We start from the raw sequence: 53,789 nt of genomic DNA on the forward strand, positions 1-53,789 counted from the left end.
GAGCTTGCTCCCGTTGGGCTGCGCAGCAGTCCTGTATTGGGGGCGCTTCGCACCCCAGCAGGAGCAAGCTCCCTCGCCACAAGGATATGCACTGTCTAAAAAATCGCTGGCAATAACTGCCTCTGATATGCGCCACTAGCCCCATTCATAGAAACAGCTGAAACGTCGCGACCACAGGCCGCGGCCCGCCTGGAGAACCCCGTTATGAGCGAGAGCGTGTTTGGCGATCGCATTGTGCAGAACCTGCTCGACACCGATTTCTACAAACTGACGATGATGCAGGCGGTGCTGCACAACTACCCGAACGTGGAAGTCGAATGGGAGTTTCGTTGCCGTAACAGTGAGGATCTGCGCCCGTATCTGGCAGAAATCCGCTTCCAGATCGAACGCCTGGCCGAGTTGAGCCTGAGCGCCGACCAGTTGAGCTTCATGGAACGCATCAGCTTCATGAAGCCGGATTTCCTGCGTTTTCTCGGGCTGTTCCGCTTCAACCTGCGTTACGTCCACACGGGTATCGAAAACGGCGAGCTGTTCATCCGCCTGCGCGGGCCGTGGTTGCATGTGATTCTGTTTGAAGTACCGCTGCTTTCCATCGTCAGCGAAGTGCGCAACCGCTATCGCTACCGCGAAATTGTTCTGGAACAGGCTCGCGAGCAGCTCTACCGCAAGTTCGACTGGTTGACCGCCAACGCCAGCAGCGACGAATTGTCCGAACTGCAGGTAGCCGATTTCGGCACACGCCGTCGCTTCTCGTTCCGCGTGCAGGAAGAAGTGGTGAACGTGCTCAAGCACGATTTCCCCGGGCGTTTCGTCGGTACCAGCAACGTGCATCTGTCACGGGAACTGGACATGAAACCTTTGGGCACCATGGCCCACGAATGGATCATGGCGCATCAGCAGCTCGGTCCCCGACTGATCGACAGCCAGATTGCCGCCCTCGATTGCTGGGTGCGCGAGTATCGGGGGCTGCTGGGGATCGCCCTGACCGACTGCATCACCATGGATGCCTTTCTTAACGACTTCGACCTGTTCTTTGCCAAGCTCTTCGACGGCCTGCGCCATGACTCCGGCGATCCGGTGATCTGGGCAGAAAAGGCGATCGCCCACTATCAAAAGCTGGGCATCGACCCGATGAGCAAGACCCTGACGTTCTCCGACAGCCTGACGCTGCCAAAATCCCTGGAAATATTTCGGGCGTTGCGCGGTCGGATTAATGTCAGCTTCGGGATCGGCACCAACCTGACGTGTGATATTCCGGGTGTCGAACCGATGAGCATCGTGCTTAAAATGGCGGCCTGCAACGGCCAGCCCGTGGCAAAGATTTCCGATGAGCCTGGCAAGACTCACTGCAAAGACCCGAATTTCGTCGCCTATTTGCGACACGTTTTCAAAGTACCTGCCGCCCTTTCCAGCACATCTGGCACCACTAGCAAGGAGTGAATTCATGCAAGCCGTACAGCGTGAGATTGCTGAGCAGCTCAAGGTTCAGCCGCCATTCGCCGACCACGCAGCCCTTGAGGCCGAGGTCGCCCGGCGGGTCAGCTTCATTCAGGATTGCCTGGTCAATTCCGGGCTCAAGACCCTGGTACTCGGCATCAGCGGCGGCGTCGACTCGCTGACCGCCGGCCTGCTGGCCCAACGCGCCATGCGTGAGTTGCGCGAGCAAACCAGCGACAAAAGCTACAAGTTCATCGCCGTGCGCCTACCTTATGAAACCCAGTTCGATGAACACGATGCCCAGGCCTCGGTGGATTTCATCGCCCCGGACGAACGTCACACCGTGAACATCGGCCCGGCGGTGAAAGCCCTGGCCAATGAAGTGGCGGCCTTCGAGGGCAAGCACGCGGTCTCGGTGGATTTCGTGCTCGGCAACACCAAGGCGCGGATGCGCATGGTCGCCCAGTACACCATCGCCGGCGCGGCGCACGGGCTGGTCATCGGTACCGACCACGCGGCGGAAGCGGTGATTTCTACCCCCCTACACTGAAGTGCACAATCACTAACGCACTCGCCTCAAGTCCATCCAGAATCTGATCCGTGAGTCATACTCCACACCAAACATCCTGAGTTGATGAGTGGGGCGTCAGATCATGAAAGTGGTTGATGTACGAGAAAAAGAGCTCGACCTTAGCAATTCAATCCTTGCCAGCGGCCCATACCGTGAGCAGTTCTTAGCTCAGCCAGAGGGCAGTGAACCAAGCGTGAAAGTGACAGGGTGCGCGTTGATCGGTAACGATGAGCAGCTTCTGCCCTTGGTGTCCTCCTACCTTTGCCGGAACTACAGAAACACCTTACTCGCGGACAAAACCGTTGTGTCCTATGCAAGGCGTATCTCTTACCTGCTAGATGACCAGAGGAGAAAGCCTGAGTACGAGACCACCGTCAGAGACGACCTCCTACTGAGTATCGGATTAGGTAATCTCGAAGTGTACTTGGGTCGTCTGGATGCTGCGGGCCTAGCCCCCAAGACAGTGCAGGGTCGAGATGCTGCATACAATCATTTGTTCAGCAACCACCTGAGCATCAGCCTTAACGATCAGCCACCTCTCCGGACTGATAATCCTTATGAGCACGGGCCGATTCGTCCTGGCAAGGCACACACAAAAGAAATCGTCCAACCGTGCAGCATGCTTGAGCTTGAACAGTTGATCTTGCATGCACACTCAGAACGAGAAAGATGCATGCTGCAGTTGATATACGACTCTGGCATTCGAGAGTCTGAGCTGCCTCATATCACGCTTCAGGACATCCGCAATGCACTTGAGTACCAGAAGCTCCAGTATGTTTCCGCTGACAGTAATATCCCGGTGAATGCGGATTACAGTCCGTTGCATATCTTGGGAAGCAAGGGTAGAAAAAATGCAAAAAAACCTAGGATAACACTCGTCAGTAGGACAACCCTGGAGCGCATCGAGAACTATCACAGAACACCGCTCTACCACCGACATAGCCAGCGGATAAGAGACCCAAGTAAGACGCCTGCGTTTTTCAATTCACATGGGAAGCCCTATACCACCAAGAGCGTTGAAAAGCTTATTGAGCGTGTCAGCAAGCGGGCCCAGAAGGCTGGGAAGACCAAGCGAAAGATCTCGGCGCACAAATTTCGTCATGGCTCGGCGTATCTCCTCCTCACAAGCCCAGATCTGGGAAAGGATTATTTCGAGCGCCTTGGAATGCTTTCGATAGGGCATGGTCACAGCCACTCCACGACATCTGAGGGCTACACCCAGATCCCTCATGACATCTACCAAAAGCTCTGCAAGCCTGACTCACTCATCAAGACCAAATGCGGAGAGATGCAGGTACTGCGCGAGCGGACGACCAAACGAATCAAAACCGGTGATAGAAAGTGATATCTCAGACCACACCCGCCAGTACAATTTTCCACGCTGAACGGATCACTTGAACAAACCAGCGACCTCGCCGCAGTCCATGACTTTCGTCCGTAAAAACTCCCCAGCAATTTCTGACGCAGTTGGGCACGACATAGCGACGAAAAGTCTGGCGGGACAACGACTTAGCTTAAGGGTATGCTAACAGGATACTCTTAAACCATTGATTTACATGGGTTTTTTACTTTAATCTGCTTGACCATCGCTTCGCTATGGTGTTCATTTCCGGCTATCAATCGGGAGGAACCCTCATGCTGCTCTGTGCCCACCTGTATGCCCAAAGAAGCCAAAAATGAGCACTACTCATCATTCGCCCGATGAGCTAGCAGCGGCTCAGGCTCGCACCGAAGCCGAGCTCCCCAGCCAAGCCAGACGCCCGAAACGTTTGAAATCCGAAGTCACTGTGGCGATTCAGACTTGGGCCACAAGGATCAAAAGCAGCCGCCAATCTCTCTTGAACGTGCAGCTTTCTCAAAGGGGAAAGCTGAGGCCGGCTTACACGTATCTCTTAAAAGAGTTGGAAACGAGCGGCAACACCTTCAACACTAGGGAAGACATCCTCGACTCAATCATCCAGCGAATGATCGAGGAAAAGATCGTGATCCCCGACCACCCCTCAATCGCGAATGAGTGGCGCCGCAAACTTCTCTGCTGGTACGAAAACCTAAGTGAGACAGAGAAGCGAAACATCCCAAGGTTCGGCAATACCATCTCGTCGAAAGCCAGCCTTTACCAGGTTGACGGCATGAAAAACCTGAAACAGGCTCGCGCCAATTTCTCCATCGTTGAACAAACCTTCCAAGAGATCCTCCTCGACCTGACGAACCTTGGCGTAATCAATGCTGATTACAAAAACGGCAAAGAGCAAGCGACTGAAGCCGGGCAAAAAAAACAAGAAGCAAAGCCAAAAGACTCTGTTACCAAGGCGCTCTCTGAGCTCCGGTTGGTCGGACTCTCGAAGTTCGGAGATCTGGCGGAAAACTCCGGTCGCCCCTTCAACAAGCTTCTGCATATGTTCGCCGCCGCGTCGATGAAGTCGAAATCCTCATCCGGCCAGCAAAACTACAGTGACGGCTTCCGGCAGATGGCTATGCATTTGACCGAGGTAGGATTCGAGGGAGGTGAGGATCCTCGTGAATATGTCACGGCCCACTACTTAACGCGGTTCAGGAAGTACCTTGTCGACCAAATGGAATCAGGCACCCTGACGTCGAATTATGCAAATGGGGTTTTGTCCGCAGTCCGCTCAATGTTGAAGCGCACTGTCAAGATTCGAGGCTTTGGCCTTACATCTTTTATCGATGTGCAGGGATTCGACACCGGTCGGCAGACCGATATGTATCGCCCTTATCCTAAGTTTACAAGAACGGCGATCCAGCAAGCCTGTGACATGGAACGGCAACAGACCAACGAGTTGGCGAAGGAGTATGTCTCCTTCCATGGCGGCTATGATCCGTTGGACGTGAATGGACACATCGTCAAAGGTCTGGCCACCTTAGAAAACGCTCGGTGGATCTTCGAGAACAAACTCGACTGTCGGCCCATCAGCAGGTGGTCGGCGGATGCTGAGAGCAAGTACGAGCAGGGCTTCGCACGTTTACTGAGAATCGGGGGGCTTGGGGTCGCGAAAACCTATGCCAGCTGGGGGGTAATCTACCAAATAACATCTAGGACGATTGCCCCTTACATTACTCGCTTGGCACAGGTAACAGGCCTTAACGCCGACTCTCTGAAGAGCCTGGATGTCGATGACTTCGTAGAGAGCCACGAACTGACCCAACGGCCTTATCTTCGGTATTGGAAAGAGCGGTCAGGGGGGGGGAAGGTTCTTCACCTTGATCTCATGTACGCGGATTGGACGTGGCTCACACGGGCACAAAGCATGGAGGTCAGGAAGATCTTCAGCGAGGTCGTTCATCTGACTCGGCACATTCGAGAGCTCGCCGAAAGCTCTGTCAAAGAAAGACTGTTCATTTACGAGTCCCAGAAACAAAGCGAATTCAGGAAGGTGAAGTCGTTCGAAAACTCCACACTTATCAACAATGTGATGAACCAGTTTGCCAGGGATCACAACCTCAAAACTGAGGGAGGTGAGGATCTGAATATCTCGGCTTCTCGACTCCGGCCCAGTCTTGTGGCGGATCTTGTTGAGCAGGGCGTCTCAATCAGGGAAATCCAAGTGATTCTTGGTCACGGATCCCACAAAACCACTATCAATTATCTCGATAAGTTGGAATTCAACAAGACGGCTCGAGAGGTCAACTCCAAAGCTCTTACCGAGATTCACAAAGGTACGATCATCCAGGATGCTAAATCGGCGACCAAGCATAAGCCAAGTACCCCAGGTACAAGTTCGTCACCGGTGATCATTAAGACGGGTTTGGTCAGTTGCAGGGACGCCCTAAATCCTCCTGATGAAATCACAAAGCTGCCGAGCTACAAAAAAGGCAGTAAGTGCTCGCTGCTGAACAAGTGCTTGTCATGCAGCAACTCCATCATCACCGTATCCAACCTGCCAGACCTATTTGCGATGCAGTGGGACTACATTTCGATTATGTCCACCAGCAATGTCGCAGAAACACCATACGGCACTGTCATCCGTGAAAATCTGGAGGTGCTGAACAGCATTCTCACGCCTTCCGAGCATGGGTTCACGGCGGAACAGCTGGAGGAGGCTCGCCGGTTGGCAGAGCACATCGTCACTAACCCGATGATTGAGGCAGTGTCCCTATGAACCTTGGATTCGATACGCTCATTTACAAGATCAAAGCGGTACGTGAGCGGTTCTTGGGCTATTTAGGCAATGAGCTCATTGTGGCTATCTCTCATTCCAACGATGGAGTGAGCGCACTTGAGTTGCTCGAAGCACTGATGAACCTTCCTGCCAGCAAGTTGAGCCTCGTGAAGCATTTGATCTGGGACTTCAACGGTGAGTCTCATATCTTGGCAAGAGACATACAGGGCTCAAAATCCCGGATTGACTTCGGAATCTATGAGAGCCTGAACAGCACAATTCTTTTCGAACTGAAGATCGCTATCCTGTGCATGTTGGAGATCCCTGGAGCCCTTCGCCATACCAAGAAGCCTAGAAGCTACAAACCCCATACCGTGTTGGATATCTTCAAATCTGTGATCCCGTTTATCAATCAGATGTGCGCACGCAAGCGAGTGGAGCATGGGGATCGCTTCTTCGAAGGATCGCATTTCAGCCTCGCAGACTTTACCGAACAAGATTACCGGACTGAGGCTGAGGTCTTCGACCGAGCATTCCGGGGAGTGATGCTCAATGGTTTCCAGGTTCTCAGGTCTCACTTCCTTGTCGAAAATCTTTTTCCCAGGCCGTTGGTGTACGTCGACCTGGAGAATCTTGGGTGGAAGCAAAACAGCGTCAAAAATAAACAAACCCGTACCAGGAGCAAATGGTTCAGCAACAAAATTTTCGAGAAGAGCTCCCGAGAAGGTTCTTTCGCAGTTGTAGATTTCCTTAAAGCGCTGAAAGAGGACATCTGGGATCAGAATACGCTGAGCCGGATCGATATGATGGGCTATGACCAGGCTAAGAAAGCCAAGATCACGCGGAGAAATTACGACATTTATGTGGCGATACGCCTGACCTCGCGCGGTTATACAGGACTCGAAGTGGAGCCTTACTTGTATAACCTAGAGCCTGTTTTTTGGTCGCCTCAAAACCTTGGCATGCTCAAGGACAAAGAAGCGCTGTGTAAATTGACTCGCGCCCCGATGGACAACGACCTGTATGAGTACCTGACACACATCAGCAACAGCGCAAGCTACATCATCGGTCAGTACACCGGTATGAGGCCGTCCGAGCTTTCCGGCTGCTTGATTGATGACTGTCTGACGGTCGACGAATTTGGACACGATCTCATCACCAGCAGGGTCATCAAAAATCGAGAGGCCGTCAGGAAGCTCTTCGACGATATGTGGGTTGCAATTCCAATCGTCAAGGACGCGGTAAAGGCACTGCAGATCTTGAACCGGTTCAAGCAGAATCCATATCTCTTCTCGAACATGAATACCATCAAGCCGGGCATGCAGCATGAGGCGAATTCGCTGAGCGGGTCAGGTCTAGGTCATCAGCTTTGCGCATTTTTGTCTAAAACCTTGACCGTCGAAGAGTATGACGAGATCGAAGTATCGCCATACACGCTCAGACATTCGTTAGCGAACCAGATGCTCAGGGCTGCCGTGGGCCTGCCGTTCATGTCCTATCAGCTCAAACACTTTGGTCACCATGCCAGCACCATCGGCCAAGATGTGCGCTGGAATCAGTTAGGCACCGTCACGATTGACTATGGCGGTATTGGTGAGGCTCTTACGTCAGGTGGTGGCCCAGATGCTCCTGGTCGAGTGCATGCCGAGACGGAATTCATCATGAATTCCCTGAATCCCGCCGGGGGTTATGCAGGCGAGAACGCTCCCGCGCATCGTGCTCGGCTTGAAAACTATTTTAAGGGTTATCTCGAGGCCGGTTATTCGAACAAAGAAATCTTTGAGCGAATGGCTGAGCTGAATTTCGCGGTAATCAACGTGGGCCAAGGCTATTGCTATGGCAACGCAACGGAGTTGGACGATCCCTCAATTCCTTGCATCGGTTCACTGCGCTGTAACCCCAACCGCTGCAAAAATGCCGTGGTGACTGAAGCTAATGCGCCAAAGTGGCAAGAAATCTACGTCCAAAATACCTTGGCCCTCAGGAGGTATGAGACAGATCCTGCTGCAGCCTATGCGGAGCTGCGAGACTTAGATGACGCTGCCTTGTCCATTGAGCAAATGAAGCTCGCAATTTCAGAGGCCAAAGGAGTGCTCCTTCAACTGGGGATCGAGATGTTGGTATGAGCAGCGCCTATGACTCCAAGAATGAGGAAAACTTTGAGGCTGTCAGTCGGGCGATTGATGCAGCGCTGGAAAAAATAGCAAAGGATCCGTCCATTCCGGCAACTATAAGCCGGCTGGCCAAGCTAGCTAACGTGCATCGGAACACCCTCTACTTCCGCCAATGGCCGAAAGCGCGAATCGAAGAGATCAAGACGAAACGTGCCCAGCAGAAGAAAGACCACGCTGCAGCAAAAGCAGCATCTGGCTCACCCGAGGAGCAGTTGGAGCGAAGCAGGCTGGAAATCATCTACTGGTTTACTCAGCTTCAAGATGCGAGGGCTGACAGTGCTTCGCAGGCGAGGACGATCAAGCAGACAGCAGCGGCGCGTGATTACTACAAGGAAGAGAATCAGAAACTGCTTCATAAAATCAACAAGATGCACCATGAGAATCAGCAGCTACATAACATGGTCGATGTATTGGAGCAGGAAATTGCCAGCGGACAACGACAGCCGAATAGATAGCTCACAGTATTCTCCCCGGTTACTACGACTCTCTAATTCAGTATTTCTGTACGGTTGAGACAGCAGATGCTCCTATTGAATCTCCTCGCAAAGCTGTGGTGCTTTATAAACCACGACCGTCGCCCTGACTGGGAGAAAGCGCGAGAACGCAAGTTCATCCTGGCAGCGAACAGCTTGAAAACCCTTTCTGTCACCGACCGGGGCGGCATGTCTATCGACCCCGAAGAGCTGCGCGACCAGATAGTCGCCTCGCGTGAGCAGTTGAAGCATCTTGTCCACAGGCCAGAAGCGCCTAGCCGATCATTTAGAGAAGTGGAAGATGCCCAGGTGGAACCGTTAGTGGGTTCCACCGTAGAGGCTCCTGTGAGCACCATGGACTGTATCGAGGTCGTGGCGTGGCGTCGGTTGCAGAGCGGCGCTACTGTGCGCTACATGTGCCTCCAGTCTACGAGTACGGGGCGATTCGCTGTCGCTACAGCCAGTCTGTTCACAGAGAACATAGAGAGTCTCCCTACTTGGGTCAACAGCAATACCAACAGGCAAATCGCGAATGCTCTACAGCTCGGTGATCTCCAGTGGTACGCGGCTGTGAGCGAGGCTATGGATGGATGGGATGCAGAGCTTTGAGGCCTCCACTCGGCATCATTACTGACGCCAAGGCCCCCACGTTGGTGGATTATCCAAAATATCAATCGACGTGCTGAGCTCGTACTGCATGCGCTCGAAAACCCTATCTAGAGTCGGATGGGCTTTTGACTCTCTCAATGTGCTCACCAGTTGGAGCAGCTCGCGGCTCTGCGCTAAGGGCATCTGAACGTCGCAATAGACTGAGTCGTCATCGTCTGTCATTCCCATCAAAAAAACCTCGCAGTATGGTGTTGGCCTCTGTTCCCACCACCGGCATTAGGCCGTGCCCCTTCGGGGAGGGGCTGTCGTAAACCGAGCTTTGGCGCAAGCGCCGGCGTCTCGGCCCTTCGGGCTTCCATCCCACACGCCTGCGCGCTCCGCTTGCCCTATCCAGCCGCGTAATTACCTAGCTTCGGATCGGGCGGTCAGACAAACTGAGCTACATCCAAAACTCACAGGAATCAGTGCTTTCGTAAGTTGAGGAGCGGTAGTTCAATCTTTGAAAAAAGCGCGGCAGGCTTCCATCAAAGCAGTCGCGTCATGCAGAGCTCGGTGGTGCCTAGTTGTTGGCAGTAGGTGATAAATGTCACTAGCCGCCTCCCGACCGACAAAAACTTCCAAAGGCTTCAACTCAAAGGTCGGGATCTGATCTGCTGCCTCATAAAGGACGTCGAACCAAAACACGTCTTGAGGTGAGTCGCTGCAAAGCACATGCCCTGAAAACAGCTGATTCATTCGTTCCGCCACGGTGTGGGGGGGATCGCCTTCCTGAAGCAAATGATCCTGCGTAAGGCCATGCATGTCTTGCGCATCGAACGACCAATGCGTCCAATAGCGGGCTGGCTTTATCAACGAACTGAACCAGGTTTCATTCGACACGACAGCCACCTCAATGGGATAGCTATCTGGGGCTATCCCTGATGCCTCGAAATCGATAAAAAAAGAAGGCCGTTCCACCTTGCTGCTCCTGTTTGAAGGTTGCGACTGTCCCTGCACAGCCGGGGAAAGACGGTCTTGATAAGCATGAAGTCGTCCCTAACAAACGGCGGGCAAGTCGTAAGGGTATGCTCGCAAGATACTGATTTATCGTCGGAAAACCAAAAAACTTACCCTTCATAACCTTGACCAACTGCACCCCATGGTCTTCATTTCTCGCAATCACCCAAGAGAGATGCTGGCATGACCTTTTCATCCTTGTTTCGCCCCGATAGCGCCCCCGTAAAACTCGATAACACCTTCAACTACCTCATGTTGAGCTCTCTCCATTGGAACGACGCCGACCTTTAGGTGATGACAAAGGCAGCCAAGCAGCGCTTCGCCGTCCTGGCCCTTCGGACTTCTATCCTCAAGCCTGCGCGCTCCGCCTGTCTAGTTGCATAACAAATCAGAAGTCCCCCCAAACAGGAGTTGCCATAGCTCCGCGAGAGGTCACTGATGCAACAGTCACCATACGTAATACATCGCGAAATCCTCCTCAACGGCATGCATGGAGCAGCCTATCTGCTGCAAGAGTTCGTCCTCTATCAGCTTGATCCCGGTAGGTACACATTCGACATTGATGAGCATCGCGGAGGGTTCGACAGCGTCCATCTTCAGATCTATCAGGATATGAAGCAGTGGTACTGGGACAACGGCCCATCAAGCGCTGGCTTCAAAGAGGTAGCCGAGGTACTTCAAGCTAGGTACACCCAGCAAGCCCAGGAGAATCTAGGGGAGCTGTATCTCCTCCAGGCGATGAAGCCAAGCAATTTTCCTGCTGAGCCTGGCGAGATACCTGCAGACTCTCATAGGCATGCAGTTGAGCGAGCTGAGCTGCTTCACAGGGAGTATGTCGGCAAAGGGTTCATCAACGAGTAGACGTAGTCTACCGTTCCCCTCCATCCAACCAGACATGGGGAAAAAACCGATGGCATGGCTATTTTGGAAAGACAAACGTCCTGCCTGGGTGCAGGCAGAAGAACGAGAGTTCATCAAAGCGGTGAATAGCCTGCAAACGCTGCAGACAACACCTCGTGGCGGGATGAGGATTGATCCTGAAGAGCTCAGGGATCAGATCCTTGAGTCACGAGAACGATACAAAGATCTGGTGAAGAGGTAGCGATGCGAAGTGTCAGCTGGCTGGGGCCTGACTAAGTTGTTCACGCAGGGGCGGATTGGTGCGTGCCACTGCGGGGAATGGTTGTCGTGAGCCGAGCCTTGGAAAGCCCACGTCTAGGCCTTTGGGCTTCCATCTTGCACGCCGCGCACTGCTTTCCATGCCCACGCACTCGAGCAATTTACTCACGCAGGACTCATGCGATCATTGATTGATCCGCACGCGCAGTTAACTCTCGTAATCAATCCCACCTCAATTTGATGCCCATCTCATGCCACGTGCTGACCTCGTCGGAAGTCATCGCTTGGATATATCGATACCCCTGCTCCCGAAAAAAGTCGACGTACTGATCCCTACAACGCAGATGGACTGACTTCTTATTGAGGTCTTCTGGAATAGACTCAAAATTAGCGATCAGCGCTTGTACGAAACGATCCCGTTGAAACAACGGATCGACTGCAATGGATCTGACGTGGATATAGGGGGCAGATGCATCCTCATTGCACTGTTCTTTGAAACCTTCTTCCGAGATGAAGTCGTCATTCGAGTGGCCAAAATGAGCAAAGCCTACGAAATTGCCTTCATGCTCATAGATGAGGAAGTTCTCGGGGGTGCGTTGAATCCAATCCTGAAAATCGTCTAGGGTAGCGTTCGCGTCGCCTGCGCAGGCTGAGCCTTCAGCGCGGAAGCAATTCACCGCATCGCCTGGGGTGGCGGAGCGGTATACGGATGCCCACATATCAGTACCTCGGTGATCCCAAAGGCCTGCATGGTAATCGGTGTGCGGATTCTTCGCATTACATCTAATTGGCCGCAATGCCCGCCGTAGAGCCTCCCTAGCTGTATGAGCAGCTGGATTTAGCTGGCAACAGATTGCCTTCGAGGCATCTCAAGACAAGGTCAGGTAGGGTAATGGCTAGCCTGGATGGAGCGTGGTGCCAGTGCTAAGTGATGCGTCGGCTCCAAGGGCCCCACGTCGGTGGATTTTCGACGATATTAATCGATGTGCTGAGCTCGTCTTGCATGCGTTCGAAGACTTTATCGAGACAGGGATGTGCTCTCGACTCTCGCAGTGCATTCACCAACTCCAGAAGCTCTCGACCCTGGGCTAGCGGCATCTGGATATCGCAGTACACCGTGTCATCGTCGTGTCCCATTCCCGTCATCCGTTCAGTCTGTTCCAGGTTTGTATTTGGCAGCCCTATGCTGCTCCAAGTGCCGCATCTCTACATCCCAACCAGCCAAGAATTTATCCCAGTCACAGGCGTAAAAACCATCTACCAGCTTGGTCGACCCTACGCTTGCCTGAAAGAATCGCTCCCTCCACGGCTGCGGGATAGTCTGCTCCAAGATGATGTCGATTCCGGAGTTGTGATGCTGCAGCGTGACACAATCCCGAAGCTGGTTGAGATCAAGTGCCTTGTCAGCATTGGGGGAATATTTCCGTTCTTGAAGGTCAAGGTCATCAAGGATGGATAAGGCATCGAACGCCTTCGAATCGCCTGGAGATATGTTCGCAAGCTTCCACAAAGCCTTTCGTCTCTTGGCCTCCAGTTCGCGGAGTTCATCGTCGGGCATTTGAGTTACCTCTTGTTGGCGTTGATGACGTGCCGCCTGCGGCGTCAGGCTGCTGTGAATCGAGCCCCGCCAAGGCGTGTCTCGCCCCTGCGGGCTCGCATCCCTCACGCCTGCGCGTCCGCTTGCTTGGTGTCTGAGCCTATGTGAAGCATAGATCGCAACGCATCCTACCCTCATGATTCGGAGCTCGGCATCGCTATTCGAAGCGTTCTGTTATCGTTCTAAAAGTAATTTAGTCGCTCTTAGTCATCAGCCTTCTGGGGAGCCGGGAATGGACACAACTCGACGCGTACCAGGCAGAGCCTACCAAAAGGTTCGCGATCCTGAGCGTCTGCTCATTGAAGAGCGCGCCGAAGCTCTATCTGCTGCAGGCTACCCGCTGCCAGCTGATGATCCGGCTATGTACGCTGAGCAAAGGCTAGAAGAGGCCAGAGCGGCAGCTCGTTCATCTCAGGTAGGTAGCCGCAGCGTAAGCACTGCGGCTGAGCTCTCCGCGAGAGAGGTATCCCAGGTGCTGAGGGAAGTGATCTTCGGTCGAAGCGTCATGAGTAAGGTTGGTCAGCAGGCCTGGGCTCACGTCTATTCCAGCCATTTCCAAGTCGATGTCGATGGATGGCGAATGTCGATTTACAACGACTGCGATCAGCTCGACTACTGCGAACAATGCGTCAGTCCGGATGGACGGCGGTGGTCGTTTGACTCGGGAGATCGCTTTGGCACAGATCCCATTGCGCTGCTAAGCACTTGGGAACATCAGACACTCGAACAACTGTTGAAAACCTTGTAGGGCAATTTCATTTCAGCCTTTCGTTACGATAGATAGGGGTCGTCGTAATCCCCTCTAAGATTTTATGAAAATTAAACGTGAGCATGCCTCACCTTTCACAATGTTATTGGCGCAATCGCTAGCACGGAGCTATTTATGTGGATTTTGAACTCGGGGAGGAAACATTTTTTAGAGTTTCTTCGCAATACGTCAATTCAGTTTTTCCTTATGGTGCTGGTTGCCATATCCGCAGGAAAAGCTAATACGCTCATAGCAAAACAGCGCTATGGCGACGCAGCCACCATGGGGTTGATTTGCTTCCTCATATTCTTGTTACTTTATCTGGCTGCCCACGCCAACATTAAAAACTTCTTTATAGAGTTTAGGGCTGGGGCAACCCCCGGTCTTGATCCGTATGTTAAGAGTTTGGCTGGGCAAGACCTCAAGCGTAAGAATCGTCTGACTTTCGCTTATCTACTGAAATACGGAAAGTCAGCTTTCGTAGAAGCATGCGTGCTGGTAATAGGTATTTACTTTGTCATGATATTCGGATTTTTCTATTCCGTTGAAAATGCACAAAGCTTTATGACTAAGGAGGACGGCAAAGGCGCTGCCCTAGTTAAAACGGGTCGCCTTGAAGAAAAATAAAATATAGCGATGAGTTCGGGTGTATAGCATTCCATGGCACGTCTTCGATTTTTTTGGACGGAACGTTGATAAATGCGGGGTACATACGGCCGTGTTCCACGGCTTAAATTGCCCGTCTTACCTTCGTCCTTTCCGCTGCTATGCTGGTTTTTTGACTAATAGAGACGTGCATCATGACCGAATACTCGCTATCAGATGTGCTGGAAAGGATGTACCAAAATCAGCTCGCTCTCGAAGCTGCGCTCATGGAGCTGACCCTCCAGGTGGAAGCCCAGGGACATGCGGAAGTGGGCGACAACGTCCGTGGTGCGCTTTACACAATTGGTGAGAACGCTGGTCATATCAAACAGGGGCTGGCCCGGCTCAAAAAGCTCCCATGACCCAGCCGCTTTTTGATTTTGATCTCAAACGCGTTTCCCGCACGCACTACATCACTGGCAAGGCTGCGATCAACTTTCCGCACGCTGGAAGCACTACAGGTGGGTGGCATTTCTTGTCGTACTTTGATCGAGAGGCTGGGGTCGTCAAGGTGTCGCTGGCAGGCATCCACTATCCTGACACTACCAGTTTTTTCAGCGACAAAGGCATCGTTGACGTCACTGCGCATATGGCGAGGCTTGGCTGGTCTGTAGAAGGTCGGCAGCTTTACATGGCGGATCACTATCGAGCCACCGCCGACATGATCGCGAAGTGGACACTGAGCGAGTCCGAGCACTGCAATGTTGTGATTAATGAGTGGTTCCCATCCCCATCAGAGAAACAACGACTACTCGAGATACTGGAGGCGGCAAAGCCCAAGCTCTTCAAGGTTGGCAGGCTGCACAAAGTGGAGGCTTGGATAAGCTCGCAGTAAGGGCACTACCACGTTCCTGAAAGCAGCCATCAAGTCGGTGCTGGTATCAACATTTGACGGTCTGGGCAGAACTCGAGTTTGCTAATAGACTCGGAATGACTTAGGAAACGCTGGCTAACAACCGACTGAGGACATTGAAATTGAACGTAAATTGGGAAGGGTTGTTACCGATCCATGGAGAAATAGTCGTCGTAGAAGACGATCCAACGTTACGGCTGCTCATGGCAGATATCGTGTCTGAAATCGGTGCAGCCGTACGGCAGTTCGACACAGCCGATGATGCCCTAACCTACCTGCTTAAAGCTCACTCCAAATGTCGCTTAGTGATTGCTGATCACGGCGTGCCGGGGCAGGTTCAAGGGACTGAGTTTGTGGAAATGGTGAAAGGGAGATGGCCCAGCATTGAAGCCATTCTGACCTCTGGTTATGCTCTTGACCCCGTGACCATTCCATCCGATACCATTTACCTGCACAAGCCTTGGTCTTTAGACGAGCTAGTCATTTCAGTAGCCTCCCTGCTACAGCCTGGTCACCCAATCAGCAAATCTTAGGTCTGTCATTTCTTGAGTAACCTAAGCTCACTGTCCGAATTGGAGCAAGCATTCCTCGAATGCCTGTACCCGCCAAAAGACCATGCACTTAACATCGCGTAGGATCCGGACTCGTCTACGATTACTATTTCGAAACGGACTTTTCCCTCCCGGCCTCAATACTATGCGCTTCGGAAAACCTCACCGTGCGTTCTGCCATTTCGGCTCGCAGCTCACCTACCAAATTCCTAATAGCTCGACTAGAAGTCAGGCTGGCGGTTGTAACCGAACTGACTAAAAGATCAATACGGCCCGACGTAGGCTCAAATACCTTGATCATTAACGATTCATCAGGATTGACCACGGTCTTGTGCTGGGAGGTTCCGTTAGGATGCATGGATGATTCAGGATTAGAGGAGAGGCGGACACCACCTTTACGATTCGTTTCGCCGATCATCTGCGGAAGATTGGTGATGCTTTTGCGAGAGTGATATATGCCTGAGCACAGTCTTGGATTCTCGCTCCGACAGTGCGTTTCTAAAGGCACTCCAAGTTCCGTCGCTGGCACTCAGCCCCAGCATCGTCTCGGGCCTCAAAGGTAGTCGGTAGGCGTTTTTTCTCTTGGTTGTCGTAGATATTGAAACCTATCGGAGCCGTTTGGCAGTAGAACCGCGATCCATTACGTGTAGATCCGGTTTCGACGGAGATTGCAGGTACAACAACAAATCTCGAAATCATCTGCTTGCCCTCTCCAATGATCCCTCACTATTAGCGGCTATAAGCCACCACAGCAAGTGTTCTTCATCAGTTCCCGATGACCAACACGAGGCCTAGGAGCTGCATCTCTCGTAGAGCCATGGCAAGTCTTCCTAGTTAACCTTGAAACTCATGGGCGATGTGATGGCGTGCCGCCTTCGGCGGAAGGCTGTCGTGAACCGAGTCACGGCGAAGCCGCGTCTCGTCCCTGCGGGCGTCCATCCGCACGCCTTCGCGCTCTGCTTGCTTAGCTCGATGAGCTGAGAAGCTGATCACCGCTTTCGAATCCTCAAAGTGTCAAAGCTTCCCCACAAGGTTAAATCGAGCAAATACTGGGTAGAAGATGCGACTCGCTTTGGTCAAATGGATCAACCCGCTCAGCCCATAGGGCTCAAGGTACTACTGGCCCGACAGAGCGTGCCAGTAATCCTCATCCTCACAGTCTTATTTTTTAATCGAGACAATTGCGGCTTTGCCACCCTCAAGCCTAAAGGAGAACGAAACAAGGTCTCCGACCACCAGCCCTGCCAGCTGGTTCTCCGTTGCGGCGAAAGCCATAGTCATTGGCGGCCACTGCACGGCAGGAACCGCTCCGTGGGAGATGGTCACCGTATGCTTCGTAGGATCGATAGCCTTGATCGTTCCCTCGGCGGTGGCCACTGGAGCCTGCTTTTTTTCCTGCTTCATCTGCATGCCCTCCATTCCGTCCATTTTCATACCCGGCATATCCTCTGCGTGGGCAGAAAGTGAAAGCGCAAATACGGTGCTCGCAACTGCAGTCAGGGTCAGTTTCATACGACTTCTCCTTGAGGAGTAATGGGTGCAACTGAAAGGTGCCGGCGACGCATTAGGCGATAGGCTGCCGGAATGACAAAAAGGGAAAGCAAGGGTGCTGTGACCATGCCGCCAACCATGGGCGCGGCAATGCGGCTCATCACTTCGCTACCAGTCCCGCTGCCCAACAAGATGGGTAACAAGCCCGCAATAATGACGGCCACGGTCATGGCCTTAGGTCGAACTCGCTGCACAGCACCTTCACGAATCGCCGCAACCAGTCCGCGCTCAGTGCTGTCGCCGACGTCTTCACGTTCGGCCCAAGCGTTCTTCAGGTAGAGCAGCATGATCACGCCGAACTCGGCAGAAACCCCGGCCAAGGCGATAAAGCCGACTCCGGTGGCGACCGACAGGTTGAATCCCAATAGATAGAGGAACCATGCTCCACCGGTCAGTGCAAATGGCAGAGTGGCCATGATCAATAGCGCCTCATCGAAGCGGGCGAAAGTCAGGTAGAGCAGAACGAAGATGATCAACAACGTGGCAGGTACTACCAGTTTGAGGCGTGCGTTGGCCCTTTCGAGAAACTCGAGCTGTCCTGAGTAGCTCAGGCTCATGCCTGGCTGCAGCTTGACCTGTTCATTGACGACCCGACGCAGGTCGGCGACAACCGAGGCAATGTCTCGCCCCCGCACGTCGATATACACCCAGCCTGAAGGCCTTGCGTTTTCGCTCTTGAGCATCGGCGGCCCGTCGCTGACCTTGATATTCGCCACCGTGCCAAGGGTGATTTGGCTGCCTAGCGGGGTGTAGATTGGCAACTGCTCCAGGGCGCCGAGCGAGTCACGCCACTCACGGGGGTAACGGACGTTGATCGGGAAGCGTGCAAGCCCTTCAATGGTCTCCCCGACGTTTTCGCCGCCGATAGCGCCGGCCACGATGGACTGCACATCGGCAATATTCAGTCCGTAACGGGCGGCGGCCTTGCGGTCGATATCCACGTCGATATAGCGGCCACCGGTCAGTCGCTCGGCCAGAGCCGAACTGACACCGGGCACATCCTTGGCCACGCGCTCGACCGCCTGAGTAGCGGCATCGATCTCCGTCAGGTTGGTGCCGGCGACCTTCACTCCAATGGGACTCTTGATACCCGTAGCGAGCATATCGATACGGTTACGAATAGGTGGTATCCAGATATTCGTCAGCCCCGGGACTCGTACCACTCGATCCAGTTCTTCCACCAACTTCTCCTGGGTCATGCCTGGACGCCATTGCTCATGTGGTTTGAACTGGATGGTGGTTTCGAACATTTCCAGCGGTGCCGGGTCGGTGGCGGTTTCGGCACGACCGGCTTTACCAAAGACGTGTTCGACTTCTGGTACGGACTTGATCAAGCGGTCGGTCTGTTGCAGCAGTTGTGCCGCTTTCTGCGCCGACAGCCCTGGCAGAGCGGAAGGCATATAGAGCAGGTCGCCCTCGTCCAACGCGGGTAGAAACTCGCCACCCAAACGCGACATTGGCCATAGCGCACTGACAAAAACCAATAGCGCCACCAGTAACGTGATCTTTGGTCGACGTAAGACCGCGTCCAGAGCGGGCTGATAAATCCGAATCAACCACCGGTTCAATGGGTTCTGTTGTTCACTGGGAATTCGACCTCGAATCCAATAGCCCATCAGCACTGGCACAAAGGTCACTGACAACCCCGCCGCTGCGGCCATGGCATAGGTCTTGGTAAAAGCCAAAGGGCCGAACAGCCGTCCTTCCTGAGCTTCCAGGGTGAACACCGGAATGAACGACAGGGTGATGATCAACAAACAGAAGAACAGCGCGGGGCCTACCTCTGCCGCCGCTTCGGTCATTACATGCCAATGACGTTCACCCTTCAGTTCTTCCCCCGGATTGGCCGCGTGCCATGCCTCAATCTTCTTGTGGGCGTTCTCGATCATCACCACGGCGGCATCGACCATCGCGCCGATGGCGATGGCAATCCCGCCCAAGGACATGATGTTGGCGTTGATCCCTTGGTAGCGCATGACGATGAAGGCAATCAGCACCCCAACTGGCAGCGAGATAATCGCCACCAGCGATGAGCGCAAGTGCCAGAGAAAGATTCCACAGACCAACGCGACGACGATGAACTCTTCGATCAGCTTGTGGCTGAGGTTTTCAACAGCGCGGTCAATCAGCTTGCTGCGGTCGTAGGTGGTGACGATTTCCACCCCGGTCGGCAGACTGCTTTTCAGTTCGTCGAGTTTGGTCTTGACCGCCGCAATGGTCTCGCGAGCATTCTTGCCGCTGCGCAAAATCACCACACCGCCGACGGTCTCGCCTTCGCCGTCGAGTTCTGTAATGCCCCGCCGCATTTCCGGCCCCAATTGAATCGTGGCGACATCGCCAAGGGTTACCGGCACACCACCCGCACCCAACTTAAGCGGGATCGCCCGGAAGTCATTGAGCGTCTTCAGGTAGCCCGAAGCGCGCACGATGAACTCGGTCTCTGCCATCTCCAGCACGGCACCACCGGTTTCCTGATTGGCCTTACCGATGGCGTCGGTCACCTCAGCCTGAGTGATACCGAGGCTGGCCAATTTCAGCGGATCGAGCTGCACTTGGTACTGCTTAACCATGCCACCCACGGTGGCCACTTCCGCAACGTTCGGCAGGGTCTTGAGTTCAAACTTGAGGAACCAGTCCTGAAGAGCGCGGAGCTGTGCCAAATCGTGCCCGCCACTGCGATCCACCAGTGCGTACTGATAGATCCAACCTACCCCCGTCGCATCCGGCCCCAACGCCGGCTTGGCGCTGGCCGGCAAGCGGCTTTGTATCTGACTCAGGTACTCCAACACCCGCGAGCGAGCCCAATACAAGTCAGTGCCGTCTTCGAACAACACGTACACGAAGCTATCTCCGAAGAAGGAATAACCGCGTACCGTCTTAGCGCCCGGCACCGAGAGCATGGTGGTGGCCAACGGATAGGTCACCTGGTTCTCGACAATCTGCGGCGCTTGCCCCGGATAAGGGGTGCGGATGATCACCTGAACATCGGAGAGATCCGGCAGTGCATCGATGGGCGTGCTCTGTACCGACCAAATGCCCCAAGCCGTGACAAACAGCGTTGCCAGTAGCACCAGGAATCGGTTGGCCACTGACCAACGAATGAGGGCCGCAATCATGGCTGGCCCCCCGATTTATCCAGGCGCTCAACACGCAAACCATCATCGGACTGGCTCACCGCGATACGAACCTTGTCACCCGCTTTGAGACCCTGCATCAGCGACGGATTGGCGAGTGGAAACGTCATCGTCATGCCAGGCATGCCGAGTGTCTTGAAGGGGCCGTGGGCAAGCGTGACTTCTTTATCGTTGATCTCAACGATCTGCCCATCCGCTTCATGAAAGCTGGAGGCTGCTGCGCTGGGTGGTGACTGTTCCTCCGAGCTTGCAACAATGCCCTTAAGACTGGCCTCCGAGTCGAGCAGGAACTGACCAGAGGTAACCACCTTCTGGCCTTCTTCCAGCCCCTTCAATATCGCCGTTTTGCCATCGCTTTCCTGCCCGAGGTGTACCTCCACGGGACGGTAGCGACCAGCGTCTTCGGCGAGCATCACCAGGGCTCGTCGGCCAGTGCGAATCACCGCCTCACTCGGCACCCACAATACACTTTGCTCGGTCGAACGATTCAGGCGTACCTGCGCCGTCAAACCCGGTCTGAGGCGCCCGTCCGGATTGGGTAACTCCACACGCACCCGAAGGGTGCGGCTGTCCGGATTGGTTTCGGGCAAAATCGCGCCGACCTTGCCACTGAGTGTTATTCCTGGGAAGGCTGGCAGACGCGCTTCGACCGCCTGCCCCACGGTGATAGCTCCGGAATCAGATTCTGGAACGGCCACGGCTAGCCAGACACTGCTCAAGCCATTGACGCGTGCCAGAGTGTCGCCAATCGCCACGGTCATGCCCGCACGAACATTCAATTCTTGCAGCACACCACCAATAGGGCTGGTGAGCGTCAGGTAAGGCTGAACCTTACCGCCACGCTCTACCTGAGTAATCAGTGTTGCCGGCATCCCTGTGAGCCGCAGTCGCTGGCGGGCCGCAGCCAACAGGTCAGCATCCCCATTGCGCTTCAGCGCAAGGAACTCTGTCTGGGCGGCTGCCCACTCGGGCACCAGGATATCCGCCAACGCCGCGTTGGCTTTGAGTACATCGCCGGGAGCGTGGGCATAGACCCGCTCCACAAAGCCCGTGGTGCGTGCCTGAATCACCGCGACATCGCGCTCGTTGAATCCCAAGACTCCTGTGACGTCGAGACTGGAATCAAAGATCCCACGGGTGACAGTTGCAAAACGCAGACCGAGATTCTGGGTAAGACTCGGATCGATACTGACGGTCGCACGATCCCCTGCGCCACCGGCGTACTTAGGAACCAGTTGCATGTCCATGAAGGGGGACTTACCCGGCTTATCGAATTTTTGCTGCGGGTACATGGGGTCATACCAATACAGAGCCTTGCGTTCGTCAGGTGAATCGAGGCTCTGCTCCTGGGCAGAACTGGATGCCCCATTCATGCGCTGTTGAGCGAACCAGTAACCACCGGCAATACCGAACGCCAGCGAGATGCCTACCAACAATGCCCCGTTCCATTTAAGGTTCATTGGCTGGCCTCCCCATAAGCGAAATACAGACGCGCACTGGTCAGCGCACGCTGCTCTTCCACATCGATCTGCTTGAGACGGGCCTCGATAAGCTCGCGTCGGGCGGCAACAACGGCGTTTAAATCGCCTTTGCCGGCACGGTAACTAGCCATGCTGAGTTCGACCTTTTCCTTGGCCAGCGGCAATAGGCTTTCCTGGTTTCGGCGCACGGCACGATTTAGGCGCTCATAGTCAGCCAGTTCAGTTTCCAATTGCTGGGTGTGCTCGCGAGACAGGGCTTCGCGCTCGGCCTCAAGCTGGTTGAGTTCAGCCTGCTTGGCTGCGATTTTGGGGTTTTGGCGCGAGTCAGGAAGCAGCGGCAGATCCCATGAAAGTTGCACGCTGACCATGTCGCCGAATTGTCGGCCACGATGCTGATAATCGAGCTCCCAACTCCAGTCCGACTGCTTCTCCGCTTCTGCTTCACGAACCTTGGCTTGCGCTTCACGGGTCATCGGCGCAAACGCTGCCAACTCGGGATGGTGTTGCAGTTTATGGGCGTAGCTTGAGGTATCGACGGGCCATACAGGCAAGCTGCCCACAGGCTTGTCATTGGCGGCGGAGCCAATCCAGCGTTTGAGGGCCGCTCGGGCCTGGGCGCGCTCACGAATCAGGTCGTCCTGTTGCTCTGCCAGTTGGGCTGCTTCTTGTTTGGGTGTCACCGCTTCAGCAGGTTGAACGCGGCCACCGGCAATTTGAGCCCGGACGGTATCGGTTAGGAGACGATTTTCTTTGTAGAAATCCTGGAACAGTGCATCTTTGCGCTCAACCGAGTAACTACTAATCCAGGCCAATGCCGTGGCCTGGCGTACCTTCAGACGTTCGACCCTACGCTCCGCAGCAGCGCGATCAACGGCAGCGTCGGCGACCTCGATGCGCGCTTTGCGCTTGTCGCTATTGGGCATCTCCTGCCTGACCCCGACCATTTGCATGGTCATGAAGTCCTGGTCGATACTCCAACGATCCGGGCCGCCGATGGGGTAGTTCTGCACGCCCACCAGGAGCTTGGGATCAGGTAATTCGCCAGCAGGGATGGCTGCATTGCTGGCAGCCTGAATTTTCGCGTCTTGTGCGGTCAGCGACGGCGCATTGTTTTCTGCCAGCCGCAACGCTTCATCGAGCGTCAATGCGGCAGCGAAACTCGGCAATGCCAGCACGCTTGCCGCTAGGCCGGCCACGAGAGACCAGCCTGTGCAATTGCACTTGGAGTTCATGTTTACGATTCCTGTAATCATCCACTGCACGCGTCAAAAGACATGCGCGCAGCTAGTCCATCCCGCTAATGCGGAATGAGGCCCAATGTGGGACAGGAATCAAACGCGGGGCGGTCGCCATACCCCGGACGGGGTCTGTACAGGTAGGGAGTCGCTGATGAGGGAAAGCACTACGGGGCTGAGCACGGTTACAGGAGGCTTGAAGCTCGAGACTTGCAGCATGCCGCCCGTCTTGCATTCCTGGCCCGGCTTGCAAGGTTTACCGTGCTCGGAAGGGCTTTTCATGTCGTTGCAGCAGTCCATCCCCATGTCGTCCATCATCGCCATGCCCATCGTCTTCATTGGGCAAGGTTCTGTCGGTGCCTGAACCCCCGCCATCCCGCTGAGGGGAAGCGCCAAGCTAATCATGAAGATGATGCAAAACCGCAGATAGCGTTTCATGGTCTGGAGTCTAGTCGCTGCAAATGGCTCTTACAATTGGAAGCGGTCGACCCAATAGGCCTGCCAAAGGTGATAAAACAAATCCTAAGTTAAGCCAACATTACTGACGCGAAATAAAGTTTCTGACACGCAGTTTCTAGATCTGCAAGTGGTTAAAAAACGATCAAGGCATCACTCAAGCCAATCCAGCCGAGACGCATTACTTCGCCTGCACAGTTGCGTGGCTAGGTTAACTGGCCTCCACAAATGTGAAGAAGCCAGCTTGCATCAAAGCCCAGCCTCAAGCTGGGCTTTTGCCGTTTAGTGGCAGTGGTAGTCGTTCGTTTTATGGTTGCGATGGCAACCTTTTGAATCAGTACCTCCGCTATGCGCGAAGGCAGCAACGGACGAAATCGAAAGTAAAGCGGCGATCAAAAGGGCAGACAGTTTCATCAGGGCTTGCTCCATGCTCATTTTTATACTTGTGAGACCTCTCACGCATCGCAGCGTATGGCCAATTGCCTTCATAGGGCAAGCAACTTCCTCGCCGCCTCCCTGACATTCGATGAAAGGCTATGTGCCTATTTCTTGAGCTACTACTGGCTGTAGTTTAGGATGGCCCTACATCCCCCTAGGGGGGATATAGCATCATCTGTAAACGAGAAGCTCGTCGCTCTCTTTCTTCGAGAAATGCTCGACAACCAGATGGGCACGCGCCTTTCCATTTGAGATTTCTCATGCTGAAAATCCTATCAAACCGCACCTACCGTCATCTCTTTCTGGCCCAAGTGATTGCGCTCGTGGGGACGGGTCTTGCCACGGTCGCACTGGGCCTACTGGCGTTCGATCTCGCAGGAGCCCAAGCGGGCGCTGTCCTCGGCACAGCGTTGGCGATCAAAATGACGGCCTACATCGGCGTTGCGCCTATTGCAGCGGCTTTTGCAGAGCGTCTACCCCGCAGGGCGATGCTGGTTTCGCTGGATCTGGTGCGAGCTTTGGTAGCGCTCGCTCTGCCGTTCGTGACGGAAGTCTGGCAAATCTACGTGCTGATTTTCGTCCTTCAGTCGGCCTCGGCAGCTTTCACCCCGACATTTCAGGCGACCATTCCAGACATACTGCCGGATGATGACGACTACACTCGAGCCTTGTCGCTATCACGTCTGGCCTACGATCTTGAAAGTGTCGCGAGCCCGATGCTCGCCGCCGCGTTGCTGACGGTGATCAGCTTCCATAACCTGTTCGCCGGCACCGTCATCGGTTTTCTCGCCTCGGCGGCCCTGGTCTCCACGGTGCTTCTGCCGAAGGCGAAGCAGACGCCGCGACGGAGCATCTACGAACGAACCACCCGAGGCATGCGTATATTCCTTGCCACACCTCGCCTACGAGGGCTGCTGGCTCTTAATCTGACGGTAGCTGCCGCCAGTGCCATGGTCATCGTCAATACGGTGGTGCTGGTGCAGTCGCGCTTCGCTCTTCCTCAGAGTTCTACGGCATTGGCGTTGGCCGCATTTGGTGGCGGCTCCATGGTCGCGGCCCTGGTCTTGCCTCGCCTGTTGAAAAACATCAAAGACCGAACGGCCATGCTGTTTGGTGGAGGAATACTGGTTGCAGGCTTGGCCGTTGGCATCAACCTGACCACCTACAACTTCCTGCTGCCGCTGTGGATGGTGCTCGGGGTGGGCTACTCCCTGGCCCAGACTCCGAGCGGTCGATTGTTGCGTCGCTCGGCACATGCCGAAGATCGCCCAGCGTTGTTTGCCGCCCAATTTGCGCTATCCCATGCCTGCTGGTTGATTACCTACCCATTGGCGGGATGGCTGGGTGCCAACATAAGCCTCACAGCCTCGTTTGTTGGGCTCGCTGTCGTGGCAGGTAGTGCACTGGTGGTCAGCATTGTGATCTGGCGTCCTGCTCATGACCAAGAGTCGATCAAACACACCCATGAGAACCTGCCGGACGATCACATTCACCTCGACGGCCAGGGTGTGGATCACGAACACCCTTATGTGATCGACGACCAGCATCGTCGATGGCCCAACAAATGATCTTAAGTTCCTAAGATTCGCCAAGGCTGGTTGGTCAGCCTTTAGATCAGAAACCGTAGCGCTTGCAGAGCGGCAAGGTGCCCCGGATAGAACCAGTAGCCCCATTGCCGCACCGGCCAGACCTTGAAGGTGAAGGTCTGACGCAGAAGCCAGAGTCCGATCAGGGGAGCCGCGAACGCAGTGCTCAAGGCCAACAATGAATAGACTTCCAAGTCCAACGCTCTGGTTACGATGCTACTGCGGGTATTGCTCAACAGGCATAGAGCCGCTGGCAGCAACCAAAGAACACCGGGGCTCTTAATTGCTACTAAGACAGCAGCTGGAACAAGTGCACCGTAGAAACCGTACATCAGTGGATCATCCAGCACGTAGGCAATCGCGGCGGCCATCAACGCCATAGCGCTGCTCAACAGGGTGCGATGTTGCCATCCCCAGGCAATCACCAGCCCCAATGCTAGGGTAACCAACACGTTGAATGATCCCGAGGTGCTGATGTAGCGATAAGGCACTTCTGAAATGGCGGCGAACAACAGCATCAACGCGAGGTATCGACCGTTCGCGATAGTCAGCCATTCGCCCGATTTGGAGCGCGTCACGTTGGCGGCAATGGCGACACAGAACAGCGGAAAAGAGAGCCGCCCCAGAATGAACAGATTGCTCATCTCCGGCCACACCAAGCGCAAGTGATCAATAACCATGGTCAGCATCGCCAGCCACTTGATTAGATCCAGGCTACTGCTTCGGCTCTTGAGTGGGGAAAGCGGGACTGTAGGAGTCGTCATGCCCACCCCAGTGTGACGGCGGTCAGCACGAGATAACGCATGCCCTTGGCCAGGGTGACGATCAGTAGGAAACTCCAAAGTGGTTCGCGCATGACTCCGGCGACGACCGTCAGCGGATCGCCAATGATGGGCACCCAGCTCAGCAACAGTGACCAGCGCCCGTAGCGCAGATAGGACTGCTGGGCTTTTTCTAACTTGCTCTCGCTCACGGGGAACCAGCGCTTGTGGCGGAATCGCTCAACAGAACGGCCCAGAAGCCAGTTCATTGCGGAGCCAAGAACGTTGCCAAAAGTGGCGACCGCCAAGAGCGTAGAAACGACGTACCGGTCGGAGAGCAACATCCCGACCAGCACGGCTTCAGACTGCATTGGCAATAACGTGGCGGCACCGAATGCAGCCAGGAAAAGACCAACGTAGCTGGTGAGTTCGAACACTCAGACGTCGCCTTATGCGTTCAGGCCGATCCAGCCATGGAAGCCGACGTACAGACCAACACCTATGATCAGCACGCTGGACAGGTACGGTGCACGACGCGCCACGGTGCCCAGCCACGGCCAGCGGTTGGAGGCCTGTTTAGCACCAATAGCTGCCGCAGCACCGACAGTGACCAAGGTGAGCGCCAATCCGATGCTGAAGCACAGGACAAGCATGCCTCCTAGTGCGACTTCTTTTACCTGAAGACATAGCAACAGAACGGTGATGGCAGCCGGACAAGGAATCAGACCACCAGTCAAACCGAACATGACGATTTGGCCCGTGGTGACCTCGCGATTGGTGAAGCGATTACGGATATCGTTGGCATGCGCACGTTCATGCGCATCCTGGTAGCCATCAATCGACAACTCCAAGCCTTCCAATTCGGAGTGAGCATGCCCGTGATCGTGTTCCTGATACTGGAGATCGTAATCATGGGAGTGGCCTGCATGCCCAAGACTCAAGCGAGCACTGAACTCGTGTGGTTCCGGAATATCGACCGTCGACTCCAGGAAGCCTACGCGCTCAACGAAAGAGAACGATTGGGTGCTACCGTCCGGACGAGTAGTCATCAGGCGAACATCTGAGGCTGCCCAGGCGTGTCCGGTCAGTGTCTTCAGGCGCCAGTGCGGTGGCATGCCTTCTTCGAAGATCGACAGTTCGATGCGACCATGGCCTGTATCGATACGATGAGTCTCATCGTGATGACCATGGTCATGCTCGCCGTGGTGGTGCTCATCACCTTGCTCGAACTTGAACATCTGCTCGCCGCGCCAGGTACGCCATAGCATCCAAAGTGCAATCACGATGATCAGAGCAGAGGACGCGAGTTGGAAGTAAGGCTCGGTGGTTTGAGCGTCCAGACCTTTGCCCAGGTACATGCCGCCGATAGCGACCAACCACACCACAGCGGTGTGCGACAGCGTCGCGGCCAAGCCCAACAATACGGCTTGTTTTACCGAGCCACGAATGGCCACGATGAAGGCTGCCATCATGGTTTTTGAATGGCCCGGTTCAAGCCCATGCAAGGCTCCGAGCAGAATAGCGCTCGGGAAATACAGCCAGGCGTGAGCCCCGCCTTGTTGCAGCAGTTCAGCGAAGTTGGGCATATCAGACCTAGAGGTATTTGGTGATTTGTTTGAACGCTTCCAGCGGTGCGCGCTCGCCATTGCCCAAGGCCGAGACGGTGTCCTCCAGACAGTGATCGATGTGATCCTGAATGAGCGTGCGCTTGGCTTGACACACTGCTTTTTCGACAGCGTGCAACTGCTGAGCAATGTCGACGCACTGACGACCTTCTTCAATCATGGTGATGATGCCGCGTAAATGGCCGTCCGCCCGCTTGAGGCGCTTGATGATCGCCTCGTGACTTTGGTGGGTATGGGGATGGCTGTGTTCGTGTTCGTGCTCACTCATGACTTGAGCCTCAGGCCTCAATGAATTACGCTGGCATCCTATCCCCCCTAGGGGGATGTGGTCAAACGCATCAAAGCCCTACAAAACGAGTTGAAACCCGAACACTATGTTCAGCAGAACACTGACAATGATGGTGGTAATCGCACTTGCTCTCGCCATGTTTGTGGCTTGGGCCGGGCATACCTATACGTTGTCGGTGACATCGAAACAGCCAGCCTGGGAGATTGCGCAAGACGCCCATCACTCCCATGAGCAGCAGGCAGAGATGTCGAGCGCGAGCTACTCGGATCACTACCACTCGCCGTTGACCCCTGACCATCAGCACGAAACGCCACAGCTCACGTCCGCGTTGAGTTTGGCTGCACAGCCGAAGCTGTCCATACGAGTTGATGCGCGCCGATATTCCGTTCCTCGTCCGCCGATTTTCTTGATCGAGCGTCCACCCCGTCCTTCGTTCGCATCCTGACCATGGCCGCACTGCGGCCTTTGATCCCTGCAACGTAGGATTGATCTATGCATTCGCACTCGATGAGCGGCGTTGTCGCATTCACTGCGCCATCGCACCGCCCGCTACTGCTGTTGTTTTTACTTGTCGCTGCACTTTTCCTCGGGATGCCCGAGGCGATGGCTCACGCCGTCGCGGAAGGTGACAAGGGCTTCATCCAAGAAAGTTCCGGCGTCATGTTGCTGCCCTTCATCTACATGGGCGCCAAGCACATGATGACGGGCTACGACCACCTGCTGTTTCTGTTCGGGGTGATCTTCTTCCTTTACCGCCTGAAAGACGTGGGGCTCTACGTCACGCTGTTCGCTGTAGGCCACTCGGTCACGCTGCTGCTTGGCGTACTGACCGAGGTCAGCATCAGCTCCTACATCATCGACGCCATCATCGGTTTTTCGGTGGTGTACAAGGCGCTCGATAACCTGGGTGCGTTCCAGCGCTGGTTCGGTTTCCAACCCAACACCAAGGTGGCCACGCTGATCTTCGGCCTGCTCCATGGTTTCGGTCTGGCCACCAAGATCCAGGAGTACGAGATCTCGCCCGACGGCCTGATTCCGAACCTCATCGCCTTTAACGTCGGTGTCGAGATCGGCCAATTGCTGGCCCTCAGCGCGATTCTAATTCTGATGGGGTATTGGCGGCGCACCGGCAGTTTCTGGCGCCACGCCTATACCGCCAACGTCGCCATGATGAGTGCCGGCTTCCTCCTGATGGGTTACCAGATCACCGGCCTGTTTGTCTCCGCGTAAGGAATTCTGACCATGTTCAATACTCCGCTTCCAACTGTTAATGAATTGCCTAGCACTCGCAAACTGGTACGTTCGACTGTCATTGCACTGCTGACTGCGGTCGGCCTACTGGTGACAGTGGTCATGCCTTCGGAATATGCCATTGATCCTACGGGTGTGGGCCGCGCACTGGGTCTGACCCAGATGGGCGAATTGAAGATCATCCTTGCTCAGGAAGCTTTGGCGGATGCCGCACCACCGCAAGCGGCTGCTCCAGCTTCAACTCCGGCTCCGGCTCCGGCTCCGGCTCCGGCTCCGGCTCCGGCTCCGCAGGTTGCGCAAGTCCAGCCTATTGCGAAACCTGTTGCTCAGCCAGCGTCCACAACCACTTCAGCTTTGAAGACTAATCAAATGAGCGTCACGCTCAAGCCAGGTGAAGGGACGGAAATAAAGCTCGAAGTCTTGAAGGGCAAGTCTGTTAGCTACGAATGGACTGCGGTTGGTGGGCCTGTGAACTTCGATACCCATGGCGAACCCTACAACGGTGAGAAGGGTTACTTCCACAGCTACAGCAAGGGCAAACAGGTCAAAAATGACAAGGGTGAATTTACCGCTATTTTTGACGGCACCCATGGTTGGTTTTGGCGTAATCGCAGCAACAACGACGTGACCATCGCACTGAAAACAACCGGCGATTACTTGAGCGTCAAACAGTAATTCAAAACAGCGATGGCTGTCCTACTGCCGAAATTCAACGTTCAGCCTGCCCCCAGACCATTTATCAACTTTTGAAGAGTCCTTCCATGAAAACCCCAACCACTCTGGTTCGTTCGATGCTCCTGATCTGCTTCTTCGGCCTGATGACGGCATGCGGTGGTGGTGAGAAAGGAGAAACCTCCGAGAACGCTGAACACGGACACTCACACGAGTGACACCCTGAATAGAACAAGGCCGCATTTGCGGCCTTGTTTCTCCAAGAAGGGGCACCCGAGCTTTCTTTTATTCTCAGTCAGCAGGCCACGCAGGTAATCGGATATCAAAGGTCGTATAGCCTCCTCCGGAAACACACTCAACGGTGCCATCATGAGCGTCAACCAGTGATCTGACGATTGCCAAACCTAACCCCGCGTTGTTCGTAGCACCCTCTCTACGTGCAGGATCGACTCTGTAAAAACGGTCAAACAACCGGGGCAGATGTTCTCCAGCTATTTCCTCGCCGGGGTTCTTCACTGACAAGCTGATCATCCTGCCAAACCTCTCGATTTTCACGGAGATCGTACAGTCAGGAGGGGTATACCTGAGCGCATTAGACAGTAAATTCGAAATCATCCTATCCAACATCGTACCGTCACCATAGACCGCACCGTGTCCGGAGACTTGTAGCTTTACTCCGGTGTCCTCTGCCAGCAACTGGTAATACTCGAAGAGTTTTTCGACCACCGAACGCAACTCGACTTTCTCTTTGGCAGGTAGAACCAGACCGTTGTCCGATTTTGCCAAGAAAAGCATGCCGTCAATAATGCTGGAGAGCCGGTTGAGATCCTCCAGGTTGGAATAGAGATTCTCTTCATAAGTGTCCGGCGCACGCTTCTTTGAGAGGATGACTTCGGTGTGCGTGCGCAGATTGCTGATAGGGGTTCGTAGCTCGTGCGCAATATCGGCTGAAAAGTTGGACAGCCGAACAAAAGACTCTTCAAGGCGAGCAAGCATGGCGTTGAACGAAGATACAAGGCTCTCAAGCTCACGAGGCACCGAGTCCATCGGGATGCGCTCTTTCAGCGAACCTGCTGACATTGAGGCCGCGACTTGCGTCACTTGTGCGACAGGCTTCAACCCGCTGCGCGCCACCAGCCACCCTAGGGCTGCGCTGACCAGAGCGCTGATAGTCAGCCCAATGAACAGCCACCAACGCAAGGTTTCCACAAAATGCATATGGCTGGTGATGTCCATACTCAACCATGCGGTTAGTGGCTCAGCTTCATTCACTAAATGAACTTGGGCCTTCATGCCTCTATACGTATGGCCGCCAGCCGTCCACTCCAACAAACCTTCCCCAGCCTCATGTACCGCAGCGGTAGGTTGTGTAGCTCCGTTGGGAGTAGCGAAGATCGTCCTCCCTCCGTTGGTGACAATCGATGCTGAAAGCTCCTGATGGGCACCCAGCAGGGCTTGCAGTTGTAACACCACTTCTGAAGAGTCTACGGAGCCGGACTCGCCATCCATGATTTGCCGAATGGATTCGAGCTTTTCCGTCATCGCTTGACGGTCGAGCGCTTTGAAGTGATGTCTACTAAACGCATCGAAGGTAAGGCCTGCTACAACCAGCACGGCTACCACGGCACAGACAAACATCATGCTCAAACGGAAGGTAAGAGATACACGCTTCATTCAGTATCCGGCGCATCTAGCATGTAGCCCATTCCCCTGGTGGTCTGAATCAGCTTAGTGTCGAAATCATCATCGATTTTGGCCCGGAGCCGCCGAATTGCTACTTCGATCACGTTGGTATCACTGTCGAAGTTCATATCCCAAACCTGCGACGCGATCAGTGATTTTGGCAGGACTTCCCCTCTACGGCGCATTAGGAGTTCTAAGAGGGAGAATTCCTTGGCGGTGAGGTCAATGCGTCGACCTGAGCGTGAGGCACGGCGCTTTAGCAGGTCGACCTCCAGATCCCCGATCTTGATAGATGTCTGGTTGGGCACGGCGGATCCGCGTCGAAGCAAGCTTCTGACGCGAGCTAGTAACTCGGAAAATGCGAAGGGTTTAACGAGATAGTCGTCCGCGCCCAACTCCAAACCTTTAACCCGATCATCGACTCCATCCCTGGCCGTTAGAAAAAGCACAGGGACTGAGTTCCCGGATGCACGTACACCCCGAATGACCTCCCAGCCATCAACGCCCGGCATCATCACATCCAGAATCAGGAGATCGTAGGTCTCGCTCAGCGCTTGATGTAGCGCCTCTGTCCCCGTCACCACCCGGTCGACACTGAAACCTGCCTCCACGAGGCCCTGCTGTAGGTACCTTCCGATTTTGGGTTCGTCTTCTGCGACCAAGAGTTTCATGCCCAGGCTCCGGTTTGCGGTGTTCTAGTGTGCTACCAATCTGACAACTGTGCGCAAGCTTACGTAAATGTAATTGTCTCAACAGCCAACGGTTAACTCCCAGTTACGACAGGCCGGATTCCGGTGACACCGGCTAGAAGGCGGCTTACAGAAATGTAATCGCGATCTAATTTTTTGCGCTTAACCTACGTGACAGAGGGTGCGGATGCCAAAGGCATACAGAGTGACCGCACTAAAACGTGATGAGGTGCATTGAATGTCCAAACGAAAGCTTTTGGTCGCTATGGGGTTGGTGATGTGTGGTGTCGCGCAGGCCGCTGAGCCGCTCACAATTGACGTGCATCGTGACGCCAATTGCGGCTGCTGCAAGGAATGGGTCAAGCACCTTGAATCGAATGGATTCAAGGTAGTCGACCACGTCGAAAGTAATATGAGTGCTATCAAGCAGAGCCTAGGAGTGCCGCAGGGGCTAGCGTCGTGCCATACGGCTGTTATCGACGGCAAGTTTGTAGAGGGGCATGTCCCAGCTGATGAGATCAAGAAGCTGAGTGGTCGCTCCGACCTTGCAGGAATCGCAGTGCCAGGCATGCCCGCAGGTTCTCCCGGCATGGACTACGGCCAGAACCATCAACCTTATCAAGTCCTAGGGGTTACCAAGGCGGGAGCGCAAGAAGTGGTTGCTGATTACCCCGTCAGCCTATAATCAGGCTCGGATCTGGGCGGCTTCGGGGTCGCTCAGATCTAGCTGCTAGCTCACCCTTGAGCCATGTCTACTGAAGGGCTCAATGTTCCTAGCCACGCCACCAAGCAGACGATAACCACAGCACAGGTTGACTCAATAAGTACGCTTTTTCTCAAAGCAGTCGCTGCCAGGGAATACTCACCGGCCTCCACAGAGCGCTCGAGTGAAGGACTCAGGTAAAAACGATTGAGGGTAGCCAGCCCGATCATGCACCCAAAAAGCAATATTTTTAGAAGCAGAAGAACGCCATAGGTGCTGGTTAAAACTTCTAGCAACGTCGGCCCGACAATGAAGAGATAGTTAGCGATGCCCGTGACTATGATCGTACCGACAATGAACGCGCCTGCTGTTTCGAAGCCCTTGAGCGCTCGTGACAGCACTCGTACGAGTTGCTCCGAATTAGACCTCCTAATGTTCAACATCAAGCCAAACGCCGCGAGAGCTCCGATCCAGCCGCCAGCGGCGAGAAGGTGCAGAATATCAGCCGTAAAGTGCCAGAATCGCTGAGTACCTTCGTCCATCGCCCCATGACCTGTCCACGCGAGCGTAGACAAAGCGATGCCGCCTGCCAAGGTCGCAACCCCGAGGCTCCCTGTAGGCCATCGCGCGCTCTGACTTGCGACAAAAATCACCGCTGCCAGCGAGATCATGCGCGTCACCCAGCTATATCCAATCTCAGTCTCGTACAACATCATTTCCAGATGAGGTCGCAGCTCCGCCCAGTCGGATGCGCCGCTCATATTTTTTGCCATGACGATGAAGGTGGCTATCGACAAAAACACACCAACAGCAGCGATGCCAGGTAGTAGCGACCCAAAATGCAACACCGCGCCTGATACGCGCTCTTTTCCCCGAAAGCTGTAAAGCCCGAAGACTGCTAGGCCGAACAGGAGCATCAGGTCTAAGTAGAGCGCGAATCGCAGTACCACATTTAATGAGTCGCTCATGCTTATTTCACTTTGAAAGTTACGGCGCCGGTGATCGGGTGGGTGTCGGACGAGACTGCTCGCCATTCCACTTTATAGGTGCCAGTTGTGAGAGGAGAGGCAGGAGTCACGACCATCGTTTTGGGATCACCACCGCCGGCCACGCTGGCCTTCACACCCATAGGTGAATTGGGCATGCCAGGCATGTCGGTCATGATCAACTTGGCTCCCGAAAACTGAGTGACCAAGTTTTCAGAAAAGTGCAGCTCAATCTTTGCCGGGGCTTGGCCAGTCGCACCTTCAGCAGGAGTTGAAGACAGCAGCTTCGGGTGGGCCTGGGCAACTGCACTGAGCAGTAAGCCGGATGAAAGAGCAACAGCCACAACACAGGATTTGAAAACGGACATGCAAGGCTCCTCACAGCACGAAGCTGTTGTAATGAGGTGAGATAATTATTGGGTGACGCTAACTTCGATTAGAACCAAACTCGGACGCCGACCACTAGGCGTGCTTCGCTATTGTCTTCACCTTCCTCGCGGGCATAGTCTGCGGTTTTTCCATAAGTCCGATTCCAAGTCACACCGACGTAAGGTGCAAACTGGGGACGGATTTCGTATCTGAGCCGCAAACCAACTTCACTTTCAGACAGCCCCGAACCCACTCCACGCTGGGGATCGTTTTTTCCGTAAAAATTGAATTCTGCCGTCGGTTGCAATATCAGCTTGTTGGTAAGGAGAATGTCGTAGTCCCCTTCCAGCCGAGCAGCGGTCTGGCCACCTTCCCCGAGATAAGCAGTCGCTTTGGCCTCGAAATTGTAGAGAGCCAAGCCTTGGATACCGAAAGCAGCCCACGTCTGAGGGTCGCCTGGTTTGAAGTCTTGACGAACCCCGCCAACCAGATCCCACCAAGGGCTGATGGCGTGCCCCCATAAAGCGTGAACCTCAGCTTCTTCAGTCTTCCCATTGGTGCGTTCCCCTTCGGTGCGCAACCAAAGACGATCAACATCTCCCCCTATCCAACCTTGGGCTTCCCAGTTCAGCGCGCTTCCATCGTCAGCATCCTGCCATTCCAGCTTCTCAAATATAAAAAATGAGTTGAGAGCACTGTCATGGACTTCGTGACCACCAGGGGCATTATAAACTGCGGCTCTGTCAGCATCGGTAAGTGGTGGTATCGGAGTCCGACTTTGAGTTTGTGGTTGCTTGGCGGGCTGCATACCCTCCATTTTGCTGTGATCCATGCCCTGCATCTGGCTGTGATCCATACCCTGCATCTGGCCCTGATCCATGCCCTGCATTTGGCCGTGATCCATGCCCTGCATCTGCCCAGTAGACTCAGCAGCTGCCGGCAAGGCAACACCAGCAGTGAGAGCGACCGTGAGTACAGCTGAGTGCATGCGAGTCCCGCTTAAGAAATTACTCATAGCCATCTCCTTATTCCTCCACGCGCACTTCACGGAACATGCCCATTTCCATGTGGTATAGGAGATGGCAGTGATAGGCCCAGCGTCCCAACGCATCAGCAGTCACTCGGTAGCTACGCTTTGATCCTGGCGGCATATCGATGGTGTGTTTGCGGACAAGGAATTGCCCGTTTTCATCTTCAAGGTCGCTCCACATCCCATGCAGGTGGATGGGGTGAGTCATCATGGTGTCGTTTACGAGAACGAACCGAACTCGCTCGCCGTACTTCAGTTTTACCGGCTCGGCGTCTGAAAACTTTACGCCGTTGAAAGACCAGGAAAATTTCTCCATATGACCGGTCAAGTGCAGTTCAATAGTGCGACTTGGCTCACGGCCATCTGGATCCTCAAACGTGCTTTTTAGATCAGAGTACGTCAGCACCTTTCGACCATTGTCGCGAAGGCCCATGCCAGGATCATCGAGCTTCGGAGAAGTAGACATTGCTTGCATGTCGACGAGGGGATTGTTGGACTCTGTGGCTGGGTGCGACTGCATTTCTCCCATACCACTCATGCCGCCCATGGACATATTGCTGTGATCCATTCCCTGCATGCTGTTCATACCGGACATGCCTTGCATAGCGCCAGAGCTATCTTTCATGGCTCCGCCGTCCATACCCGACATACCCTGCATCGAGTCGTCTCCCATACCGGCCATTTTGCTGTGATCCATTCCAGCCATATCGCCCATACCGGCCATCGCACCGTGATCCATACCGGCCATACCCATGTCAGCCATGGTGACTAGAGGACGAGGATCTAGCGCAGGCACCGGAGCAGTCATGCCCGACCGGACGGCCAAGGTGCCTCTGGCGTAACCCGACCGATCCATCGACTGCGCAAACAGTGTGTAGGCCTCTTGGGTGGGTTCGACAATCACGTCGAAAGTCTCGGCAGTGGCGATCCTGAACTCATCCACGCTTACAGGCTTAACGTACTGGCCGTCAGCAGCCACAACAGTCATCGTCAAACCTGGAATACGTACATCAAAGTAGGACATGGCTGAACCATTAATGAACCTCAACCTAAGCTTTTCGCCAGGTTTGAAGGTGCCAGTCCAGTTGGAGTCCGGAGCCTGTCCGTTCATCAAGTAGGTGTACGTCGCACCACTGACGTCCGCAATGTCCGTAGGATTCATCTTCATCTCGGCCCACATCTTGCGATCAGCGACGGTCGCTGACCAACCTTTGTCAGCCACGTCATTGATGAAGTCACCCACTGTTCGCTTATGGGTGTTGTAGTAGTCCGCCTGTTTCTTCAGTGTTTTCATCAGCGAAGCAGGATTTTCATCAGTCCAGTCGCTAAGCATCACCACGAGGTCGCGGTCATACTCAAAAGGCTCAGGCTCTTTGGCATCGATGACCAGTGGGCCGTATACACCAACCTGTTCTTGGAAGCCGGAGTGACTGTGATACCAGTACGTTCCGTTCTGCTTGACCTTGAACTGATAGACGTACGTGCCATCAGGCTCAATTCCATGGAAGCTAAGGCCTGGCACACCGTCCATGTTTGCCGGAAGGATAATTCCGTGCCAGTGGATAGAAGTCATATCCTTGAGGCGGTTCTTGACCCGCAAGGTCACGGTATCGCCCTCACGCCAGCGCAGCTGGGGCCCAGGAATCCCGCCATTTATGGTCATGGCCGTCCGGGAGTTCCCAGTGATATTTACCGGTGTTTCTCCGATGAAGAGGTCAAACTCTGTACCTGACAAGACATTGGCATCGCCCACTCTAGGGGCGGCCCAGATAGGGGTATGCCAGAGGCCTAAACCACCGAGAATCCCGCCTGCGGTGAGTCCTTTCACAAAGGTGCGCCGAGAGGTTTTGGCTTGCATACCGATTCATGTCCCGTCAGTCGGATGTTAGATGTGCGCACTGGGCGTGCCCCTAAGGGCTAACGCTAGACGAGCTAGTGCGCTTGATGTATCGGAAGATGCCATAAGCCAGCAAACGGGGTGATTACATTTCAGTAAGCTGGTTGGCTCAGCAATGGTGAGGCTGCTTTTCAGCCTTGAGCTTCTCTTGTGCAATATTTTCTTGCGCCTCAGCTCCGGGGGCAGACTTTCCGGTGGCCATTGCCGTCTGGCGAGCTTGTTCCATGCGCTCAACCGCACGGTCGCCGCCACCTTCGGCAAAGGCCAGGGACGATATAGCCAAACTGAGTGTAAGAATCACAACGTTGGTTGCTTTCATAGTGCATCTCCTTCAAGGAATTGACTCTCGTTGAAACCAGAGAGTTTGAGCGTCAGCTCAATGAGGATGATGAAGGGACGCACCTGTCAGCACGCTTAGCCAGTGATTACACTTTTGACAGCACACGGAGAAACTCAACATCTGAAAGATCGACTGGCGTCATGAAATTTAACCGCACCACAGAACCGACAGCCGGCTGCATAAATTGATATAGATCAACCGTGGCACTTCAATGTGGCGTATGTTGAAAAATCAAAATCCGCTAATCAGTACCGGAGATTCTCCATGTTCTGGTTTCGCCATCGTCAACCAACGTTCATACGCCTCGCCGTCGTGCTGTGGGTGTTAGCGTTTGGTCTGGCAGCGACCCAGGGATGTCTGGTACAGCCCAGCCACAATCCGGCTACAACTCATGTCTCGCTGAACACCGCGCAAGATCACGATAGCCACGACGCCCATGCCCTCGGTTGCCTTAAGCACTGCGCCGATGCGGCAATAGCCGTAAGTCCTTCGCTCCATCTTCAAATATTTGACCTGTTCAGTTGGACGTTTCTGCTCCTTATCCCAGCGTTGCTGATTTTGTATCCCGCCAATCCCTCCGCTTTTGCCTTTCTTGCATTACGGCGCCCTCTACCGGCCAGACCTCCTTCCCGCCTGATTTTCGTCCGTCTCAACGATTAATCCGACCTTCTGCGCGCCGATTCTCGGCGCCCTGTCTGACTGCGCCAACCTGGCGCGGCTTGGTATTACCTGAGTTGTCCTGACCCTTTGGAGATTGCCATGCATGCCACATTGAAATTTATCCTCGCCACCCTGCTCGTGAGCAGCCCACTTATCGCCTCGGCAGTCGATGAGCATCACCCGGAGGGGCAGACCGCGCCCGCCAAGACAAGCGAAGCAGCTACGCCGATGCAAAACAATGTCATGACCGAGCAAATGCAAAAAATGCAGGCTGCACACGACAAGGCAGCCGCCGCCAAGACCCCTGCCGAGCGACACGCCGCCATGCAGGAGAGCATGAAGACGATGAAGGACAGCATGGCCATGATGCATAAGAACTGTCATGGCAAGGGCATGGACGGCAACAAAGACGGCATGGAGATGGGAATGATGAACATGATGATGAAAATGATGGATCAGCAAACGAGCATGATGAACATGCCGATGAGCAAGTGACGCGCACAAGCCTGTAGGCAATGCAGCGACGGTTTTACTTTAGCCAATATGCCAAGGGTAAAACTGCCGCCCGTTGCACCTTTACGACGTATCACTAAACAGCACTCCCTCAGGAGTACAGAACCATGATGAATTCGCCACATTCCGCTAACACCTCTCCAACATTTTGGAGGAGCAAACCCGGCATAGCGCTGGGTATGCTGCTGGTGATCGTGCTGTTCTATCTGGCAAGAGAACACTACGGCCATATGCTGGGTTTACTGCCTTATATGATTTTGCTGTTGTGCCCGCTGATGCATTTTTTCGGGCACCACCACGGTGGTCACAGTCATCACGGCGAAACCTCAGTCTCAACCAAGGATGCGAACAGGAGTTAGCTCATGCACACCCCTGAGGTTCGTCAAGAGCACGGCCCAATACAGAACTCTGAACCCCAACCCACCGGCTCCCATGACCCGGTATGTGGCATGACCGTCAGTAACGACAGTCAGTTCAGCACGGAATATGAGGGGCAAAACTACCGGTTCTGCAGCCAGAAATGCCAAACGACATTCAGGGCAGCGCCCGAGCGTTATCGAATATCTCAACTGAAAATCGAACCAGTCCATCAGAGAACAGCAGAACCGTTAACGGGTGCCGCTGAATACACATGTCCCATGCATCCGGAAATTCGCCACATCGGCCCCGGCGTCTGCCCTAAGTGCGGCATGACCTTAGAGCCGGTGATTCCCGAATTGGAGGAAGAAGAGAACTTGGAACTCAAGGATTTCACCCGGCGCTTCTGGTGGACATTGCCACTCACAGTGATCGTAACCGTGCTGGCTATGGGTGGCCATGCCCTGGAACTGTTCCATGGCACCACGCAAAATTGGATCGAGCTGGGATTGGCTACACCCGTCGTGCTGTGGGCTGGCTGGCCGTTTTATGTGCGTGGTGTGCGTTCGGTGATTCAGCGAAGTCCGAACATGTGGACGCTAATCGGCCTCGGTACGGCGGCGGCCTTCCTTTACAGCGTCGTGGCCACTCTGACCCCCGATGTATTCCCCAGCAACTTCATGATGGAGGGCCGCATCGGTGTGTACTTCGAAGCGGCGGCTGTGATTATCTCACTGACCCTTCTCGGCCAGATGCTTGAACTCAAGGCTCGCTCGCAAACCTCGGCTGCCATCAAGTCGCTGCTTGGACTGGCACCCAAAACTGCCCGACGGATCAATGCCGATGGCACGGAAGAAGACATCCCTCTGACACACGTACACAGCGGCGACACGTTACGTGTGCGACCGGGCGAAAAAGTGCCTGTTGACGGTCAGGTGTTGCAAGGCGAAAGCGCTGTAGATGAGTCGATGCTCACCGGCGAACCGATACCGATCATGAAGAAAGCCGGCGACGCGCTGATTGGCGCCACTCTCAACATCCACGGCAGTCTGGTGATGCAGGCGCAGAAGATAGGGTCGGCGACCCTGCTCTCACAGATTGTGCAGATGGTTGTGCAGGCACAACGCTCAAAAGCGCCGATGCAACGTCTGGCAGACGTGATTGCCAGTTACTTCGTGATCGTGGTGATTGCTATCGCCGCGCTGACTCTACTCGGCTGGGGGCTGTGGGGGCCCGAGCCAAGTTGGGTGTTCGGACTGATTAACGCTGTTGCGGTCATGATCATCGCCTGTCCCTGTGCCCTTGGCCTAGCGACACCGATGTCAGTTATGGTTGCGACCGGCAAGGCTGCTGGCAGTGGCGTATTGTTTCGCGATGCCGCCGCCATCGAAAACCTGCGCAAGATAGATATCTTGATAGTCGACAAAACGGGCACCCTCACTGAAGGTCGACCAGCGTTCCATAGCGTCGAGGCCGTACCCGAATTTACTCAGGATGAAGTGTTGCGCCTGGCCGCAAGTCTCGATCAGGGCAGTGAGCATCCATTGGCCCACGCCATCGTCGAGAAGGCTCGTGCCGCAGGGCTAAAACTGGTGACACCTGAAACCTTCGAGTCAGCCTCAGGTATAGGTGTAAGTGGTCAGGTCAAGGGTCGCCGCCTGATGCTAGGCAATACCGCGTTGATGCAGGAGGCGGGCATTTCCACCGAGAGCCTGCAAATAAATGCCGAGAAGCTACGCGGCGACGGTACGAGCATCATGTACTTGGCAGTCGATGGCGCCCTGGCCGGTTTGCTGGCTGTTGCCGACCCCATCAAACCCACCACGAAGCTGGCCGTCGAGCGTCTGCAGGCGGATGGCGTCAAGGTCATCATGGCCACTGGCGACGGCCTTACGACTGCTCGTTCGGTAGCTCGCCAGTTGGGCATCGAGGAGGTTCACGGGGAGGTCAAACCGCAAGATAAAGAACGTCTGGTGGCATCTTTGCAACAAGCCGGACACCGGGTGGCGATGGCCGGCGACGGCATTAATGATGCCCCCGCACTGGCTCGCGCTGATGTAGGTATCGCCATGGGCACTGGCACTGATGTGGCGATGAACAGCGCTCAGGTCACCCTGGTCAAGGGGGATCTGCTCGGTATTCTGCGTGCTCGCAGCCTGTCAGTCGCAACGGTGAGAAATATGCACCAGAACCTGACCTTCGCCTTCCTTTACAACGCCATGGGTATCCCACTGGCTGCCGGCTTGTTCTTCCCACTTACTGGTCACCTTCTGTCACCGCTCATTGCAGCACTGGCCATGAGCGTGAGTTCGGCGTCAGTGGTATTCAACGCCTTGCGTCTACGCCAGGCTTCAATTGATTGAGTGAAAACGACCGCTTGACCTTGCCATGGCGGCAAGGTTGAGGATAAGCCAACGCCGCAGAGAAGCCTCATTCGTCAGTCTTTCCATGATCAACTTTGTTGTGAGGAGTCACCAATGAAAACTGTTGAACTACAAGTCCCGGGCATGAGCTGTGGTTCATGTGTCAAACATGTCACTGAAGCACTGCGCCCAGTTGAAGGCGTGAGTGACGTATCGGTGGATTTACAAGCCGGACGGGTGAAGGTCAGCGGCGATTCGCACAGCCATGCGCTGCTTACAGCCCTGGAGAACGCGGGCTATCCAGCACAGCTGGCGACAGTGGAAAGCGTAGCGAGTAAGAAAAACTCGGGCTGTGGCGGGAACGGCGGCGGTTGCTGCTGCCGGTAAGAATTAGTAATAAACTGGAGAACTCGCATGAATGCCAGTCTTCGAATTGCCGCGTTCACGACACTACCCATGACCGGAGCGGCACAAGCCGCTGAAGTCATCGACGTTTACCGCGATCCTAACTGCGGCTACTGCAAGGCAAACCATCTCAGCTCTATCGCTACCATCATGACGCTTTAGTAAAATGCTTGAAGCGTCGTCATCAAAGGTCATCCTGCTCTTCCCGAATGTCGACTTCGCCCATCGCTCCTAGGTAAATTTTGCGACAAGGAAGCTTGGTGATAAGCCCGTTTTCGAAAAGCACCCTGGGTATATCGCCAAACAAACTCGACACTTCCCATTTCTCTGTGAGCGGCTTCACTGCCTCTGCTATTAATGAATCGAGGTCGAAGTCCTGCGTTGCAACAAAGGGCCCAGCGCGGTCGTAATTCTCAAAAATGCCCGAGGCAATGCAGATGACTTCGCCTGCCTTGACGATCATGACACCACCTCGAAGCCATTCAGGAGGGTTCGCCAGTGGAAGAAGACCACGACCATTACTGTAACCCTCGCGGGGTGAAGTGGTGCATCCCCCGTGAAAGCCGCAGAAACTCACGCAGGCTTGCACGTCCATTACCCCTCTGGAACGTCGCCAAGACGTAACGACTATTCTCCGTCGTCATCACCCAAAACCTGCCTTCACGCTCGACTTTGATCACATCAGAAGTGCGGATCAAATGGCCGTCGCCGAACCGCCCATACTGGTCTTTACGGTTGTGACCAAACACTACGCCTATGCCCGTTCGGGCTTTGATGGAGGCGCTGCAAAGATACGCTGTGATCGGTCTATCGAAGCCTTGCGCCTGGGCTTTTTTGATTCGTATTAGGTCGAATTCTGTGTGGCGCTTCCCATAAAAATCCAAGCCAATCATGTTCAGCATTGTTGCACTCCGTTGGCGGTATATACGGCGTAACCAGGAATTCCACACGCAACCATCTGTGCTGGTATCGTGCAGAAATCTTGGTAAATCTCAGGCTGTACGAATCATGTTTGCGTGATAGATCGGACGAAGGTTGCTCAGCACATCAGTGTTAAAGCTAGGTTGGTGAGAGCTGTGGTATTTGGAGCCGGTCTCCACCTCTAGCAGGCACACAACACACTCGTTTTGGTCTTCACCAAGCGTCACTTTGGTCAGCTTCTCCATGCGCCAAACTCCCGTGCCATTCATGTGGGCAGGTGTGACAACTTGCACCTCTGTGATGATCGTCTCCGAGTCCTGGGCAATCAGCAGTTGCTGAAGCCGTGGTTCGCTGTCGATCATCAGAACCGCCTCTGAAGTTCTGTCCTCGTACATGGCTTGGACAGTTACGTGATACCAGTGATTACGAAGCACTTTGGATACCTGTTGCCATTGGTATTGACCCTCACCGAACATGCCCGGTAGGCCCAGCATGTCGGCGTCGTGTGTTCTAAACATCGTATGTCCTTGGCCTGAAGGGGCTCCGATATAGAGCGCAGGTTAGAAGAGGGAGAAAACGTCTTTCAGGCTTGCGAGCTGTTCATGACCAGGGCCAATCAATACGTAAACAGAGTTTCTGGTCTCGAACGCAACACCGTCGTGGAGACCGGTGCACATGCTTGAACGAACCCAATCGCCGCGTTCGAAACGGCCTTGGCTGTCCTCGGCCACGTTGTGAGCAAACAGGATCATCGGGAGCTGGCCCGCTGCATGACATTTGAAGAGTTCGTCGCGGGTGACTTCAATGCGAAATATTGTCCAGTCGCGGACTAGGCAGTAAGGCTTTTTAGGAAAGCGTTCGACTGCTAAAGCTCGAGCTGCAGAGGTGCTCGACAGGCCCTCAAGTGGTGTCCGTGGCACATTCATGAAGTCGGGTTCTTCGACGCTAGCCATAGGGCTTCCTTTCATTAATAACCTGGAAATTGACAATTCAATCCCGCTTGTTGTCGCTCGCACTCGAGCAGATGGCTCCCGCAAGCAAGGTGCTTAGCTCCGCTTACGGATGTATATGCATCGAAAAGCAGGCCTCAAAAACGCTGATAGCACCGTAATACGGATCATAGCCCGTGTTATGGTGCGTCGCAATATGGCCTTATCCTCGATTTGCGTGGGGAAATGTCATGGAGGCCGCAGAAGCCCTAGCTGTAGTGGTGCGAGCACTGCGTAGAAAAAAAGGTCTTACGCAAGAAAACCTGATCACTATTGACCGTTCCTATTGGGGCCGGATTGAGCGTGGGGAGGTGAACATCACGATTGATGTGCTCATTCGTCTCGCAGCGCTGCTTGAGGTTGAGCCGGCCTCATTGATTCTCATGGCGACGTGTCTACAGTCCAACGAGCCGCTTAGGGAGGGGCTGAAGCGTCTGAATAAGCAACTAAATAGGATAAAAAAGGACAGCGTAGATATTGAGATGGAGTCGTTGGTAAGTGCAGGGAAGCTTCCTCCTGGTCGACCGGCGCGATCCGGAGCAGCGCAGAAAGCCGCAGAGGCAAATCGCCTGAACAGTGAGGGAGTGTCAGTGACTGAGATATCGGAAGCGTTGGGTCTGTCTAAAACTACTATTCGTAGGTATTTGACCAGCAAGTCCGAACAGGCCTGATTTTTGAATGACCAGCACCAGGCTTAAGATGTCCCAAGAAGGTATGCTGTGGAAGACAGCTTTAGCTCACCTTGGCCTCTTAGGACTTCATCACCCTTTCTTCAGATCGCTTTCGGTGAACATGCTAGCGATGATACGGGCGTCAAGAAGAGCGTGATGCGGAAGCGGAACCCCGTCACTTGTGGCATCCAGAGTGGTGGCGTCAGTGGGGTAATTCCGGACGTTCCTTGGCCATTTACCATCGTCATATGCGAGTTCGCAGAAAAGCTCCCAGTCGTACTGTGGAGCGTCTGTGACAATCTCCAGAACTTCGTCGAACGAGGCTAGGAAATCGAGCAGTGCACTTCTTGCCCCGATAGTAGGTTGTGCATTGCCACCGCCCCATAGCTGCGGAAGAACGATCTCTACGACGAAGTCGCTGCAATCTTCCTCTCGCCATGTGTCGACCAATTCCACGTAGAATTCGCGTCCATCCTCAGCTACCAGTGCGAGTGATATCAGCTTCGCTGTGGCTGAGAGCCGGGTAAACTCGCAATCAAGAAAGAGCCTCATGTTGGAACTCCGTTATGACTAGGGCTCGCCTGGATATGGCGCAGGAGGGTCAGTTATGGGAGATGGCCCTCGAGCATCTCGGCTCAGACGGACTCCTCCAAGCGGTCATAGAAATGTGGAGCCGCGCCGGGTGCCCGTCCAGACCAGTCGTTGAGCATCTATCCCACGACAAGGTTAGCCAAGAAGTCTTGAATATACTGAAAATTGCCCAGGAACGAGTCGGTGCCTTCGTACCGGGTCGAATTCGGGCTGCAGGCACAGTCACCTTATACGCTCGTCACGCCAGCAGCTTGGTTGATGGGCTCATCACATTGCTACCAAAGACGCAGCTTTCGCGTGCCCTGCGAGGCTCATGTATTGAAATCGAACTGGGGATTTAACGTCCAAGCAGTTTCCCGATGGACGCCGGTCAGCAGCAATCTTTGTAGAATTTTACCAGTGAAGTGCCACCCCTTTGAGATGCTCTATGAACTCTGAATTAACCGAAGAAGAAATGCGTCGTTCCCTTTTTGGTACGCCTCAGCCAGAGGAGCAAGTTTCTACTCCGCTAGTGCTGGAGCCTGTGCCAGAGATCGTTTTCACGAAGCCCGCAGAGGCTCCACTAGCCAAGAAGAAAGTGACGAAGGCGTTTACGCCCAGGCTGCGGGTCACGCTCCGGGTTGGGAACGAGTTTGAGGGGAAAATGACCGAGTTGATTCACGAGGCTGATACGTTGAGCTCGTTGCTTGCGGAGCAGGAGGCCGTGAGGGCTGCAAGGAAGAAGTACAAATATGTTGAGGTCGTATCAGTCAGATCGATGTAGAGGCCTAGCTGAACTACTCAGGCGAATGGTGGCGCTCATAACATCTTCACATTTCGACCATGTCCAAGGCTGATCTAAAAAGGGTAATGTTCAGCTTTCGAATCAGGGACGACTTGCATGGCTTTGAAAATCCGTACGGCGACGGTAGCAGACGCTGTAGCCATCCAGCGCATTTACGCCCCCATCGTTTCGACAACGGCCATCTCGTTCGAAGAGATTCCGCCAAGCGCTGAGGAAATCGCTCAGCGAATAGCGACAACGCTTTTGACATATCCCTACTTGGTGGCCGAAGAAGGTGGGGAGATCAAGGGCTATGCCTACGCAAGCCAGCATCGCGCTCGTCCGGCCTACCGATGGGCTGTGGACGTGACGGTGTATATAGCCGAGTCGGCTCGCCGGCAGGGCGTTGGCCGTGAACTCTATGAAACCTTGCTTCCGATTCTCGAAAAGCAGAGGTTTCGCGCAGCTTACGCCGGAATTGCGCAGCCCAATGAAGGAAGTGTCGGTCTGCACGAGTCGCTAGGATTCGTACACATTGGGACGTATCCAGAAGTGGGCTTCAAGCTTGGAAAATGGCACGACGTCGGTTACTGGAGGCTTGGGCTGTGTCAGGCAACACCTCCGTTGGAACCCATTCTTTTCCCCAAGCTTGAGGTTGCATCGCAGTAGGTTCACTCGCTGTGCGTTGTGACTATCAGACTTCGGCAGTGAGGTGGCCTTGCAGCTGCTTGAGCACAGCTCGGGCAACGGTCATCCTGTGGAAGTGACTAACCTTGCGCTTTTTTCAGCCCTTTCAATCGCACGTTCGCTCTTTGCACAGCTGCCATTTTTTCAGGCCGCTTCATGCGTTTCCACTTTCTAATGTCTTCCTTGCTGCGCCCGCAACTCACACAGAGATCACCACTCAGCTGGCAAGTCGAGATACAGGGATTTTCGATTTCTTTAGCCATTGTCAGTCCCCTTAGGTCGCGCCTATTTGAGCAAGACGATTTTTCCAGTTGCCACCGTGTGTGCGCTGGCACTCCTCTTCAGAGTCGAAGCAGACATTGCGGTCTGAAAGGTTCAGATCGATGTCGGCCTCGTTCAATGCGATGGAGGTCAACTCCAAAATGCGCGCTTTCGATTCAGCGTGGGCGAGCTCCTTGTCAGCCAGTGTTTCGAATACCCAGACTACCTTGAGGGTTTTACTCAGCGCATTCAGGTCGGCGATATGGGTGAGCCACGTAAATCCTTCGATCTCCCCTTTTGCTGTTTCGCACGCTTCAGTGAGGGTGGTAATTAATCGACGCTCGATACGCGCAAGCTCACGTTTCCCTAGTGACATTGGGAGTTCCTATGAAGTCGAGGTTAGGAAATCGGTAAATCAAACCAATCGAAACTCGACCGTCAGGTGACTGACTTCGTGGACAGGCTTGAGTCGTTCACGAATGCTTTCAGCGTTCACAGTGGATTCGCCGAGGACGCTGACAATAGCCGCATGCGCCTCTGGCCCGACCCGCCAGACATGCAGGTCTGTAATGGTTGCATCACCCGGTTTCTCAACCAGCTCTCGGATTTCCTCTGCAACGTGCTCATCAGTTTGATCCAGCAGTACAGCAGAGGTGACACCCATCAAACTCCATGCCCAACGCGCAATAACGATGGCACCCACAATGCCCATTACCGGATCCAGCCACACCCACCCCAGATACCGGCCAGCGAGCAGTGCTGCAATTGCCAGGACAGAGGTCAGAGCGTCCGCTATCACATGGACGTACGCTGATTTCAGGTTGTTATCGCCATGCCCATGCCCATGCCCATGATGATCATGGTCGTGCCCATGACTTTGGCCGTGGCCAAGCAGAAGCGCGCTCACAATGTTTACGATCAAACCCACAATCGCAATGAGCGTAGCGGTTCCGAATTGAACCTCCGTTGGCTGCAAAAGGCGCATGACTGACTCTACGCCGATGACCAGGGACACCATGCCGAGAATGAGCGCCGATGCAAATCCGCCCAGGTCTCCAACCTTGCCCGTACCGAAGCTATAACGACTGCTGGAAGCGTGGCGTTTTGCGTAACCGTAGGCAGCTGCAGCGATGCCCAAAGCGCCTGCATGGGTTGCCATGTGAAAGCCGTCGGCAAGTAAAGCCATCGAGCCAGTGATATAGCCGGCGACGATTTCGCCAACCATCATCACCACCGTAAGCGCCACAACCCAAAGGGTGCGTTTGGCATTCTCTTCGTGTGCTGACCCAAGGAACACGTGGTCATGTACGTGGTTAATTACGATGTTGTGGCTGCTGCTCATGAACATGTACCTGGATTTTTCATTTGGAGTAGCGGCGAATGGCTTCAAGAAGCTCTTCGACACCCTTGTTGCGCTCTTCATCGCTAAGCGTTGGGCTCGCTACATGCTCTCTGGCGTGATCCTCAATAATTTCGTCCATCAATCCGTTGATAGCTCCACGTGTGGCAGCTACGAGATGCAATGTTTTCGCGCAATCGGCATCCGATTCCAGTGCACGCTCAACGGCTTGGATTTGCCCCGCGATGCGTTTCACGCGCTTGAGAAGATCGTCTTTGTTTGAAGCTATATGGCCCATGGGAGAACCCCCTTTGACTGTGCATACGCGCATCATAGGTATACCCCCTATACCTATGCAAGCGCCGTTTGACGGAAAGCTCATAAACAGCTATTTGCCGAAACTGGCTTCAGATAGGAGGAAGGGCGAAACAGGATGATCAGGACTCTGCTATTGGCCGCTCTTTGCTATGATGTTGACAAAGCGAGCAGGTCAAACGAGATGCAATTGCTGGTTAGGTCGAATGCAGACGGTGGCCAAGTGGAGTGCGAATGGGACTCCAAGGCCACGTACTTCGGGTGGGATCAAACCCTGTTGCCATTCTCATCAATGACGACTTGTCCGTCTTCCTTGACGAAACTGCCGCTCTGCTCCTGAGGCAGAAGGTCGAGAACGGCCTCTGACGGGCGACACAAGCGTGTGCCCAACGGCGTCACGACGATGGGGCGATTGATCAGGATAGGATGAGCCATCATGGCATCGATGAGCTGCTCGTCAGTCAGCGATGCATCGCCCAATCCCAGCTCCTCGTACGGAGTGCCTTTGATACGCAAAAGAGCCCGCACTCCGATACCCATATCCCCAATGAGTCTGACAAGTGTGGTGCGATCAGGCGGGGTCTTCAGATACTCGATAACCGTCGGTTCTTCCCCGCTGTTACGGATCAACTCCAAGGTGTTGCGAGAGGTGCCGCATTCGGGGTTGTGGTAGATCGTGATCTGGCTCATATCGCTTCCTCGTACTGACGTTAGATGGAGCGCTGGTTGACGCGTTTGGAAAGCTCTTCGGCGGACTCTTTACGCTCGGAGTACCGATCAACCAAATAATCCTGGCGATCCCGCAACAGCAGGGTGAACTTCATCAGCTCTTCCATCACGTCCACGAGACGGTCGTAGTACGAGGACGGCTTCATACGACCTGCCTCGTCGAACTCGGTAAATGCCTTGGCAACCGAAGATTGGTTTGGGATGGTGAACATCCGCATCCATCGGCCCAGTACGCGCAGCTGATTAACCACGTTGAAAGATTGCGAGCCACCGCAGACCTGCATCACTGCAAGGGTCTTTCCTTGCGTAGGTCGTACAGCACCTATCGCCAGCGGAACCCAGTCAATTTGGGCTTTGAATACTGCACTCATAGAACCGTGACGCTCAGGGGAGCACCACACCTGCCCCTCAGACCATTGCATCAGCTCGCGCAGCTCAGCGACCTTGGGATGTGTATCGGCAGCGTCATCCGGAAGCGGCAGACCCGATGGGTCAAAGATCTTGGTTTCAGCGCCAAACTCATTCAGCAGGCGTGCCGCCTCTTGCGTGACTAACCGGCTGAATGAGCGCTCTCGCGTTGATCCATACAGCAGAAGAATGCGAGGTTTATGGAGCGAAGGCGTGCGAGGCGACAGTTGCTCCAGCGACGGAATGTCGATCAGGTCGGCGTGTACGTTCGGCAATGTGTCTTGCATATAAACTCCTACGGCGGCGCCTGGTTGGGTGCCGCCTCGGTTGATCTTTAAAGCGAACCGATGCGGTTCAGTTCAGCTTTCAACTGTTCAGCGCTGATGGTCTTCAGTGGCAGCGCAAGAAATGCGCTCACGCGCTCGTGAATTTTGGCGAGTGTGGTTTCAAAAGCTGCGGTGATCTCGGCTTCCGAACCGCTAGCGTCAGACGGGTCGGCCAGACCCCAATGCGCCTTCAAAGCTGGCCCAAAGAAGATTGGGCATGCCTCACCCGCTGCCCGGTCACAGACAGTGATCACGATGTCTGGAGGTGAGGCTTCAAAAGCATCCGAAGCCTTGCTGCTCAAGCCCGCCGTGGAGATACCCGCCGCCTCCAGCGTTTGCAATGCCCGTTGATTCACCCTGCCACTGGGAAAGCTTCCTGAGCTGACGGCTTCTACACCCTCGGGCGCCAAGTGGTTGAAAAGCGCTTCGGACAGAATGCTGCGGCAGCTGTTGTGGGTGCACATGAACAAGACTTTCATCAGACGATTCCTTGATTCAAAAACTGAGGCGCAGTGCCAGGGCGGACAATGTGGCGACGAGGATGGGCACGGTCAGCACGATCCCGGTCTTGAAGTAGTAACCCCAGCTGATCGTTATATTTTTCCGGGCGAGCACGTGCAGCCACAACAGAGTTGCCAAGCTCCCAATTGGGGTGATCTTCGGGCCCAGGTCGCAGCCGATGATGTTGGCGTAAACCATCGCTTGCTGGACAACACCATCGACTTCGGCGGCATGAATGGATAAGGCGCCTACCAAAACGGTGGGCATGTTGTTCATGATCGAAGACAGCAACGCTGTTAGCAGCCCTGTACCAAGGGACGCGCCCCAAACGCCATAACCGGCGAACACGTTCAGGATCTGCGCGATGTGGTCGGTCAGACCGGCGTTCTTCAGGCCATAAACAACCAGGTACATACCCAAAGAAAAAATCACCACCTGCCATGGCGCCTCTTTGAGCACCTTGCTTGTATTGATGGCGTGACCACGAGCCGCGATGACGTAAAGAATGAATGCACAGACCGCTGCAATGGCGCTGATTGGCACCCCCAATGGCTCAATGACAAAGAAGCCGATCAGGAGTAGTGCCAACACCCACCAGCCGGCTACAAAAGTGGCCCGGTCGTGGATTGCTTCGTCCGGATTGTCCAGTTGGTTGAGGTCATAGGTCTTTGGTAAATCTTTGCGGAAAAACCACAGCAGCATGGCTAACGTCGCCGCCACGCTGACGATGTTTACCGGCACCATGATCGAGGCATATTCGTTGAAGCCGATATCGAAGTAGTCGGCAGAGACGATGTTGACCAGGTTGGAAACCACCAGCGGTAAGCTCGCCGTATCCGCGATAAAACCGGCTGCCATGACGAATGCCAACGTAGCAGCAGGAGAAAAACGCAACGCCAGCAACATCGCGATCACAATGGGTGTGAGGATCAATGCTGCTCCGTCATTGGCGAACAGGGCCGACACAGCTGCGCCCAGCAGGACGATAAATGCGAACAGCTTGCGGGTGCTCCCGCCTCCCCATCGGGCCACATGCAGCGCAGCCCACTTGAAAAAACCTGCCTCATCAAGCAGCAGACTAATGATGATGACCGCGATGAAAGTCCCAGTGGCATTCCAGACAATGCGCCAAACCTCTGGTATGTCGGCAAGGGTAACGACACCTGCCAGCAACGCCACGATGGCACCGAACATCGCACTCCAGCCAACCCCAAGCCCCTTGGGCTGCCAGATGACAAGGACGATGGTGGCGATAAAGATCAATACGGCAATCAGCATTTCATTAATCCGGTTGGGCGTGAATCAGCTACACACGGCTTGGTTGATCGGACGGTCGTTCATGCCGCAGAGGCGCTTAGCCTCGGTTTCCAGCCATTGCTGATTGGCGTCTACTACTTCCTTCAAAACTGCAGTCACCCACGCGGGCAAATCAGGATTCAGTCGGTAGTACACCCATTGGCCTTGGCGACGATCCAACAGCAAACCGGCGGAGCGCAGCAGCGCCAAATGACGAGAAATCTTCGGCTGACTCAGGTCAAGTGCTGCCGTCAGCTCGCATACACACAGCTCACCTTCACTCACGACAAGCAGGGAAATTTTGGCTCGGGTGTCATCCGCCAGGCACTTGAATAAGGTGGTGGGGTTCAAGGGTTCTGTCATAGATCCTCCAGGTGTTTGGTCTTGACCAAAACGAAGAGCTTGATGCGCTCGTGGATGTCGTGGAGCGTGTGGCGAAATGCGCCAGGATCATCGCTAGTTACTGGGTCAGGAAAATCCCAGGCAATGACTTCACCTGCATTGGGCATTGGTAGGCACTCGCTTGCGGATTTATCACAAAGAGTGATTACGTAATCGAATCGGCCAGCTTGAAACTCGCTGATGGACTTGCTGCGCAGGCCCGTTGCATCGACTCCAACTGCCTCCAATGCTTGAGTCGTGCGCAGATCAACCTCAGACGGTTCAGATCCTGCGCTGAAGGCCTCGAAGCGCGGGTCGGTGTGCCGCAGCAAAGCCTCTGCAAGCAGGGAGCGGGCCGAGTTGGCAACGCACACGAAAAGCACTTTGATAGCAGGGCTCATGGTGGAACTCGATGCATATGGAAAATCGAATATACGCTTTGGCGAATATTCGGTAAAGCGAATATGATGTCTGCTGTTTCGGCATGTGCCCTAACGTTCCATGCGTGTCGGCATAACGGAGATGAGAGGATGGAGGGGGATATGATGATCCAGGCAACGGAAATAGCCGGAGGGCAGTCGAAGCGATTTCGCGATGCGCTGAAATTTGCTGACCTTCCAGCAGACGATATTGATCTTCCAGGCCGAACCTTTTTTGAGTTCACACTGGATGGCGAGACGGTCGCATGGGGAGGATTCGAAACGCATGGTACGGACGGGTTGTTGCGTTCTCTGGTCGTAGTGTCGACATTCAGATCGAAGGGAGTCGGTGTCGCGGTGCTTCGGGTCATTGAAGCGAAAGCCGCCGAGCAGGGAATCGCTCGATTTCATTTGCTGACAACAACTGCTTCAGGCTTTTTTAAGCAGCAGGGCTATGCAGTAAATCAACGAGGCTCTGCGCCACCTCTTATTTCTCAGACGGAACAGTTCAGGGGGCTTTGCCCTGGCTCGGCTTGCTACATGTGCAAAGCATTATCTGCGAATGCACGAAAGTAGCTGATCACCTTGGTGATGGCTTTCAGCCTCGATGCCAGCTAGATTTGGAGCTTTCTACGATCAAGGAAGGATATGAAAAAGCTCATCGCAGTCATGGGGATGTGTGTCGCACTTGGCGGTTGCGCTACGTCGCACTACACCGCAGGACGAGACTTTCCGTCGGCCAGTGTAGCGAGCATCACCAAAGGCAAGACCACGACTGCTGAGTTGAAGTCGCTATTTGGTGAGCCCTACGCTAAGAGCGCAGTCAG

66 protein-coding genes and 2 pseudogenes (1 of these 68 running past the window's edge) are annotated in these 53,789 nt (G+C 54.4%); 30 read left to right on the plus strand and 38 right to left on the minus strand.

Features of this window, described 5'->3' with window-relative positions:
* Nucleotides 1–204 precede the first annotated feature (204 nt).
* The 7 genes and pseudogenes from pncB (at nt 205) to QMX98_RS05995 (ending at nt 9,382) form a co-directional block, all read left to right on the plus strand.
* The gene (gene pncB / locus QMX98_RS05965) at nt 205–1,440 is read left to right on the plus strand and encodes a nicotinate phosphoribosyltransferase (protein WP_010464157.1); all 1,236 of its coding nucleotides are present in this window, start codon (nt 205–207) and stop codon (nt 1,438–1,440) included.
* A 4-nt stretch (nt 1,441–1,444) separates the two neighbouring features.
* Nucleotides 1,445–1,969, plus strand: a pseudogene (gene nadE, locus QMX98_RS05970) (NAD(+) synthase); the annotation flags it as partial.
* A 121-nt stretch (nt 1,970–2,090) separates the two neighbouring features.
* On the plus strand, nt 2,091–3,353 hold the full coding sequence (locus QMX98_RS05975; protein ID WP_253148649.1) for a tyrosine-type recombinase/integrase: 1,263 nt from the start codon (nt 2,091–2,093) through the stop codon (nt 3,351–3,353).
* A 331-nt stretch (nt 3,354–3,684) separates the two neighbouring features.
* Nucleotides 3,685–6,126 carry a tyrosine-type recombinase/integrase gene (locus QMX98_RS05980; protein ID WP_282410440.1) on the plus strand — a complete coding sequence of 814 codons (2,442 nt, stop codon included), beginning with the start codon at nt 3,685–3,687 and terminating at the stop codon, nt 6,124–6,126.
* On the plus strand, nt 6,123–8,252 hold the full coding sequence (locus QMX98_RS05985; protein WP_253148645.1) for a site-specific integrase: 2,130 nt from the start codon (nt 6,123–6,125) through the stop codon (nt 8,250–8,252). The genes QMX98_RS05980 and QMX98_RS05985 overlap by 4 nt, the downstream gene beginning before the upstream one ends.
* Nucleotides 8,249–8,755: a hypothetical protein gene (locus tag QMX98_RS05990; protein ID WP_282410441.1), complete on the plus strand. Its 507-nt coding sequence runs from the start codon at nt 8,249–8,251 to the stop codon at nt 8,753–8,755. Before QMX98_RS05985 ends, QMX98_RS05990 begins: the two co-directional genes overlap by 4 nt.
* Nucleotides 8,756–8,821: 66 nt before the next feature.
* A complete protein-coding gene (locus tag QMX98_RS05995; RefSeq protein ID WP_253148643.1) occupies nt 8,822–9,382 on the plus strand; it encodes a hypothetical protein in 561 nt (186 codons plus the stop codon).
* Between the two features lie 18 nt (nt 9,383–9,400).
* Here QMX98_RS05995 and QMX98_RS06000 read toward each other — a convergent pair whose 3' ends face one another.
* Nucleotides 9,401–9,610, minus strand: coding sequence for a hypothetical protein (locus QMX98_RS06000; protein WP_282410442.1), 210 nt, complete (start codon nt 9,608–9,610; stop codon nt 9,401–9,403).
* A gap of 264 nt (nt 9,611–9,874) precedes the next feature.
* Complete coding sequence (locus tag QMX98_RS06005) at nt 9,875–10,339, minus strand: hypothetical protein (protein WP_253148639.1); 465 nt, start codon at nt 10,337–10,339, stop codon at nt 9,875–9,877.
* A 477-nt stretch (nt 10,340–10,816) separates the two neighbouring features.
* Here QMX98_RS06005 and QMX98_RS06010 point away from each other — a divergent pair, with 477 nt between their 5' ends.
* Entirely contained in the window at nt 10,817–11,239 is a 423-nt protein-coding gene (locus QMX98_RS06010) for a hypothetical protein (RefSeq protein WP_253148637.1), read from the plus strand.
* A 49-nt stretch (nt 11,240–11,288) separates the two neighbouring features.
* Nucleotides 11,289–11,480 (plus strand): hypothetical protein, encoded by a 192-nt coding sequence (locus QMX98_RS06015; protein WP_253148635.1) that lies wholly within the window; start codon nt 11,289–11,291, stop codon nt 11,478–11,480.
* A gap of 238 nt (nt 11,481–11,718) precedes the next feature.
* On the opposite strand, the gene QMX98_RS06020 is transcribed toward QMX98_RS06015, so the two are convergent.
* The 3 genes from QMX98_RS06020 to QMX98_RS06030 all read right to left on the minus strand — a co-directional run bounded on the left by QMX98_RS06020 (nt 11,719) and on the right by QMX98_RS06030 (nt 13,055).
* Nucleotides 11,719–12,216, minus strand: a complete 498-nt coding sequence (locus QMX98_RS06020; protein WP_253148633.1) for a GNAT family N-acetyltransferase — start codon at nt 12,214–12,216, stop codon at nt 11,719–11,721.
* 205 nt (nt 12,217–12,421) lie between these two features.
* Complete coding sequence (locus QMX98_RS06025) at nt 12,422–12,634, minus strand: hypothetical protein (protein ID WP_282410443.1); 213 nt, start codon at nt 12,632–12,634, stop codon at nt 12,422–12,424.
* A 13-nt stretch (nt 12,635–12,647) separates the two neighbouring features.
* Entirely contained in the window at nt 12,648–13,055 is a 408-nt protein-coding gene (locus QMX98_RS06030; protein ID WP_253148629.1) for a hypothetical protein, read from the minus strand.
* A 271-nt stretch (nt 13,056–13,326) separates the two neighbouring features.
* On the opposite strand from QMX98_RS06030, the gene QMX98_RS35065 reads away from it, so the two are divergent.
* The 5 genes from QMX98_RS35065 to QMX98_RS06055 all read left to right on the plus strand — a co-directional run bounded on the left by QMX98_RS35065 (nt 13,327) and on the right by QMX98_RS06055 (nt 15,873).
* Nucleotides 13,327–13,842, plus strand: coding sequence for a hypothetical protein (locus tag QMX98_RS35065; protein ID WP_317255250.1), 516 nt, complete (start codon nt 13,327–13,329; stop codon nt 13,840–13,842).
* 135 nt (nt 13,843–13,977) lie between these two features.
* Nucleotides 13,978–14,469: a hypothetical protein gene (locus QMX98_RS06040; RefSeq protein WP_253148627.1), complete on the plus strand. Its 492-nt coding sequence runs from the start codon at nt 13,978–13,980 to the stop codon at nt 14,467–14,469.
* 170 nt (nt 14,470–14,639) lie between these two features.
* On the plus strand, nt 14,640–14,849 hold the full coding sequence (locus QMX98_RS06045; protein WP_095008122.1) for a hypothetical protein: 210 nt from the start codon (nt 14,640–14,642) through the stop codon (nt 14,847–14,849).
* Nucleotides 14,846–15,322, plus strand: coding sequence for a hypothetical protein (locus QMX98_RS06050; RefSeq protein WP_282410444.1), 477 nt, complete (start codon nt 14,846–14,848; stop codon nt 15,320–15,322). Before QMX98_RS06045 ends, QMX98_RS06050 begins: the two co-directional genes overlap by 4 nt.
* Before the next feature lie 140 nt (nt 15,323–15,462).
* Complete coding sequence (locus QMX98_RS06055) at nt 15,463–15,873, plus strand: response regulator (protein WP_282410445.1); 411 nt, start codon at nt 15,463–15,465, stop codon at nt 15,871–15,873.
* Between the two features lie 124 nt (nt 15,874–15,997).
* Here QMX98_RS06055 and QMX98_RS06060 read toward each other — a convergent pair whose 3' ends face one another.
* The 7 genes from QMX98_RS06060 to QMX98_RS35070 form a co-directional block, all read right to left on the minus strand.
* On the minus strand, nt 15,998–16,309 hold the full coding sequence (locus tag QMX98_RS06060; protein WP_348967359.1) for a DUF1652 domain-containing protein: 312 nt from the start codon (nt 16,307–16,309) through the stop codon (nt 15,998–16,000).
* A gap of 743 nt (nt 16,310–17,052) precedes the next feature.
* Entirely contained in the window at nt 17,053–17,403 is a 351-nt protein-coding gene (locus tag QMX98_RS06065; protein WP_282410446.1) for a copper-binding protein, read from the minus strand.
* A complete protein-coding gene (locus QMX98_RS06070) occupies nt 17,400–20,558 on the minus strand; it encodes an efflux RND transporter permease subunit (RefSeq protein ID WP_282410447.1) in 3,159 nt (1,052 codons plus the stop codon). Before QMX98_RS06070 ends, QMX98_RS06065 begins: the two co-directional genes overlap by 4 nt.
* Nucleotides 20,555–22,036 (minus strand): efflux RND transporter periplasmic adaptor subunit, encoded by a 1,482-nt coding sequence (locus QMX98_RS06075; RefSeq protein WP_282410448.1) that lies wholly within the window; start codon nt 22,034–22,036, stop codon nt 20,555–20,557. Before QMX98_RS06075 ends, QMX98_RS06070 begins: the two co-directional genes overlap by 4 nt.
* Nucleotides 22,033–23,289, minus strand: a complete 1,257-nt coding sequence (locus QMX98_RS06080) for a TolC family protein (RefSeq protein WP_282410449.1) — start codon at nt 23,287–23,289, stop codon at nt 22,033–22,035. The genes QMX98_RS06075 and QMX98_RS06080 overlap by 4 nt, the downstream gene beginning before the upstream one ends.
* A gap of 99 nt (nt 23,290–23,388) precedes the next feature.
* Complete coding sequence (locus QMX98_RS06085; protein ID WP_282410450.1) at nt 23,389–23,730, minus strand: hypothetical protein; 342 nt, start codon at nt 23,728–23,730, stop codon at nt 23,389–23,391.
* Between the two features lie 300 nt (nt 23,731–24,030).
* A complete protein-coding gene (locus QMX98_RS35070) occupies nt 24,031–24,237 on the minus strand; it encodes a YHYH domain-containing protein (protein ID WP_348967358.1) in 207 nt (68 codons plus the stop codon).
* Nucleotides 24,238–24,446: 209 nt separating this feature from the next.
* Between QMX98_RS35070 and QMX98_RS06090 the strand changes: the two genes are divergently transcribed.
* Complete coding sequence (locus tag QMX98_RS06090; RefSeq protein ID WP_282410451.1) at nt 24,447–25,754, plus strand: MFS transporter; 1,308 nt, start codon at nt 24,447–24,449, stop codon at nt 25,752–25,754.
* Nucleotides 25,755–25,795: 41 nt separating this feature from the next.
* On the opposite strand, the gene QMX98_RS06095 is transcribed toward QMX98_RS06090, so the two are convergent.
* The 4 genes from QMX98_RS06095 to QMX98_RS06110 are packed head-to-tail and all read right to left on the minus strand — an operon-like array spanning nt 25,796 to nt 28,426.
* Nucleotides 25,796–26,536, minus strand: a complete 741-nt coding sequence (locus QMX98_RS06095; RefSeq protein ID WP_247289069.1) for a TraX family protein — start codon at nt 26,534–26,536, stop codon at nt 25,796–25,798.
* Nucleotides 26,533–26,970, minus strand: a complete 438-nt coding sequence (locus QMX98_RS06100) for a YqaA family protein (RefSeq protein WP_247289071.1) — start codon at nt 26,968–26,970, stop codon at nt 26,533–26,535. The genes QMX98_RS06095 and QMX98_RS06100 overlap by 4 nt, the downstream gene beginning before the upstream one ends.
* 12 nt (nt 26,971–26,982) lie before the next feature.
* The gene (locus QMX98_RS06105) at nt 26,983–28,119 is read right to left on the minus strand and encodes a nickel/cobalt efflux protein RcnA (protein WP_282410452.1); all 1,137 of its coding nucleotides are present in this window, start codon (nt 28,117–28,119) and stop codon (nt 26,983–26,985) included.
* 7 nt (nt 28,120–28,126) lie between these two features.
* Complete coding sequence (locus tag QMX98_RS06110) at nt 28,127–28,426, minus strand: metal-sensing transcriptional repressor (RefSeq protein WP_103470019.1); 300 nt, start codon at nt 28,424–28,426, stop codon at nt 28,127–28,129.
* A 513-nt stretch (nt 28,427–28,939) separates the two neighbouring features.
* Here QMX98_RS06110 and QMX98_RS06115 point away from each other — a divergent pair.
* From QMX98_RS06115 to QMX98_RS06125, 3 genes are all read left to right on the plus strand, one after another.
* Nucleotides 28,940–29,677 carry a HupE/UreJ family protein gene (locus QMX98_RS06115; protein WP_109631470.1) on the plus strand — a complete coding sequence of 246 codons (738 nt, stop codon included), beginning with the start codon at nt 28,940–28,942 and terminating at the stop codon, nt 29,675–29,677.
* A gap of 12 nt (nt 29,678–29,689) precedes the next feature.
* Nucleotides 29,690–30,373 carry a transmembrane anchor protein gene (locus QMX98_RS06120; protein ID WP_282410453.1) on the plus strand — a complete coding sequence of 228 codons (684 nt, stop codon included), beginning with the start codon at nt 29,690–29,692 and terminating at the stop codon, nt 30,371–30,373.
* 86 nt (nt 30,374–30,459) lie between these two features.
* Nucleotides 30,460–30,588 carry a hypothetical protein gene (locus QMX98_RS06125; RefSeq protein WP_254925286.1) on the plus strand — a complete coding sequence of 43 codons (129 nt, stop codon included), beginning with the start codon at nt 30,460–30,462 and terminating at the stop codon, nt 30,586–30,588.
* 73 nt (nt 30,589–30,661) lie between these two features.
* Here the strand turns inward: QMX98_RS06125 and QMX98_RS06130 are convergent, their stop codons facing one another.
* A complete protein-coding gene (locus tag QMX98_RS06130) occupies nt 30,662–32,044 on the minus strand; it encodes a heavy metal sensor histidine kinase (RefSeq protein ID WP_253148595.1) in 1,383 nt (460 codons plus the stop codon).
* Nucleotides 32,041–32,724, minus strand: coding sequence for a heavy metal response regulator transcription factor (locus tag QMX98_RS06135; protein ID WP_253148593.1), 684 nt, complete (start codon nt 32,722–32,724; stop codon nt 32,041–32,043). The genes QMX98_RS06130 and QMX98_RS06135 overlap by 4 nt, the downstream gene beginning before the upstream one ends.
* Nucleotides 32,725–32,980: 256 nt before the next feature.
* Between QMX98_RS06135 and QMX98_RS06140 the strand changes: the two genes are divergently transcribed.
* Nucleotides 32,981–33,427: a DUF411 domain-containing protein gene (locus QMX98_RS06140; RefSeq protein ID WP_253148591.1), complete on the plus strand. Its 447-nt coding sequence runs from the start codon at nt 32,981–32,983 to the stop codon at nt 33,425–33,427.
* A 50-nt stretch (nt 33,428–33,477) separates the two neighbouring features.
* Here the strand turns inward: QMX98_RS06140 and copD are convergent, their stop codons facing one another.
* The 5 genes from copD to QMX98_RS06165 form a co-directional block, all read right to left on the minus strand.
* Complete coding sequence (gene copD, locus QMX98_RS06145) at nt 33,478–34,413, minus strand: copper homeostasis membrane protein CopD (protein WP_253148589.1); 936 nt, start codon at nt 34,411–34,413, stop codon at nt 33,478–33,480.
* Nucleotides 34,414–34,415: 2 nt separating this feature from the next.
* Nucleotides 34,416–34,799, minus strand: coding sequence for a copper homeostasis periplasmic binding protein CopC (gene copC, locus QMX98_RS06150; protein ID WP_095023245.1), 384 nt, complete (start codon nt 34,797–34,799; stop codon nt 34,416–34,418).
* Nucleotides 34,800–34,867: 68 nt separating this feature from the next.
* Nucleotides 34,868–35,815, minus strand: coding sequence for a copper resistance protein B (locus QMX98_RS06155; protein ID WP_253148588.1), 948 nt, complete (start codon nt 35,813–35,815; stop codon nt 34,868–34,870).
* A 10-nt stretch (nt 35,816–35,825) separates the two neighbouring features.
* Nucleotides 35,826–37,688, minus strand: a complete 1,863-nt coding sequence (locus QMX98_RS06160) for a copper resistance system multicopper oxidase (RefSeq protein WP_253148586.1) — start codon at nt 37,686–37,688, stop codon at nt 35,826–35,828.
* A 148-nt stretch (nt 37,689–37,836) separates the two neighbouring features.
* Nucleotides 37,837–38,046, minus strand: coding sequence for a co-regulatory protein PtrA N-terminal domain-containing protein (locus QMX98_RS06165; RefSeq protein ID WP_253148584.1), 210 nt, complete (start codon nt 38,044–38,046; stop codon nt 37,837–37,839).
* 285 nt (nt 38,047–38,331) lie between these two features.
* On the opposite strand from QMX98_RS06165, the gene QMX98_RS06170 reads away from it, so the two are divergent.
* The 6 genes and pseudogenes from QMX98_RS06170 to QMX98_RS06195 form a co-directional block, all read left to right on the plus strand.
* Nucleotides 38,332–38,727, plus strand: coding sequence for a hypothetical protein (locus tag QMX98_RS06170; protein WP_253148582.1), 396 nt, complete (start codon nt 38,332–38,334; stop codon nt 38,725–38,727).
* Nucleotides 38,728–38,826: 99 nt separating this feature from the next.
* A complete protein-coding gene (locus QMX98_RS06175; protein ID WP_149660847.1) occupies nt 38,827–39,222 on the plus strand; it encodes a hypothetical protein in 396 nt (131 codons plus the stop codon).
* A 125-nt stretch (nt 39,223–39,347) separates the two neighbouring features.
* A complete protein-coding gene (locus tag QMX98_RS06180; RefSeq protein WP_172791742.1) occupies nt 39,348–39,599 on the plus strand; it encodes a DUF2933 domain-containing protein in 252 nt (83 codons plus the stop codon).
* 3 nt (nt 39,600–39,602) lie between these two features.
* Nucleotides 39,603–41,960 carry a heavy metal translocating P-type ATPase gene (locus QMX98_RS06185; RefSeq protein WP_282410454.1) on the plus strand — a complete coding sequence of 786 codons (2,358 nt, stop codon included), beginning with the start codon at nt 39,603–39,605 and terminating at the stop codon, nt 41,958–41,960.
* Nucleotides 41,961–42,074: 114 nt separating this feature from the next.
* Nucleotides 42,075–42,347: a heavy-metal-associated domain-containing protein gene (locus tag QMX98_RS06190; protein ID WP_253148579.1), complete on the plus strand. Its 273-nt coding sequence runs from the start codon at nt 42,075–42,077 to the stop codon at nt 42,345–42,347.
* A gap of 27 nt (nt 42,348–42,374) precedes the next feature.
* Nucleotides 42,375–42,497, plus strand: a pseudogene (locus tag QMX98_RS06195) (DUF411 domain-containing protein); the annotation flags it as partial.
* A 52-nt stretch (nt 42,498–42,549) separates the two neighbouring features.
* Here the strand turns inward: QMX98_RS06195 and QMX98_RS06200 are convergent.
* From QMX98_RS06200 to QMX98_RS06215, 4 genes are all read right to left on the minus strand, one after another.
* A complete protein-coding gene (locus QMX98_RS06200) occupies nt 42,550–42,828 on the minus strand; it encodes a hypothetical protein (RefSeq protein ID WP_095023249.1) in 279 nt (92 codons plus the stop codon).
* A gap of 55 nt (nt 42,829–42,883) precedes the next feature.
* Complete coding sequence (locus QMX98_RS06205; RefSeq protein ID WP_032894847.1) at nt 42,884–43,267, minus strand: hypothetical protein; 384 nt, start codon at nt 43,265–43,267, stop codon at nt 42,884–42,886.
* A gap of 90 nt (nt 43,268–43,357) precedes the next feature.
* On the minus strand, nt 43,358–43,804 hold the full coding sequence (locus QMX98_RS06210) for a hypothetical protein (protein ID WP_032894852.1): 447 nt from the start codon (nt 43,802–43,804) through the stop codon (nt 43,358–43,360).
* A 42-nt stretch (nt 43,805–43,846) separates the two neighbouring features.
* Nucleotides 43,847–44,239 carry a hypothetical protein gene (locus tag QMX98_RS06215; RefSeq protein ID WP_253148577.1) on the minus strand — a complete coding sequence of 131 codons (393 nt, stop codon included), beginning with the start codon at nt 44,237–44,239 and terminating at the stop codon, nt 43,847–43,849.
* 227 nt (nt 44,240–44,466) lie between these two features.
* On the opposite strand from QMX98_RS06215, the gene QMX98_RS06220 reads away from it, so the two are divergent.
* Entirely contained in the window at nt 44,467–44,946 is a 480-nt protein-coding gene (locus QMX98_RS06220; protein ID WP_050499464.1) for a transcriptional regulator, read from the plus strand.
* 90 nt (nt 44,947–45,036) lie between these two features.
* On the opposite strand, the gene QMX98_RS06225 is transcribed toward QMX98_RS06220, so the two are convergent.
* On the minus strand, nt 45,037–45,498 hold the full coding sequence (locus tag QMX98_RS06225; protein WP_253148576.1) for a 3'-5' exoribonuclease: 462 nt from the start codon (nt 45,496–45,498) through the stop codon (nt 45,037–45,039).
* A 466-nt stretch (nt 45,499–45,964) separates the two neighbouring features.
* On the opposite strand from QMX98_RS06225, the gene QMX98_RS06230 reads away from it, so the two are divergent.
* Both QMX98_RS06230 and QMX98_RS06235 read left to right on the plus strand, forming a co-directional pair.
* Nucleotides 45,965–46,300, plus strand: a complete 336-nt coding sequence (locus QMX98_RS06230) for a hypothetical protein (protein ID WP_253148575.1) — start codon at nt 45,965–45,967, stop codon at nt 46,298–46,300.
* A 117-nt stretch (nt 46,301–46,417) separates the two neighbouring features.
* Nucleotides 46,418–46,969 carry an arsinothricin resistance N-acetyltransferase ArsN1 family B gene (locus QMX98_RS06235; RefSeq protein WP_038443853.1) on the plus strand — a complete coding sequence of 184 codons (552 nt, stop codon included), beginning with the start codon at nt 46,418–46,420 and terminating at the stop codon, nt 46,967–46,969.
* A gap of 98 nt (nt 46,970–47,067) precedes the next feature.
* On the opposite strand, the gene QMX98_RS06240 is transcribed toward QMX98_RS06235, so the two are convergent.
* The 10 genes from QMX98_RS06240 to QMX98_RS06285 form a co-directional block, all read right to left on the minus strand.
* Nucleotides 47,068–47,250, minus strand: a complete 183-nt coding sequence (locus tag QMX98_RS06240) for a DUF1289 domain-containing protein (protein WP_080727717.1) — start codon at nt 47,248–47,250, stop codon at nt 47,068–47,070.
* An 11-nt stretch (nt 47,251–47,261) separates the two neighbouring features.
* Nucleotides 47,262–47,624, minus strand: coding sequence for a hypothetical protein (locus tag QMX98_RS06245; protein WP_253148574.1), 363 nt, complete (start codon nt 47,622–47,624; stop codon nt 47,262–47,264).
* A gap of 39 nt (nt 47,625–47,663) precedes the next feature.
* Nucleotides 47,664–48,590, minus strand: a complete 927-nt coding sequence (dmeF, locus tag QMX98_RS06250; RefSeq protein ID WP_253148573.1) for a CDF family Co(II)/Ni(II) efflux transporter DmeF — start codon at nt 48,588–48,590, stop codon at nt 47,664–47,666.
* A gap of 19 nt (nt 48,591–48,609) precedes the next feature.
* A complete protein-coding gene (locus QMX98_RS06255; protein ID WP_080725266.1) occupies nt 48,610–48,885 on the minus strand; it encodes a metal/formaldehyde-sensitive transcriptional repressor in 276 nt (91 codons plus the stop codon).
* 284 nt (nt 48,886–49,169) lie between these two features.
* Nucleotides 49,170–49,592 carry an arsenate reductase (glutaredoxin) gene (gene arsC, locus QMX98_RS06260; RefSeq protein ID WP_253148572.1) on the minus strand — a complete coding sequence of 141 codons (423 nt, stop codon included), beginning with the start codon at nt 49,590–49,592 and terminating at the stop codon, nt 49,170–49,172.
* Between the two features lie 20 nt (nt 49,593–49,612).
* A complete protein-coding gene (gene arsH, locus QMX98_RS06265; RefSeq protein WP_038443860.1) occupies nt 49,613–50,326 on the minus strand; it encodes an arsenical resistance protein ArsH in 714 nt (237 codons plus the stop codon).
* 47 nt (nt 50,327–50,373) lie between these two features.
* Entirely contained in the window at nt 50,374–50,844 is a 471-nt protein-coding gene (locus QMX98_RS06270) for an arsenate reductase ArsC (RefSeq protein ID WP_099455476.1), read from the minus strand.
* A 16-nt stretch (nt 50,845–50,860) separates the two neighbouring features.
* A complete protein-coding gene (locus tag QMX98_RS06275; protein WP_007247284.1) occupies nt 50,861–52,144 on the minus strand; it encodes an arsenic transporter in 1,284 nt (427 codons plus the stop codon).
* 24 nt (nt 52,145–52,168) lie between these two features.
* A complete protein-coding gene (locus tag QMX98_RS06280; protein ID WP_032894886.1) occupies nt 52,169–52,525 on the minus strand; it encodes a metalloregulator ArsR/SmtB family transcription factor in 357 nt (118 codons plus the stop codon).
* On the minus strand, nt 52,522–52,944 hold the full coding sequence (locus QMX98_RS06285) for an arsenate reductase ArsC (RefSeq protein ID WP_253148571.1): 423 nt from the start codon (nt 52,942–52,944) through the stop codon (nt 52,522–52,524). The genes QMX98_RS06280 and QMX98_RS06285 overlap by 4 nt, the downstream gene beginning before the upstream one ends.
* Before the next feature lie 129 nt (nt 52,945–53,073).
* On the opposite strand from QMX98_RS06285, the gene arsN2 reads away from it, so the two are divergent.
* Nucleotides 53,074–53,538 (plus strand): arsenic resistance N-acetyltransferase ArsN2, encoded by a 465-nt coding sequence (arsN2, locus tag QMX98_RS06290; protein ID WP_150636980.1) that lies wholly within the window; start codon nt 53,074–53,076, stop codon nt 53,536–53,538.
* 72 nt (nt 53,539–53,610) lie between these two features.
* Nucleotides 53,611–53,789, plus strand: the beginning of a protein-coding gene (locus tag QMX98_RS06295) for a hypothetical protein (RefSeq protein WP_253148570.1). 190 nt of this gene lie beyond the right edge of the window; 179 of the gene's 369 nt are visible here — the first part of the coding sequence; its start codon is at nt 53,611–53,613; its stop codon lies off the right edge, out of view.

Origin of the sequence: Pseudomonas sp. PS02303 (assembly GCF_029959925.1) — a bacterium.
GTDB classification, from domain to species: Bacteria; Pseudomonadota; Gammaproteobacteria; order Pseudomonadales; family Pseudomonadaceae; genus Aquipseudomonas; species Aquipseudomonas mandelii.

Bases quoted from the DNA above. Each gene is read 5' to 3' on its own strand.
- pncB (WP_010464157.1), top strand. From the start codon at position 205: ATGAGCGAGAGCGTGTTTGGCGATCGCATTGTGCAGAACCTGCTCGAC.
- QMX98_RS05975 (WP_253148649.1), top strand. From the start codon at position 2,091: ATGAAAGTGGTTGATGTACGAGAAAAAGAGCTCGACCTTAGCAATTCA.
- QMX98_RS05980 (WP_282410440.1), top strand. From the start codon at position 3,685: ATGAGCACTACTCATCATTCGCCCGATGAGCTAGCAGCGGCTCAGGCT.
- QMX98_RS05985 (WP_253148645.1), top strand. From the start codon at position 6,123: ATGAACCTTGGATTCGATACGCTCATTTACAAGATCAAAGCGGTACGT.
- QMX98_RS05990 (WP_282410441.1), top strand. From the start codon at position 8,249: ATGAGCAGCGCCTATGACTCCAAGAATGAGGAAAACTTTGAGGCTGTC.
- QMX98_RS05995 (WP_253148643.1), top strand. From the start codon at position 8,822: ATGCTCCTATTGAATCTCCTCGCAAAGCTGTGGTGCTTTATAAACCAC.
- QMX98_RS06000 (WP_282410442.1), bottom strand. From the start codon at position 9,610: ATGGGAATGACAGACGATGACGACTCAGTCTATTGCGACGTTCAGATG.
- QMX98_RS06010 (WP_253148637.1), top strand. From the start codon at position 10,817: ATGCAACAGTCACCATACGTAATACATCGCGAAATCCTCCTCAACGGC.
- QMX98_RS06015 (WP_253148635.1), top strand. From the start codon at position 11,289: ATGGCATGGCTATTTTGGAAAGACAAACGTCCTGCCTGGGTGCAGGCA.
- QMX98_RS06020 (WP_253148633.1), bottom strand. From the start codon at position 12,216: ATGTGGGCATCCGTATACCGCTCCGCCACCCCAGGCGATGCGGTGAAT.
- QMX98_RS06025 (WP_282410443.1), bottom strand. From the start codon at position 12,634: ATGGGACACGACGATGACACGGTGTACTGCGATATCCAGATGCCGCTA.
- QMX98_RS06030 (WP_253148629.1), bottom strand. From the start codon at position 13,055: ATGCCCGACGATGAACTCCGCGAACTGGAGGCCAAGAGACGAAAGGCT.
- QMX98_RS35065 (WP_317255250.1), top strand. From the start codon at position 13,327: ATGGACACAACTCGACGCGTACCAGGCAGAGCCTACCAAAAGGTTCGC.
- QMX98_RS06040 (WP_253148627.1), top strand. From the start codon at position 13,978: ATGTGGATTTTGAACTCGGGGAGGAAACATTTTTTAGAGTTTCTTCGC.
- QMX98_RS06050 (WP_282410444.1), top strand. From the start codon at position 14,846: ATGACCCAGCCGCTTTTTGATTTTGATCTCAAACGCGTTTCCCGCACG.
- QMX98_RS06060 (WP_348967359.1), bottom strand. From the start codon at position 16,309: ATGATCGGCGAAACGAATCGTAAAGGTGGTGTCCGCCTCTCCTCTAAT.
- QMX98_RS06065 (WP_282410446.1), bottom strand. From the start codon at position 17,403: ATGAAACTGACCCTGACTGCAGTTGCGAGCACCGTATTTGCGCTTTCA.
- QMX98_RS06070 (WP_282410447.1), bottom strand. From the start codon at position 20,558: ATGATTGCGGCCCTCATTCGTTGGTCAGTGGCCAACCGATTCCTGGTG.
- QMX98_RS06075 (WP_282410448.1), bottom strand. From the start codon at position 22,036: ATGAACCTTAAATGGAACGGGGCATTGTTGGTAGGCATCTCGCTGGCG.
- QMX98_RS06080 (WP_282410449.1), bottom strand. From the start codon at position 23,289: ATGAACTCCAAGTGCAATTGCACAGGCTGGTCTCTCGTGGCCGGCCTA.
- QMX98_RS06085 (WP_282410450.1), bottom strand. From the start codon at position 23,730: ATGAAACGCTATCTGCGGTTTTGCATCATCTTCATGATTAGCTTGGCG.
- QMX98_RS35070 (WP_348967358.1), bottom strand. From the start codon at position 24,237: ATGAAGGCAATTGGCCATACGCTGCGATGCGTGAGAGGTCTCACAAGT.
- QMX98_RS06090 (WP_282410451.1), top strand. From the start codon at position 24,447: ATGCTGAAAATCCTATCAAACCGCACCTACCGTCATCTCTTTCTGGCC.
- QMX98_RS06095 (WP_247289069.1), bottom strand. From the start codon at position 26,536: ATGACGACTCCTACAGTCCCGCTTTCCCCACTCAAGAGCCGAAGCAGT.
- QMX98_RS06105 (WP_282410452.1), bottom strand. From the start codon at position 28,119: ATGCCCAACTTCGCTGAACTGCTGCAACAAGGCGGGGCTCACGCCTGG.
- QMX98_RS06110 (WP_103470019.1), bottom strand. From the start codon at position 28,426: ATGAGTGAGCACGAACACGAACACAGCCATCCCCATACCCACCAAAGT.
- QMX98_RS06115 (WP_109631470.1), top strand. From the start codon at position 28,940: ATGCATTCGCACTCGATGAGCGGCGTTGTCGCATTCACTGCGCCATCG.
- QMX98_RS06120 (WP_282410453.1), top strand. From the start codon at position 29,690: ATGTTCAATACTCCGCTTCCAACTGTTAATGAATTGCCTAGCACTCGC.
- QMX98_RS06125 (WP_254925286.1), top strand. From the start codon at position 30,460: ATGAAAACCCCAACCACTCTGGTTCGTTCGATGCTCCTGATCTGCTTC.
- QMX98_RS06130 (WP_253148595.1), bottom strand. From the start codon at position 32,044: ATGAAGCGTGTATCTCTTACCTTCCGTTTGAGCATGATGTTTGTCTGT.
- QMX98_RS06135 (WP_253148593.1), bottom strand. From the start codon at position 32,724: ATGAAACTCTTGGTCGCAGAAGACGAACCCAAAATCGGAAGGTACCTA.
- QMX98_RS06140 (WP_253148591.1), top strand. From the start codon at position 32,981: ATGTCCAAACGAAAGCTTTTGGTCGCTATGGGGTTGGTGATGTGTGGT.
- copD (WP_253148589.1), bottom strand. From the start codon at position 34,413: ATGAGCGACTCATTAAATGTGGTACTGCGATTCGCGCTCTACTTAGAC.
- copC (WP_095023245.1), bottom strand. From the start codon at position 34,799: ATGTCCGTTTTCAAATCCTGTGTTGTGGCTGTTGCTCTTTCATCCGGC.
- QMX98_RS06155 (WP_253148588.1), bottom strand. From the start codon at position 35,815: ATGAGTAATTTCTTAAGCGGGACTCGCATGCACTCAGCTGTACTCACG.
- QMX98_RS06160 (WP_253148586.1), bottom strand. From the start codon at position 37,688: ATGCAAGCCAAAACCTCTCGGCGCACCTTTGTGAAAGGACTCACCGCA.
- QMX98_RS06165 (WP_253148584.1), bottom strand. From the start codon at position 38,046: ATGAAAGCAACCAACGTTGTGATTCTTACACTCAGTTTGGCTATATCG.
- QMX98_RS06170 (WP_253148582.1), top strand. From the start codon at position 38,332: ATGTTCTGGTTTCGCCATCGTCAACCAACGTTCATACGCCTCGCCGTC.
- QMX98_RS06175 (WP_149660847.1), top strand. From the start codon at position 38,827: ATGCATGCCACATTGAAATTTATCCTCGCCACCCTGCTCGTGAGCAGC.
- QMX98_RS06180 (WP_172791742.1), top strand. From the start codon at position 39,348: ATGATGAATTCGCCACATTCCGCTAACACCTCTCCAACATTTTGGAGG.
- QMX98_RS06185 (WP_282410454.1), top strand. From the start codon at position 39,603: ATGCACACCCCTGAGGTTCGTCAAGAGCACGGCCCAATACAGAACTCT.
- QMX98_RS06190 (WP_253148579.1), top strand. From the start codon at position 42,075: ATGAAAACTGTTGAACTACAAGTCCCGGGCATGAGCTGTGGTTCATGT.
- QMX98_RS06200 (WP_095023249.1), bottom strand. From the start codon at position 42,828: ATGATCGTCAAGGCAGGCGAAGTCATCTGCATTGCCTCGGGCATTTTT.
- QMX98_RS06205 (WP_032894847.1), bottom strand. From the start codon at position 43,267: ATGCTGAACATGATTGGCTTGGATTTTTATGGGAAGCGCCACACAGAA.
- QMX98_RS06210 (WP_032894852.1), bottom strand. From the start codon at position 43,804: ATGTTTAGAACACACGACGCCGACATGCTGGGCCTACCGGGCATGTTC.
- QMX98_RS06215 (WP_253148577.1), bottom strand. From the start codon at position 44,239: ATGGCTAGCGTCGAAGAACCCGACTTCATGAATGTGCCACGGACACCA.
- QMX98_RS06220 (WP_050499464.1), top strand. From the start codon at position 44,467: ATGGAGGCCGCAGAAGCCCTAGCTGTAGTGGTGCGAGCACTGCGTAGA.
- QMX98_RS06225 (WP_253148576.1), bottom strand. From the start codon at position 45,498: ATGAGGCTCTTTCTTGATTGCGAGTTTACCCGGCTCTCAGCCACAGCG.
- QMX98_RS06230 (WP_253148575.1), top strand. From the start codon at position 45,965: ATGAACTCTGAATTAACCGAAGAAGAAATGCGTCGTTCCCTTTTTGGT.
- QMX98_RS06235 (WP_038443853.1), top strand. From the start codon at position 46,418: ATGGCTTTGAAAATCCGTACGGCGACGGTAGCAGACGCTGTAGCCATC.
- QMX98_RS06240 (WP_080727717.1), bottom strand. From the start codon at position 47,250: ATGGCTAAAGAAATCGAAAATCCCTGTATCTCGACTTGCCAGCTGAGT.
- QMX98_RS06245 (WP_253148574.1), bottom strand. From the start codon at position 47,624: ATGTCACTAGGGAAACGTGAGCTTGCGCGTATCGAGCGTCGATTAATT.
- dmeF (WP_253148573.1), bottom strand. From the start codon at position 48,590: ATGAGCAGCAGCCACAACATCGTAATTAACCACGTACATGACCACGTG.
- QMX98_RS06255 (WP_080725266.1), bottom strand. From the start codon at position 48,885: ATGGGCCATATAGCTTCAAACAAAGACGATCTTCTCAAGCGCGTGAAA.
- arsC (WP_253148572.1), bottom strand. From the start codon at position 49,592: ATGAGCCAGATCACGATCTACCACAACCCCGAATGCGGCACCTCTCGC.
- arsH (WP_038443860.1), bottom strand. From the start codon at position 50,326: ATGCAAGACACATTGCCGAACGTACACGCCGACCTGATCGACATTCCG.
- QMX98_RS06270 (WP_099455476.1), bottom strand. From the start codon at position 50,844: ATGAAAGTCTTGTTCATGTGCACCCACAACAGCTGCCGCAGCATTCTG.
- QMX98_RS06275 (WP_007247284.1), bottom strand. From the start codon at position 52,144: ATGCTGATTGCCGTATTGATCTTTATCGCCACCATCGTCCTTGTCATC.
- QMX98_RS06280 (WP_032894886.1), bottom strand. From the start codon at position 52,525: ATGACAGAACCCTTGAACCCCACCACCTTATTCAAGTGCCTGGCGGAT.
- QMX98_RS06285 (WP_253148571.1), bottom strand. From the start codon at position 52,944: ATGAGCCCTGCTATCAAAGTGCTTTTCGTGTGCGTTGCCAACTCGGCC.
- arsN2 (WP_150636980.1), top strand. From the start codon at position 53,074: ATGGAGGGGGATATGATGATCCAGGCAACGGAAATAGCCGGAGGGCAG.